The organism is Mixta mediterraneensis (genome assembly GCF_014946725.1).
GTDB lineage: Bacteria > Pseudomonadota > Gammaproteobacteria > Enterobacterales > Enterobacteriaceae > Pantoea > Pantoea mediterraneensis.
In genome coordinates this window covers 1-57,671 of record NZ_JACFXY010000009.1, presented here as the reverse complement: position 1 = coordinate 57,671, position 57,671 = coordinate 1, and the positions used below count along the sequence as shown (strand labels likewise).

The 57,671-nt window shown below is 51.4% G+C and carries 52 protein-coding genes, 6 pseudogenes and 1 other annotated feature (1 of these 59 running past the window's edge); of the genes and pseudogenes, 38 read left to right on the top strand and 20 right to left on the bottom strand.

Annotation, left to right across the window (positions count from 1 at the left end; translation table 11 throughout):
* Positions 1-482, bottom strand: partial view of an NADPH-dependent 7-cyano-7-deazaguanine reductase QueF gene (gene queF, locus H2P46_RS16030; RefSeq protein WP_193405922.1) — the 5' portion only. It extends 364 nt beyond the left edge of the window; the window shows 482 of its 846 coding nt (coding positions 1-482); it begins with the start codon at positions 480-482; its stop codon lies beyond the left edge, outside the window.
* Between the two features lie 62 nt (positions 483-544).
* Here queF and syd point away from each other — a divergent pair, with 62 nt between their 5' ends.
* From syd to H2P46_RS16010, 4 genes are all read left to right on the top strand, one after another.
* On the top strand, positions 545-1,093 hold the full coding sequence (gene syd, locus H2P46_RS16025) for a SecY-interacting protein (protein WP_193405921.1): 549 nt from the start codon (positions 545-547) through the stop codon (positions 1,091-1,093).
* Between the two features lie 583 nt (positions 1,094-1,676).
* The gene (locus tag H2P46_RS16020) at positions 1,677-2,006 is read left to right on the top strand and encodes a YqcC family protein (RefSeq protein ID WP_193405920.1); all 330 of its coding nucleotides are present in this window, start codon (positions 1,677-1,679) and stop codon (positions 2,004-2,006) included.
* On the top strand, positions 2,006-2,785 hold the full coding sequence (gene truC / locus H2P46_RS16015; protein ID WP_193405919.1) for a tRNA pseudouridine(65) synthase TruC: 780 nt from the start codon (positions 2,006-2,008) through the stop codon (positions 2,783-2,785). Before H2P46_RS16020 ends, truC begins: the two co-directional genes overlap by 1 nt.
* Before the next feature lie 11 nt (positions 2,786-2,796).
* Positions 2,797-3,243: a flavodoxin gene (locus tag H2P46_RS16010; protein WP_193405918.1), complete on the top strand. Its 447-nt coding sequence runs from the start codon at positions 2,797-2,799 to the stop codon at positions 3,241-3,243.
* Between the two features lie 36 nt (positions 3,244-3,279).
* Here the strand turns inward: H2P46_RS16010 and garD are convergent, their stop codons facing one another.
* Positions 3,280-4,839: a galactarate dehydratase gene (gene garD / locus H2P46_RS16005; RefSeq protein ID WP_193405917.1), complete on the bottom strand. Its 1,560-nt coding sequence runs from the start codon at positions 4,837-4,839 to the stop codon at positions 3,280-3,282.
* A 514-nt stretch (positions 4,840-5,353) separates the two neighbouring features.
* On the opposite strand from garD, the gene H2P46_RS16000 reads away from it, so the two are divergent.
* From H2P46_RS16000 to H2P46_RS15975, 6 genes and pseudogenes are all read left to right on the top strand, one after another.
* Complete coding sequence (locus tag H2P46_RS16000; protein WP_193405916.1) at positions 5,354-6,700, top strand: MFS transporter; 1,347 nt, start codon at positions 5,354-5,356, stop codon at positions 6,698-6,700.
* 9 nt (positions 6,701-6,709) lie between these two features.
* Entirely contained in the window at positions 6,710-8,056 is a 1,347-nt protein-coding gene (locus H2P46_RS15995; RefSeq protein WP_193405915.1) for an enolase C-terminal domain-like protein, read from the top strand.
* Between the two features lie 10 nt (positions 8,057-8,066).
* Positions 8,067-9,399: pseudogene (gene gudD / locus H2P46_RS15990) on the top strand (glucarate dehydratase).
* Positions 9,400-9,444: 45 nt separating this feature from the next.
* A complete protein-coding gene (gene garL, locus H2P46_RS15985; protein ID WP_193405914.1) occupies positions 9,445-10,215 on the top strand; it encodes a 2-dehydro-3-deoxyglucarate aldolase in 771 nt (256 codons plus the stop codon).
* A gap of 19 nt (positions 10,216-10,234) precedes the next feature.
* Positions 10,235-11,119 carry a 2-hydroxy-3-oxopropionate reductase gene (gene garR / locus H2P46_RS15980; protein ID WP_193405913.1) on the top strand — a complete coding sequence of 295 codons (885 nt, stop codon included), beginning with the start codon at positions 10,235-10,237 and terminating at the stop codon, positions 11,117-11,119.
* Positions 11,120-11,196: 77 nt separating this feature from the next.
* Entirely contained in the window at positions 11,197-12,336 is a 1,140-nt protein-coding gene (locus tag H2P46_RS15975) for a glycerate kinase (RefSeq protein WP_193405912.1), read from the top strand.
* Positions 12,337-12,391: 55 nt separating this feature from the next.
* Here the strand turns inward: H2P46_RS15975 and barA are convergent, their stop codons facing one another.
* Positions 12,392-15,121 (bottom strand): two-component sensor histidine kinase BarA, encoded by a 2,730-nt coding sequence (gene barA / locus H2P46_RS15970; protein ID WP_193406022.1) that lies wholly within the window; start codon positions 15,119-15,121, stop codon positions 12,392-12,394.
* 515 nt (positions 15,122-15,636) lie between these two features.
* Between barA and H2P46_RS15965 the strand changes: the two genes are divergently transcribed.
* The 6 genes from H2P46_RS15965 (at position 15,637) to queE (ending at position 23,365) form a co-directional block, all read left to right on the top strand.
* Positions 15,637-15,870: a hypothetical protein gene (locus H2P46_RS15965; RefSeq protein WP_193405911.1), complete on the top strand. Its 234-nt coding sequence runs from the start codon at positions 15,637-15,639 to the stop codon at positions 15,868-15,870.
* A gap of 305 nt (positions 15,871-16,175) precedes the next feature.
* Complete coding sequence (relA, locus tag H2P46_RS15960) at positions 16,176-18,407, top strand: GTP diphosphokinase (RefSeq protein WP_193405910.1); 2,232 nt, start codon at positions 16,176-16,178, stop codon at positions 18,405-18,407.
* A gap of 108 nt (positions 18,408-18,515) precedes the next feature.
* Entirely contained in the window at positions 18,516-19,304 is a 789-nt protein-coding gene (gene mazG, locus H2P46_RS15955; protein ID WP_193405909.1) for a nucleoside triphosphate pyrophosphohydrolase, read from the top strand.
* 229 nt (positions 19,305-19,533) lie between these two features.
* Positions 19,534-21,171 carry a glutamine hydrolyzing CTP synthase gene (gene pyrG, locus H2P46_RS15950; RefSeq protein WP_193405908.1) on the top strand — a complete coding sequence of 546 codons (1,638 nt, stop codon included), beginning with the start codon at positions 19,534-19,536 and terminating at the stop codon, positions 21,169-21,171.
* Positions 21,172-21,247: 76 nt separating this feature from the next.
* Complete coding sequence (gene eno, locus H2P46_RS15945; protein ID WP_193405907.1) at positions 21,248-22,543, top strand: phosphopyruvate hydratase; 1,296 nt, start codon at positions 21,248-21,250, stop codon at positions 22,541-22,543.
* Between the two features lie 150 nt (positions 22,544-22,693).
* Complete coding sequence (gene queE, locus H2P46_RS15940; RefSeq protein ID WP_193405906.1) at positions 22,694-23,365, top strand: 7-carboxy-7-deazaguanine synthase QueE; 672 nt, start codon at positions 22,694-22,696, stop codon at positions 23,363-23,365.
* A 141-nt stretch (positions 23,366-23,506) separates the two neighbouring features.
* Here the strand turns inward: queE and H2P46_RS15935 are convergent.
* Both H2P46_RS15935 and queD read right to left on the bottom strand, forming a co-directional pair.
* A pseudogene (locus tag H2P46_RS15935) lies at positions 23,507-23,878 on the bottom strand (inorganic diphosphatase); the annotation flags it as partial.
* A 278-nt stretch (positions 23,879-24,156) separates the two neighbouring features.
* Positions 24,157-24,516, bottom strand: coding sequence for a 6-carboxytetrahydropterin synthase QueD (gene queD / locus H2P46_RS15930; protein WP_193405905.1), 360 nt, complete (start codon positions 24,514-24,516; stop codon positions 24,157-24,159).
* 298 nt (positions 24,517-24,814) lie between these two features.
* Here queD and cysJ point away from each other — a divergent pair.
* From cysJ to cysH, 3 genes and pseudogenes are all read left to right on the top strand, one after another.
* A pseudogene (gene cysJ, locus H2P46_RS15925) lies at positions 24,815-26,627 on the top strand (NADPH-dependent assimilatory sulfite reductase flavoprotein subunit).
* A complete protein-coding gene (gene cysI, locus H2P46_RS15920; protein WP_193405904.1) occupies positions 26,627-28,351 on the top strand; it encodes an assimilatory sulfite reductase (NADPH) hemoprotein subunit in 1,725 nt (574 codons plus the stop codon). Before cysJ ends, cysI begins: the two are co-directional and overlap by 1 nt.
* Positions 28,348-29,082 carry a phosphoadenosine phosphosulfate reductase gene (cysH, locus tag H2P46_RS15915; protein ID WP_193405903.1) on the top strand — a complete coding sequence of 245 codons (735 nt, stop codon included), beginning with the start codon at positions 28,348-28,350 and terminating at the stop codon, positions 29,080-29,082. The genes cysI and cysH overlap by 4 nt, the downstream gene beginning before the upstream one ends.
* Positions 29,083-29,116: 34 nt before the next feature.
* Here cysH and H2P46_RS15910 read toward each other — a convergent pair whose 3' ends face one another.
* Both H2P46_RS15910 and H2P46_RS15905 read right to left on the bottom strand, forming a co-directional pair.
* The gene (locus tag H2P46_RS15910; protein WP_193405902.1) at positions 29,117-29,401 is read right to left on the bottom strand and encodes a YciI family protein; all 285 of its coding nucleotides are present in this window, start codon (positions 29,399-29,401) and stop codon (positions 29,117-29,119) included.
* Positions 29,402-29,410: 9 nt separating this feature from the next.
* A complete protein-coding gene (locus H2P46_RS15905) occupies positions 29,411-30,430 on the bottom strand; it encodes an aminopeptidase (RefSeq protein ID WP_193406021.1) in 1,020 nt (339 codons plus the stop codon).
* A 255-nt stretch (positions 30,431-30,685) separates the two neighbouring features.
* Between H2P46_RS15905 and cysG the strand changes: the two genes are divergently transcribed.
* The 13 genes and pseudogenes from cysG (at position 30,686) to rpoS (ending at position 42,116) form a co-directional block, all read left to right on the top strand.
* Positions 30,686-32,101, top strand: coding sequence for a siroheme synthase CysG (cysG, locus tag H2P46_RS15900; RefSeq protein WP_193405901.1), 1,416 nt, complete (start codon positions 30,686-30,688; stop codon positions 32,099-32,101).
* 10 nt (positions 32,102-32,111) lie between these two features.
* A pseudogene (cysD, locus tag H2P46_RS15895) lies at positions 32,112-33,034 on the top strand (sulfate adenylyltransferase subunit CysD).
* 11 nt (positions 33,035-33,045) lie between these two features.
* Entirely contained in the window at positions 33,046-34,473 is a 1,428-nt protein-coding gene (gene cysN, locus H2P46_RS15890) for a sulfate adenylyltransferase subunit CysN (protein WP_193405900.1), read from the top strand.
* A complete protein-coding gene (cysC, locus tag H2P46_RS15885) occupies positions 34,473-35,078 on the top strand; it encodes an adenylyl-sulfate kinase (RefSeq protein ID WP_193405899.1) in 606 nt (201 codons plus the stop codon). Before cysN ends, cysC begins: the two co-directional genes overlap by 1 nt.
* Before the next feature lie 53 nt (positions 35,079-35,131).
* Positions 35,132-35,452, top strand: a complete 321-nt coding sequence (locus H2P46_RS15880) for a DUF3561 family protein (RefSeq protein ID WP_193405898.1) — start codon at positions 35,132-35,134, stop codon at positions 35,450-35,452.
* Between the two features lie 156 nt (positions 35,453-35,608).
* Complete coding sequence (ftsB, locus tag H2P46_RS15875; protein WP_193406020.1) at positions 35,609-35,923, top strand: cell division protein FtsB; 315 nt, start codon at positions 35,609-35,611, stop codon at positions 35,921-35,923.
* Between the two features lie 3 nt (positions 35,924-35,926).
* Positions 35,927-36,640, top strand: a complete 714-nt coding sequence (gene ispD / locus H2P46_RS15870; protein ID WP_193405897.1) for a 2-C-methyl-D-erythritol 4-phosphate cytidylyltransferase — start codon at positions 35,927-35,929, stop codon at positions 36,638-36,640.
* Entirely contained in the window at positions 36,640-37,122 is a 483-nt protein-coding gene (ispF, locus tag H2P46_RS15865) for a 2-C-methyl-D-erythritol 2,4-cyclodiphosphate synthase (protein ID WP_193405896.1), read from the top strand. The genes ispD and ispF overlap by 1 nt, the downstream gene beginning before the upstream one ends.
* Positions 37,119-38,159, top strand: coding sequence for a tRNA pseudouridine(13) synthase TruD (gene truD / locus H2P46_RS15860; RefSeq protein ID WP_193405895.1), 1,041 nt, complete (start codon positions 37,119-37,121; stop codon positions 38,157-38,159). The genes ispF and truD overlap by 4 nt, the downstream gene beginning before the upstream one ends.
* A gap of 264 nt (positions 38,160-38,423) precedes the next feature.
* Positions 38,424-39,185 (top strand): 5'/3'-nucleotidase SurE, encoded by a 762-nt coding sequence (gene surE / locus H2P46_RS15855; protein ID WP_193405894.1) that lies wholly within the window; start codon positions 38,424-38,426, stop codon positions 39,183-39,185.
* Complete coding sequence (locus H2P46_RS15850) at positions 39,179-39,805, top strand: protein-L-isoaspartate(D-aspartate) O-methyltransferase (protein ID WP_193405893.1); 627 nt, start codon at positions 39,179-39,181, stop codon at positions 39,803-39,805. The genes surE and H2P46_RS15850 overlap by 7 nt, the downstream gene beginning before the upstream one ends.
* Positions 39,806-39,971: 166 nt before the next feature.
* The gene (gene nlpD, locus H2P46_RS15845) at positions 39,972-41,072 is read left to right on the top strand and encodes a murein hydrolase activator NlpD (RefSeq protein WP_193405892.1); all 1,101 of its coding nucleotides are present in this window, start codon (positions 39,972-39,974) and stop codon (positions 41,070-41,072) included.
* A gap of 51 nt (positions 41,073-41,123) precedes the next feature.
* Entirely contained in the window at positions 41,124-42,116 is a 993-nt protein-coding gene (gene rpoS, locus H2P46_RS15840) for an RNA polymerase sigma factor RpoS (RefSeq protein ID WP_193405891.1), read from the top strand.
* Positions 42,117-42,469: 353 nt separating this feature from the next.
* On the opposite strand, the gene mutS is transcribed toward rpoS, so the two are convergent.
* The 10 genes from mutS to H2P46_RS15790 form a co-directional block, all read right to left on the bottom strand.
* Positions 42,470-44,989, bottom strand: coding sequence for a DNA mismatch repair protein MutS (mutS, locus tag H2P46_RS15835; protein WP_193406019.1), 2,520 nt, complete (start codon positions 44,987-44,989; stop codon positions 42,470-42,472).
* 46 nt (positions 44,990-45,035) lie between these two features.
* On the bottom strand, positions 45,036-46,307 hold the full coding sequence (locus H2P46_RS15830; RefSeq protein WP_193405890.1) for a site-specific integrase: 1,272 nt from the start codon (positions 46,305-46,307) through the stop codon (positions 45,036-45,038).
* A gap of 233 nt (positions 46,308-46,540) precedes the next feature.
* On the bottom strand, positions 46,541-47,038 hold the full coding sequence (locus tag H2P46_RS15825; RefSeq protein ID WP_193405889.1) for a siphovirus Gp157 family protein: 498 nt from the start codon (positions 47,036-47,038) through the stop codon (positions 46,541-46,543).
* The gene (locus tag H2P46_RS15820; RefSeq protein ID WP_193405888.1) at positions 47,035-47,667 is read right to left on the bottom strand and encodes a hypothetical protein; all 633 of its coding nucleotides are present in this window, start codon (positions 47,665-47,667) and stop codon (positions 47,035-47,037) included. The genes H2P46_RS15825 and H2P46_RS15820 overlap by 4 nt, the downstream gene beginning before the upstream one ends.
* A 53-nt stretch (positions 47,668-47,720) precedes the next feature.
* The gene (locus H2P46_RS15815; RefSeq protein ID WP_193405887.1) at positions 47,721-49,088 is read right to left on the bottom strand and encodes a hypothetical protein; all 1,368 of its coding nucleotides are present in this window, start codon (positions 49,086-49,088) and stop codon (positions 47,721-47,723) included.
* A 14-nt stretch (positions 49,089-49,102) separates the two neighbouring features.
* Positions 49,103-49,450, bottom strand: a complete 348-nt coding sequence (locus H2P46_RS15810; RefSeq protein ID WP_193405886.1) for a hypothetical protein — start codon at positions 49,448-49,450, stop codon at positions 49,103-49,105.
* Between the two features lie 97 nt (positions 49,451-49,547).
* On the bottom strand, positions 49,548-49,700 hold the full coding sequence (locus H2P46_RS15805; RefSeq protein ID WP_193405885.1) for a hypothetical protein: 153 nt from the start codon (positions 49,698-49,700) through the stop codon (positions 49,548-49,550).
* 71 nt (positions 49,701-49,771) lie between these two features.
* Complete coding sequence (locus H2P46_RS15800) at positions 49,772-49,945, bottom strand: DUF1482 family protein (RefSeq protein ID WP_193405884.1); 174 nt, start codon at positions 49,943-49,945, stop codon at positions 49,772-49,774.
* A 260-nt stretch (positions 49,946-50,205) separates the two neighbouring features.
* Positions 50,206-50,592 carry a post-segregation killing protein PndC gene (locus H2P46_RS15795; protein WP_193405883.1) on the bottom strand — a complete coding sequence of 129 codons (387 nt, stop codon included), beginning with the start codon at positions 50,590-50,592 and terminating at the stop codon, positions 50,206-50,208.
* A 318-nt stretch (positions 50,593-50,910) separates the two neighbouring features.
* A complete protein-coding gene (locus H2P46_RS15790) occupies positions 50,911-51,351 on the bottom strand; it encodes a helix-turn-helix domain-containing protein (RefSeq protein ID WP_193405882.1) in 441 nt (146 codons plus the stop codon).
* A gap of 104 nt (positions 51,352-51,455) precedes the next feature.
* Here H2P46_RS15790 and H2P46_RS15785 point away from each other — a divergent pair, with 104 nt between their 5' ends.
* The 6 genes from H2P46_RS15785 (at position 51,456) to H2P46_RS15760 (ending at position 54,791) form a co-directional block, all read left to right on the top strand.
* Entirely contained in the window at positions 51,456-51,707 is a 252-nt protein-coding gene (locus H2P46_RS15785) for a transcriptional regulator (protein ID WP_419776106.1), read from the top strand.
* A gap of 10 nt (positions 51,708-51,717) precedes the next feature.
* Entirely contained in the window at positions 51,718-52,146 is a 429-nt protein-coding gene (locus H2P46_RS15780; protein WP_099716834.1) for a toxin YdaT family protein, read from the top strand.
* A gap of 16 nt (positions 52,147-52,162) precedes the next feature.
* Entirely contained in the window at positions 52,163-52,390 is a 228-nt protein-coding gene (locus H2P46_RS15775; RefSeq protein WP_193405881.1) for a cell envelope biogenesis protein OmpA, read from the top strand.
* Positions 52,391-52,431: 41 nt separating this feature from the next.
* Complete coding sequence (locus tag H2P46_RS15770) at positions 52,432-53,235, top strand: hypothetical protein (RefSeq protein WP_193405880.1); 804 nt, start codon at positions 52,432-52,434, stop codon at positions 53,233-53,235.
* Between the two features lie 2 nt (positions 53,236-53,237).
* Positions 53,238-53,576 (top strand): P-loop NTPase family protein, encoded by a 339-nt coding sequence (locus tag H2P46_RS15765; RefSeq protein WP_193405879.1) that lies wholly within the window; start codon positions 53,238-53,240, stop codon positions 53,574-53,576.
* A 129-nt stretch (positions 53,577-53,705) separates the two neighbouring features.
* Positions 53,706-54,791 carry a linear amide C-N hydrolase gene (locus H2P46_RS15760; RefSeq protein WP_193405878.1) on the top strand — a complete coding sequence of 362 codons (1,086 nt, stop codon included), beginning with the start codon at positions 53,706-53,708 and terminating at the stop codon, positions 54,789-54,791.
* A gap of 227 nt (positions 54,792-55,018) precedes the next feature.
* On the opposite strand, the pseudogene H2P46_RS15755 reads toward H2P46_RS15760, so the two are convergent.
* The 3 genes and pseudogenes from H2P46_RS15755 to H2P46_RS15745 form a co-directional block, all read right to left on the bottom strand.
* Positions 55,019-55,561 (bottom strand): annotated as a pseudogene (locus tag H2P46_RS15755) (IS1 family transposase); the annotation flags it as partial.
* 43 nt (positions 55,562-55,604) lie between these two features.
* Positions 55,605-56,818 (bottom strand): IS3 family transposase gene (locus H2P46_RS15750; protein ID WP_420846544.1). Its coding sequence is split into 2 segments (ribosomal slippage): positions 55,605-56,530 and positions 56,530-56,818, totalling 1,215 coding nucleotides; the frame shifts between segments, so codons are not numbered across the junction.
* Positions 56,421-56,537: a sequence feature (AL1L pseudoknot), on the bottom strand. (Overlaps the previous gene by 117 nt.)
* A 53-nt stretch (positions 56,819-56,871) precedes the next feature.
* Positions 56,872-57,027 (bottom strand): annotated as a pseudogene (locus tag H2P46_RS15745) (IS1 family transposase); the annotation flags it as partial.
* Between the last annotated feature and the right edge of the window lie 644 nt (positions 57,028-57,671).

The following is a 57,671-nucleotide window of genomic DNA, read 5'->3' as shown; positions in this document are numbered from 1 at the left end:
CGATAATCTTCAACTTCAATGTCCTGCTCATCAATACAATATCCATTGAAATGACCAATTGGCTGGCCTTCAACTTCATTGAGCCTAAATAGCGCAACACGTACTTCACCTTTTGCACAGGCGCTCAGATCGCGCTCCAGTGTCTGACGCACTTCGCCCCAGTCAGCAAATCTGGTCTGGTTAAAACTGTTAAGATAAAGCTTGAAGCTTTTCGACTCGATAAGATGTTGACTGTTTGCATTGAGCACCACTTCGCCAACGGCAACCTGTGGCAGGCCTTTGCTGTTGAGCCAGGAAAGCTCGTACAGCGTCCAAATGTCTGCACCGGAAAACGGCAGGCTGTCGGGGAAAAGTCCTAAGGGTTCACGGTTCAGGCTACGTGGCACTGCCTGCAGCAGGCTATTGTCGTAGCGATCGTGATAGGCTGTGGGCTTGCCCAGCGTCAGGTTGTTCAGCGCCTGATCTTGTTCGTGAAAAGACATAGCGGTTTCCATCAAAATTAATCAAAGTGGATAAGTGTAACCCATCGGAAGTGAGAATATGAATGATGCAGCAAATTGCTGAAGCGCTACGCGACTTTACCGCCCGTTACTGCCAGCTCTGGCAACAGCATTATGGTCATGCCCCCGCCAGCGCTGAGCTGGCAGGGATTCCATCGCCCTGTATTACGGGAGAGCGCGACGACAGCGTGCTATGGCAACCGCAGCCGTTCAGCTTGCGGCCTTCGCTTGATGCTGTGGAAAGAGCGGTGGATATTCAACTGCAACCGGCAATCACCACATTCTACACCAGCCAGTTTGCGGGTGATATGCAGGCGCGCTTTGAGCACCACTCCCTGACTCTCTTACAGGCCTGGAGTGAAGATGATTTTCTGCGTTTACAGGAAAACTTGATCGGGCATTTAATCATGAAGCGGCGTTTAAAACTTTCTCCCACGCTGTTTATTGCCACAACCGCCTCGGAAGAAGAGATCGTTTCGCTGTGTAATTTAAGCGGCGAGATTATCCTTGAACAGCCAGGCCGTAAGCAGCGACAGATATTAGCTGACAACATTAAGATTTTTCTTAAGACTTTACAACCAGTTAGTGGGTGATTTGCAGAAATCGGCTTTTTATTCTGTGCGATTTCTCTTACAAGTACTGTAAGAGATCATCTTAAAATAACAGAGCCGTCTGGATGACTGTAATGTAAAAGATTGTGAATCATCAACTTAATGGCAGTTGTCTGAAATGAGGATAATAAGAATTTGGCGTAACTTTTTTAGTACCTTGTTTGTGTCAGACATTGTGGCAGAATGTTTCACACCAGCAGGATGCTACGGAAAAAGTATCGTCAGGATGACGTTAAGCTAGGAGGCAGGAACGTAACGGAGCTTACGGCACAAGGAAGGCTTCAGGATGAAGCAGGACACTCAGGATTGAGTCAGGGACACCTCCAGGATGGAGAATGAGAGCCCCTCAGAAGAGGTGGCGGGCCAGGACGCTTAAGGATCCATTAGGAAGATGGGCGGCAGGAACGGCATGTGGACCAGTTGTCATGGAAGAGCAGGGAGCATAAACGTAGCAGGAAAGCTGCAAACGAACCGGGAGCACTGTTTATACAGTGCTCCTTTTTTTTGTCCCAACGCTAACAAATGATATGCTTGCCGCCCTTTTATTGCTCGCTGGAGGTAGTGCATGACATCAGCACCACTGATTACGCAACGGCTGGAGCAGGTTGAAGCGGTGATGCGTGAGCACAATCTCTGGCAAAGCACATCTCCCCATGCCAGCGCCTTTGAGAGTTGCGAACCCTTTTGTCTCGACACGCTTGAGCCGCTGGAATGGTTGCAATGGGTGCTCATTCCCCGCATGCATGCTTTAATCGCCGCGCAACATCCGCTGCCGCAGAATTTTGCTATCGCACCGTATTTTGAAATGGCGTTAACCCTAACCCTGCCAGGCCGCCCGCTGTTATTACTTACGCTGCGTCAACTCGACGCGCTGTTTATGGATGATACCGTCTGATGTTAGAAATTCTCTATCAGGATGAGTGGCTGGTGGCGGTGAATAAGCCGGCTGGTTGGCTGGTACATCGCAGTTGGCTGGATCGTCATGAGAAAGTCTTTGTTATGCAGACGGTACGCGACCAGATTGGTCAGCACGTATTTACCGTTCATCGTCTTGATCGGCCCACCTCTGGCGTGCTGCTGATGGGCTTATCCAGCGAAGTCGGACGTCTGCTTTCGCAACAGTTTGAACAGCATCAGGTGCAAAAAACCTATCATGCGGTACTGCGCGGCTGGCTGGAAAGCAGCGGCACGCTGGATTACCCGCTGATGGAAGAGCGGGATAAAATTGCCGATAAATTTGCCAGCGAAACGCGTATCGCCCAGCCTGCATTGACAGATTATCAGGCGCTGGCAAAGGTAGAAATGCCCGTGCCGGTTGGCCGCTACCCAACTTCGCGTTATAGCCTGATCGAATTGTCGCCAAAGACGGGACGTAAACATCAGCTACGTCGCCATATGTCGCACCTGCGTCATCCGATGATTGGCGACAGCACGCACGGCGATCTCAAACAAAATCGTGGTGCAGCCCAACATTTTGGAGCGAACCGATTAATGCTGCACGCCAGCAGCCTGTCACTCACGCATCCTGTAACGGGTGAATCCTTGTTGATTCGCGCCGGGCTGGATTCCGTGTGGCAAAACCTGATGAACCAGTTTGGCTGGCAGGATTTAATCCCTGACGTTCCGAGGGTTGAGTTTGTGCCAGAGCCAAGCCAGGATAACCGTTCAGAATAAGGAGAGCGCTCATGGCGAAGATAGGCATTTTTGTGGGCACGGTGTACGGCAACGCGCTGCTGGTGGCAGAAGAAGCCGGGCCGATTTTGCAAGAGCAAGGGCATGAAGTAAACGTGTTTGAAGATCCGACACTGGCGCAGTGGCAGGATTACAGCACTGATGTGGCGCTAGTGATAACGTCTACCACCGGCCAGGGCGATTTCCCAGACAGCATTGCCGATCTGGTTAACGGTGTGAAAGATAAATTAGGTTATCAGCCAACGCTACGCTACGGCGTGATTGCGTTAGGTGACAGCAGCTACGATCACTTTTGTGGTGCCGGAAAAACATTTGACGCCCTTTTGCAGGAACAAGGCGCGCAACGGGTGGGTGAGGTATTGCTGGTGGATGCGGCAGAAGATCCTGAACCAGAAACAGTCACCTCGCCGTGGGTAGAAGCCTGGGGTAAATTGCTATAGCGAGTTGCGCGCTTGCAAATAAGCGCGCAACTCTTATCACGTCACTGGCGCTGGATTAAACACTGCCAGCTGATTACGAATTCCCCAGCGATCTGACCAGGTTTGCTTTCGGCCGCTGGCAATGTCCAGAATCAATTCAAACAGACGCCTGCCCACCTGCTCAATCGTCTCTTCGCCAGTTGCAATCGTCCCGGCATTGATGTCCATCAGATCATGCCAGCGCTGCGCCAGTGCATTACGCGTCGCCATTTTAATCACCGGGATCGCCGCCAGGCCATAAGGCGTTCCGCGCCCGGTAGTAAACACCTGCAACGTAATACCAGACGCCATCTGTTGGGTGCCGCAGATAAAATCACTGGCGGGCGTCGCGGCGTAAACCAATCCACGACGTGTTGGCCGCTGGCCAGGCGACAGCACTTCGACAATTGGACTACGGCCCGATTTAGCAATCGATCCCAGTGCCTTTTCTACTACATTTGCCAGACCGCCTTTTTTATTGCCCGGCGAAGGATTCGCACTGCGATCGGTTTGCCCCTGATCGAGATAATCGTCATACCACGCCATCTCTTCCAGCAGACGTTTACCCACGTCTTCATTTATTACGCGCGGCGTTAACAGGTGGATAGCATCACGCACCTCAGTGACTTCAGAAAACATCACCGTCGCGCCACAGCGTACCAGTAAATCGGAGGCAAACCCGACCGCGGGATTAGCAGTCACGCCGGAAAATGCATCGCTCCCACCGCACTGCATGCCAACGATAAGCTCGGATGCCGGACAGGTTTCGCGTTGACGCTGATTAAGGCGTTTTAAATGACGTTCTGCCACCTGCAAAATCTCATCGATCATCGCGCCAAATCCCTCCAGCTTTTCATCCTGCAGGCGCACAATATCATTGTCATCCAGCGAGATGGTCTGTACATCAGGCGTGCCGGTCAGCAGACGCTCAGGCTGCAACTTTTCACAGCCCAGGCTCACAATCATCACCTCACCACCGAAGTTAGCGTTTAGCGCCAGATTGTGAATGGTGCGGATCGGTACGACCGCAGCGGGCGCGTTGATCGCCACACCGCAGCCGTAAAGGTGATTGAGCGCCACCACACCATCGACATTGGGATATTTAGGCAGCAGATCGCGTTCAATTCGCTGAACCACAAAATCTACCACGCCCGCCACGCAATGCACGCTGGTGGTAATACCCAGCAGATTACGCGTGCCAACGCTGCCATCCGCGTTGCGGTAGCCTTCAAATGTGTAACCTTCAAGCGCGGGCAGATCAGGGGGAATATTATTCGCCAGCGGCAGGCTGGCCAGTGGGGGGGCTTCGGGGAGTGCTACCAACGATTCATCAATCCAGCTGCCTTGTGCAATATCACGCAACGCGTAACCAATAATTTCGCCGTAGCGCACAATCTCGCTTGCTTCAGCGATGGCGCGCAGCGCCACTTTATGGCCTTGCGGCACATGTTCGGTCAATGTCAGGCCATCGGCAAAAGTCGTGCCTGCGGGTAAACCTTGATTGTTCACCACAATGGCGACGTTATCCGCTTCATGTACCTTGATATAGAGCGGCTGTTCAGTCGGGTTCGGGGTCATCGCTCACCTTCCAGTCGTTCGCGCCGTACTTTTGCGGCGCGGTGTAATGATGCTACTTGTCTTGTCACTCGCTCGGGATTGCTGGCTTCAGTATAAGGAGAGGTATCTCGCCATGCATTGTGCAATTGTCTGGCTTTAAGGCAATTTACAGCTCTGTTTTAGTGAAAACGGCTAAAAGCAAGTGAAGAGTCTCACAAAGCTTTTTATCACTGCGGCCTTTAGCATCTGTTCAACGAACTATTTCCATGTTCCGTGAGCCGCGCCGCAGCGTTATGTGCAAATGCCAGATAATTGGCATCAACTCCACATTATTCTCAGGCGTTCTTCCAGTGTCAGTGCGAAATCCTGTTCTTATACTGATTTTCGTTATCCAACGTTAGGTTATGTGTCACGACGCACTATCGGTTTGCCAATAACAAAATCGCCGTGTTTAACCCAACTTCTCTCTGATACCCAACGCGATGTGTATGCAGTCAGAGCGAATGTAGCTACCGCTATATTTCAGGAGTGCATCATGAATAGTTACAGCCAGGCCGCAGAATCGGTACAAAAACGTACTAATGCGCGCTACTGGATTGTGGTGATGTTGTTTATCGTCACCTCATTCAACTACGGAGACCGGGCCACGCTGTCCATTGCAGGGTCGGCAATGGCAAAAGATATTGGTCTTGAACCGGTTGGATTAGGCTACATCTTCTCTGCCTTTTCCTGGGCTTACGTGATCGGTCAAATACCGGGCGGTTGGTTACTGGATCGTTTCGGCTCAAAACGTGTTTATTTCTGCAGCATATTTCTCTGGTCGATGTTTACCCTGCTACAAGGCTTCGTTGGTCTCTTCAGCGGCTATACCATCGTCGTCGCGCTGTTCATGCTGCGTTTTATGGTTGGCCTGGCGGAAGCGCCTTCTTTCCCTGGCAACAGTCGTATCGTCGCGGCCTGGTTTCCGGCGCAGGAGCGTGGAACAGCAGTGGCGATTTTCAACTCGGCGCAGTACTTCGCCACGGTGATTTTTGCCCCCATCATGGGTTGGTTAACGTCACAGGTCGGTTGGGCGCACGTGTTCTGGTTTATGGGGGGACTCGGCATTCTGTTGAGCCTGATCTGGCTGAAAGTGATCCACGATCCCAACGATCATCCGCGTGTTAACAAGGCGGAGCTGGAATACATGGAGCAGGGCGGCGCGCTGATCAATATGGATCAAAAGAAAGAGCAGCAGCGAGTCAGCTGGAAGGAGAAGTGGTTTCAGATTAAACAGCTGCTTAGCTCGCGCATGATGATTGGCGTCTATCTCGGTCAGTATTGCATTAACGCCTTAACCTACTTTTTTATTACCTGGTTCCCGATTTATTTGGTGCAGGCGCGCGGCATGTCAATTTTGAAAGCGGGCTTTATCGCCTCGATTCCCGCAGTGTGCGGCTTTGTCGGCGGCGTGCTGGGCGGCGTCATTTCAGACTGGCTGATGCGTAAAACCGGCTCGCTGAACATTGCGCGTAAAACGCCTATCGTGCTCGGCATGCTGCTTTCCATCTCAATGGTGGTGTGTAATTACGTCGATACAGAGTGGGTGGTGGTGTTCTTTATGGCGCTGGCGTTCTTCGGTAAAGGCATTGGCGCTCTGGGTTGGGCGGTGATGGCGGATACGGCGCCAAAAGAGATCAGCGGCCTGAGCGGCGGCCTGTTCAACATGTTTGGTAACGCCTCCGGCATCATCACGCCGATTGCGATTGGTTACATCATTGCGATTAACGGCTCCTACAACGGCGCGCTGATTTATGTCGGTATCCATGCCTTTGTCGCAGTGATGAGTTACCTGGTGCTGGTGGGCGACATCAAGCGTATCGAACTGAAACACCGAACATAAGGACGCACTATGAATACGCAAAGTACGCCGGTTATCACTGACATGCAGGTGATTCCGGTAGCCGGTTACGACAGCATGTTGCTGAATATTGGTGGCGCGCACAATGCCTGCTTTACCCGTAATATCGTGGTGCTGACTGATAGCGCTGGGCACACCGGCGTGGGTGAGGCGCCGGGCGGTGAAACCATTTACCAGACGCTGACAGAGGCTATCCCGCAGATTAAAGGTCAACAGATTGCACGCATGAATCGTCTGGTACAGCAGGTACATAAAGGCAACCAGTCGGCCGATTTCGATACCTTTGGTAACGGCGCATGGACCTTTGAACTGCGCGTTAATGCGGTTGCTGCACTAGAAGCCGCGCTACTCGATCTGCTTGGACAGTGCCTTGGCGTGCCGGTGGCGGAGCTGCTCGGGCCGGGCAAACAGCGCGATGACGTCACGGTGCTGGGCTACCTGTTTTACCTCGGCGATCGTCGTAAAACGGATTTGCCTTATCTTAGCGGCGAGAACGCCAGCCATGACTGGTATCACCTGCGTCATCAGGAAGCGCTCAACAGCGCTTCGGTGGTTCGTTTAGCCGAAGCCGCGCAGGATAAATACGGCTTCAAAGATTTTAAACTCAAAGGGGGCGTACTGCCGGGCGAGCAGGAAATTGAAACAGCAGTCGCGCTGAAAAAGCGCTTTCCAGGCGCTCGTATCACTGTCGATCCCAATGGGGCCTGGTTACTGGACGAAGCCATCGGGTTATGCAAGGGCATGCAGGACGTACTGACTTATGCAGAAGATCCCTGTGGCGCTGAGCAAGGCTACTCCAGTCGTGAAGTGATGGCTGAATTCCGTCGCGCAACCGGCTTGCCGATGGCGACCAACATGATCGCTACCAACTGGCGCGAATTAAACCATGCGGTGATGTTGAATGCAGTAGACATTCCGCTGGCCGATCCCCACTTCTGGACGCTGAGTGGCGCGGTACGTGTCGCACAGCTCTGTGACGAGTGGGGTCTGACGTGGGGCTGTCACTCCAATAATCACTTCGATATTTCGCTGGCGATGTTTACCCATGTGGGCGCTGCGGCGCCAGGTAAACCAACAGCGATAGATACGCACTGGATTTGGCAGGAGGGCGACCAGCGCCTGACTCAAAATCCCTTGCAGATCCGCAATGGCAAAATCGCCGTGCCGGACGCGCCAGGCCTTGGTATTGAGCTGGACTGGGAGCAGTTGCGTAAGGCCAACGAGCTGTACAAATCACTGCCTGCCGGGGCGCGTAACGACGCCACGGCAATGCAATATCTGATGCCAGGTTGGACATTCGACCGTAAACGCCCGGCATTTGGCCGTGCGACAGCGTAAGGAGCAGGAGATGAGTTCTACACCTACCGTCACATCCATGCAGGTGATTCCGGTTGCCGGATACGACAGCATGTTGCTAAACCTCAGCGGGGCGCACTCACCGTTTTTCACCCGTAACATTGTCATCATCAAAGATAACGCCGGACACACGGGGGTAGGAGAAATTCCCGGTGGGGAGAAGATCCGCCAGACGCTGGAAGATGCCGCTTCACTGGTGGCTGGCAAAACCGTCGGCGAGTACAAAAATATCCTTAATCTGGTGCGCAGCACCTTTGCATGACCGGGATACAAACGGGCGTGGTAACCAGACCTTTGACCTGCGTACCACCATTCATGTCGTCACCGGTATTGAAGCCGCATTGCTTGATCTGCTCGGCCAGCACTTAGGCGTCAATGTGGCCTCTTTACTGGGGGACGGACAACAGCGCGACAGCGTTGAAATGCTCGGGTATCTGTTTTATATCGGTAATCGCCAGAAAACGTCGTTGCCGTATCAAAGCCAGGAAAATGACAAATGCGACTGGTATCGCCTGCGCCATGAAGAAGCCTTGACGCCAGACAGCGTGGTGCGTCTGGCTGAAGCCGCGTATGAAAAATATGGCTTCAACGATTTCAAACTGAAAGGTGGCGTGCTGCGCGGTGGCGAAGAAGCTGAAGCGGTGACTGCGCTGGCAAAACGCTTCCCTACAGCACGCATCACGCTTGATCCGAACGGCGCATGGTCGCTCAACGAAGCGATTCTGCTGGGTAAACAGCTGAAAGACGTGCTGGCATATGCAGAAGATCCGTGCGGTGCGGAGCAGGGATATTCGGGCCGAGAGGTGATGGCAGAGTTCCGGCGTGCCACCGGTATGCAGACCGCGACCAATATGATCGCTACCGACTGGCGACAAATGGGCCACACCATTTCCCTGCAATCAGTGGATATTCCGCTTGCCGATCCGCATTTCTGGACGATGCAGGGGTCGGTGCGCGTGGCGCAAATGTGTCACGATTTTGGCCTGACATGGGGTTCGCACTCCAACAATCACTTTGATATTTCCCTGGCAATGTTTACCCACGTTGCCGCCGCCGCGCCGGGCGCGATTACCGCTATTGATACGCACTGGATTTGGCAGGAGGGCAATCAGCGCCTGACCAAAGAGCCATTCCAGATCAAAGGCGGCATGGTACAGGTGCCGCAAAAGCCGGGACTGGGCGTTGAGCTGGATATGGATCAAGTGATGCAAGCCAATGCGCTCTATCAAAAACACGGTCTGGGTGCACGTGATGATGCGCAGGCGATGCAGTTCCTGGTGCCAGGCTGGAGTTTTGACAATAAACGCCCATGCCTTGTGCGCTAACTTTTTTGGCTCCCGCGCGGGAGCCAATATAACAGGAGTAAAACCATGAGCAATGCAGCCTGGCCGAATAGCTTTCGTCGTCGTTTACTGGCGGGGGAAACCCTGATTGGTAGCTGGTGCGCGCTGGCAAACCCGCTCACCACTGAAGTCTTAGGGCTGGCCGGATTTGACTGGCTGGTGCTGGATGGTGAACACGCACCTAACGACATCACGACATTTATTCCGCAGCTGATGGCGCTGAAAGGCAGTCACAGCGCGCCGGTGGTGCGTCCGCCATGCAATGAACCGGTTATTATTAAACGCTTGCTGGATATTGGTTTTTACAATTTCCTCGTGCCGTTTGTCGAGACAGAAAAAGAGGCGATTCAGGCGGTGGCCTCCACGCGCTATCCACCGGCAGGTATTCGCGGCGTATCGGTTTCGCACCGCAGCAATATGTACGGCACGCTGGCGGATTACAACACCAGCATCAATGACAACATTACGGTGCTGGTACAGATTGAAACGCAGCAGGCGGTGGACAACATTGATGCCATCGCTGCGGTTGAGGGCGTAGACGGCATTTTTGTCGGTCCCGGCGATCTCTCTGCGGCGCTGGGTTACCTTGGCCAACCGGCGCACCCGGAAGTGCTGAAGGTCATTAAATACATATTTGAACGCGCCAGGGCTGCGGGTAAACCAGGCGGTATTCTGGCCCCTGTAGAAGCCGATGCACGCCGCTATCTGGAATGGGGCGCGAGCTTTATTGCTGTCGGCAGCGACTTAGGGGTGTTCCGCAACGCCACGCAGGCGCTGTGCGACAAATTTAAGCAGTAATCAACGAAGGGGTAACGCAATGAAAATTGGATTTATCGGCCTGGGCATTATGGGCAAACCGATGAGTAAAAACCTGGTAAAAGCGGGCTATACGCTGGTGGTGCGCGATCATAACGTTGAGAACGAAGCGGAACTGGTTGAACTTGGCGCGACCGTGGCAAAAACGCCAAAAGAGGTCGCTGAGCAGGTTGACGTAGTGATTACCATGGTGCCGAATTCGCCGCAGGTAAAAGACGTTTGCCTGGGGGAAAACGGCATTATTGAGGGGGCAAAGCCGGGCCTGATCGTCATTGATATGAGCTCGATTGCGCCGCTGGCAAGCCGTGAAATTCACGATGCGCTTGCTGAAAAGCAGATTAAAATGCTGGACGCGCCAGTCAGTGGCGGCGAACCCAAAGCTATCGAAGGCACCTTATCGGTGATGGTGGGAGGTGACCAGGCGGTATTCGATCAGTGCTACGACATCATGAAAACCATGGCGGGATCGGTGGTGCATACCGGCGATATTGGGGCAGGGAATGTCACCAAGCTGGCGAACCAGGTGATTGTTGCTCTGAATATTGCTGCGATGTCTGAAGCGCTGTCACTGGCAACCAAAGCGGGAGTAAATCCAGATCTGGTTTACCAGGCGATTCGCGGTGGTCTGGCGGGCAGTACCGTGCTGGATGCTAAAGCGCCGATGGTGATGGATCGTAATTTCAAGCCGGGTTTTCGTATCGATCTACACATCAAGGATCTTGCCAATGCACTCGACACGTCGCACGGTATTGGCGCGCAACTCCCGCTGACCGCTGCCGTGATGGAGATGATGCAGGCGCTGCGTAACGAGGGGCAGGGCACCGCCGACCATAGCGCGCTCGCCTGCTATTATGAAAAGTTAGCGAAGGTTGAGATTTCCCGCTAAAGCGCGGTTCCGGTATCTGCGGATACCGGGCTGGCCTGCTTAAGCCTTTTAATCCATCAACAGCGCTCGGATTGCCTATGAAAATCGTTATCGCACCGGATTCATATAAAGAGAGTTTATCCGCCCTGGATGTGGCGTCGGCGATCGAAGCGGGATTCCGTGAGATCTTCCCGGATGCGCATTACGTGAAAATACCGGTCGCTGACGGTGGCGAAGGCACGGTAGAGGCAATGGTGGCGGCGACGGAAGGAAAAATCATCAGGCTGAAGGTGACCGGCCCGCTTGGCGCGCAGGTTGACGCTTTTTATGGTCTTTCGGGTGACGAGCGCACCGCATATATCGAGATGGCGGCAGCCAGCGGGCTGGAATTAGTGCCTGCGGCGCAGCGTGATCCGCTGGTCACTACCTCATTTGGCACTGGCGAGCTGATCAAAAATGCGCTGAATAAGGGCGTTGAGCACATCATTATCGGTATCGGGGGAAGCGCCACTAATGACGGCGGTGCCGGTATGATGCAGGCGCTGGGTGCCCGCTTGCTGGACAAACAGGGCCGGGAGATTGGTTATGGCGGTGGCGCGCTGCCAGAGCTGGCCAGCATCGATATTGATGCGCTGGACGCACGAATAAACCAGTGCCGGTTTGAAGTGGCGTGCGATGTGACTAATCCTTTGACCGGCGATGACGGCGCGTCGGCGATCTTTGGCCCGCAGAAGGGGGCAACGCCTGAACTGGTCAGGCAGCTTGATCAGGCGCTGACGCACTACGCGCAGATTATTCACCGCGATCTGGATATTGACGTGCTGCATATTCCTGGTGGCGGCGCGGCGGGGGGAATGGGGGCCGCGCTGCATGCGTTTTGCCAGGCGGATTTGCGCCGTGGTATTGAAATTGTCACTGAGGCGCTTGGCCTGGCAGAGCACGTTACCGATGCTGATTTGGTGATCACCGGCGAAGGGCGCATTGACAGCCAGAGTATCAACGGCAAAGTTCCGATTGGCGTGGCGAGCGTGGCGAAGCGTTTTAATAAACCGGTCATCGGGATCGCAGGCAGTTTAACGTCAGATGTTGGTGTGGTGCATGAACACGGTCTGGATGCGGTATTTAGCGTGCTGTATAGCATCTGCTCTCTGGACGATGCACTGGCAAATGCGGATAAAAACGTTCACCTGACAGCACGCAATGTGGCCGCAACGCTGAAAATGGGTGGACTTAAGTAGAAAGCTTACGGGCTGGCCCAGCGCTGATTAGCGATCAAGGGCCAGACTGTAGGTTCTATTCCGCAGCCAAAATGCGTCGAGCTTCCTGCGCCACATTCTCCATTTCATCCTGTAACTCCAAAAGCTCCGGCTCAAGCGCTGCAAAGTCGTTAGCGTGATGCAACTCTTTTTCCAGCTGATGACATAGCTGTTTCATACGCGGCACGCCACTGTAGCTGGCGCTACCGTGTAGCTTATGAATGATTTCACGCAATCCTGCCACATCATTGGCAGCGATGAACATCTCCATCTTTTCGTGCACTTCCGGTAAAAAGGCTAATAACATGCTCAGCATATCGCGTGCTAAATCTGGCTTATTTGCTGCCTGGCGCAGCGCCAGCGTCCAGTCCAGCGTCGGCAGAATTTGCGGTAACTCTGGGGGCTGAACCGTAGGTGTTGGTGTATAACGTGCCAGCAACTGGCTGAGTTTGTTCTCATCAATTGGCTTGGCGAGATAATCATTCATGCCTGCTTTAATCAGTTGTTCACGCTCGCCATCAATCGCATGCGCGGTAACAGCAACAATTGGCGTATGTGCGTGCTGCGGCAGGTTGCGAATAATTTCGCTGGCGCGGATGCCGTCTATATCTGGCATCTGAATATCCATCAGGATCACATCCAGCGGCTGAAGACGCGCCTGGCGAATAGCCTGCCCGGCACTGTTACACAGCACTATTTTTTGTACCTGCTCTTCCAGCAGTGCGCCGATCAATTTCAGGTTGGCAGGGTTGTCATCCACCGCCATCACCGTCAGCGGTAAACGCGGCGAGGCCGGTAATTCGCTGAGTTGACGGCTATGCAGCTCCAGCAGCATGGGCAATAAGCGCGTCTGCGAAACAGGTTTAGCAATGCAGCCATCGATGCCGCGCACTTTCAGTTCATCTGCCAGCAGCATCATCGGGCTTGGCAAGGCCAGCAGCACATTATCAGCGCGATCCAGCAGGGAATTAATCAGGTCATCGGCCAGTAACTGGTGCTGATCGACATCCACTGGCATTGCCATTAACAGCAGCGGATAGTGATCCTCTTTTAGCCCTTGCAGGGTTTCGCTGTAATCAATTTGCAGCGGCGTCACGCTTAACATTTGCAGCACCGATTTCGCCACGCTGGGATGGGATTCTACGTAAGCAATACGCGAATGCGATAATGCATCCAGTACGCGGGGCATCCCCGGTGCATTAGGATTGAGATCAAGCTGGACACGGATCCAGAAAGTTGATCCCTCTCCTGGCCGGCTGTAGAAAGTAATTTCACCGCCCATCTCTTTCACTAATTTTTGCGTAATCACCAGTCCTAAACCGGTGCCGCCATGGCGACGTGAGATGCTGGCGTCAGCCTGCCGGAATGCCTGAAACAGCTGCGTTTGTTGCTGCCCGGAAATACCGATGCCGGTATCGTGTACCTGTATCTCCAGCTTGACGCGGGTAGCGTTAATCGCAAGTAGATCGACTCTGAGATCGATAGTGCCTTTTTGGGTAAATTTGATGGCGTTGCCGATCAGGTTAATCAGAATTTGCTGTAAGCGCAGGGCATCGCCAATCACGTTATCAGGCACGCTACTGTCGCACACCACGGTCAATTCCAGGCCTTTTTCATGTGCGGATGGCGCTAATAACACCAGCGTTTCATCAAGGGTGGCGCGCAGCGGGAATGGAATGGATTCCAGCACCAGCTTACCCGCTTCAAGCTTTGAAAAATCGAGCACGTCATTGATGATGCTCAACAGGTTATTCGCTGAACGCTCAATGGCTTGCATATAATCGCGCTGAGTAGTGCGCAGCGGCGTTTTCAACATCTGACGAGTAAATCCAAGCACGCCATTCAGCGGCGTGCGCAGCTCGTGCGACATATTGGCAAGGAACTCAGACTTAATACGCGCCGCTTCCTGAGCACGCTTTTTCGCCAGATCCAGTTCAACGTTCTGGATCTCCAGCTGTTCCAGCGTTTCACGCAGATCATACGTAGCCTGATCGATATTGTGCTGCATCTCTTCGTGGTAGGCGGTGAGTGACATCGCCATTGCATTAATGCCATTCTTGAGGATATTTAGCTCGCCAAGCATGTATCCCTCGACGCGACTATCAAGTTGACCGCGACGAATGCGGTCAACGGTGCTGACCATATTGCGGATCGGGCCAGTCACGTCGCGCATAAGTCGATAGGCAAACAGCATGGCAATGCACAGGCAGAACAGCAGCATCAGCGTGGCGACAAACACTTCTTTATACTGCTGCAGGCGTACCGATTGCAGATCAAGTTCAATCGCCACATAGCCCAGCGGATTACCGGACAGCTTTGCGCCTTCACCGGGGATCTCATCCACGGCATAGCGCTCAGTGGTGATCGGTTTGCGCAGGATTAACATATTGCCGTGCCGCTCTATTGAGACGTTATCCTGCAGGGCATTAATTTTCTCTTTCTGCAGCAGGCTAAGATTGTGTTTATTGTTTGAGCTGACATAAAGCCGGTTGTCTTTGTCGAAAACCGAAATCGCCCGGACAATATCTGAATGGCGACGATGCAGCAGACTAACCAACTCACTCATGGCGTCGCGGTTATGCCACGTCATGCTGTATTCACTGGAAATCGCCAGCGGCTCGATAATATTGACGCCAGCATCCATTACCTGTCGTTGCAGCTCGTTATAGCGGTGTACAACGAAGAAAGAGCTGAGCAGCAGGCCCACCATTAAGGTTGGAGCCAAAATCAAAACCATCATTCGCGCCCGCAGGCTGTATTTGGTCATAGTACGGCTGACTCCGGCGTTTACATCCTTGTGCATCCCGTCGGTAACGCCATGCACAGCGATTTTTAAGAGAGAATTCACAAGACTATGGCGCAATTTTACGTCGCAAAACAGCGCATGGCGATCAAACTATCACAGCAGGGTAAAGCACAGCCGTTACGCCACAGGCTAAGCAAAGCAGACTATTTAGGGTGCCAGGTGTCCCGTCTTGCCCCATTTTGATGCCCACTCTTAAGGCATGGATTGCACCGTTACGTCACTGTTTGCGCGCTAAAAAGGGTAAAACGGTTGAGGCAGGCTAAACGGGTGCGGGCAGATAACGCGCCACTGCGAATTTTGCGCCATCCTGATGCATGACACGCCAGCGACAGTAAAAAACTGGAACACTTTTCGCATAAATACCCGCTAACATTAACTCCTGAGCGAGAGCAGCTAAGGAATGAATAGCGCTAAGTCATAACCAACCGTTCTGTCAGCCGCACAGTCTTAAGCTAATCTTCAGCCTGCACATTTTTATGCAGATAACCGATGCGGCGAATCAGCAGAAGGCAAAAGCTATTGTCTGGCGGGGTCTGCAACCGGACGTTCAGCTGAGGGATCGGTTTTTCGGCATGGGAGACTTCTCGCTTCCTGCAGGAAAATTCGTACAAATTGCGGTAGGTGTGGCGAGCATAGCAGCATTAGGTCAGCAGGCAGCGTATAATGCGAATCTGAATAATCTTAAAAATGTCAGCCTGTTTCTGCACTAGCTGGGAGACGCTATTTCGCGCCAGCCGTGGGTGGAGCTGGGATTTAACAAGGTATTACTCGATCCGGTACGTGCTGCCGCCGCAGGCGTGATAACGCATGTGATTAAACTAGCACCACAACATGTGGTCTATGTTTCGAGTAATCCTGTAACGCTCGTCCGCGATAGCCAGACACGGCTATCGGCGGGTTACCAATTGGAAAGGGGCGGAATGCTGGATAGTTCCGACATAGCCATCATTTCGAATCCATGGTGCTGTTCATAAAAACATAAGCGATCGTTCAGATCGGTATGCCAGGAGAGGATATGGTTGCGGTTAGAAGTGCGCATTTAAATACGGCGGGGGAGTTTGCCCTCGACCAGTGGATCGCCAGTCTTGGCATGACCAACCCGCAATCATGTCAACGTATTGCCGAAACCTGGTGCTATTGTGAAGCCCAAACGCACAACCACCCGCGACAATCTCTGCTGCTGTGGCGTGGCATTGAGATGGTCGAAATCCTCTCGATGCTCAGTATGGATATTGACAGCCTGTGCGCCGCGCTAATTTTCCCGCTCGCGAATGATGAAGTGGTAAGTGAAGAGGCGCTGGAACAAGCCGTTGGCAAAAGTATCGTTTCGCTGGTGCGTGGTGTGCGCGATATGGACGCTATCCGCCAGCTCAAAGCGATCCACAATGACTCTATGGCCTCCGAGCAGGTGGATAACGTCCGCCGGATGTTGCTGGCCATGGTGGAAGATTTCCGCTGCGTCGTGCTGAAGCTGGCGGAACGCATCATGAATCTGCGCGAAATGAAAGACGCGTCGGAAGATGAGCGTGTACTGGCCGCCAAAGAGAGCACCAATATCTATGCTCCCCTGGCCAATCGCCTGGGCATTGGTCAGCTGAAGTGGGAGCTGGAAGATTACTGCTTCCGCTATTTGCATCCTGACGAATATAAACGTATCGCCAGGCTGCTTCATGAGCGCCGCATTGACCGTGAACAGTACATCGAAAATTTCGTCGATAACTTGCGCAAAGAGATGGCGAAAGAGGGCGTGCGTGCCGACGTGTATGGGCGTCCCAAACATATCTACAGCATCTGGCGTAAGATGCAGAAAAAATCGCTGGCATTCGACGAGTTGTTTGACGTGCGTGCGGTGCGCATCGTGGCAGAACGGTTGCAGGATTGTTATGGCGCGCTGGGAACGGTGCATACGCTATACCGTCATTTGCCTAGCGAGTTTGATGATTACGTCGCTAACCCAAAACCCAACGGCTATCAGTCGATTCATACCGTGGTGCTGGGGCCGAAAGGCAAAACGGTTGAAATCCAGATTCGTACCCGCCAGATGCATGAAGATGCTGAACTGGGGGTTGCTGCGCACTGGAAGTACAAAGAAGGCCCTTCTTCCAGCAATGCGCGTGGCGCAGCCGGTCATGAAGAGCGCATAGCATGGCTGCGTAAGTTGATTACCTGGCAGGAAGAGATGGCCGATTCCGGCGAAATGCTGGAAGAGGTACGTAGTCAGGTATTCGACGATCGCGTTTACGTGTTTACCCCGAAAGGGGATGTGGTTGATCTCCCCGCCGGTTCAACGCCGCTCGACTTCGCTTACCATATTCACAGTGACATCGGGCATCGCTGCATTGGCGCAAAAATCGGCGGCCGCATCGTTCCGTTTACCTACCAGTTGCAGATGGGCGATCAGGTTGAAGTGATCACTCAGAAACAGCCGAATCCAAGTCGCGACTGGCTGAATCCGAACCTTGGCTACATTACTACCAGCCGTGGACGTTCAAAGATTCATAACTGGTTCCGTAAACAGGATCGCGACAAGAAGATTCTTGCTGGCCGACAGATTCTGGACAGCGAACTGAGCCAGATAGGCATCAGCCTGAAAGAAGCGGAAAAGCTGTTGCTGCCGCGCTATAACGTTACTTCGCTTGAAGAGCTGCTGGCATCCATTGGCGGCGGCGATATTCGCCTTAATCAGATGGTTAACTTCCTGCAGGCTAAGCTTAATAAGCCAAGCGCTGAAGAGGAGGACCGCGAAGCGTTACGTCAGTTGACGCAAAAATCGCATTCTGTATCGTCGCGCAAAGAGAGTGGACGCGTTGTAGTGGAAGGGGTTGGCAACCTGATGCATTACATTGCGCGCTGCTGCCAGCCTATTCCGGGCGACGCTATTGTTGGCTTTATTACGCAAGGTCGCGGCATTTCTATCCATCGCGCTGACTGCGACCAGCTTGCTGAGCTGATTTCACACGCGCCAGAGCGCATTGTTGATGCGGTATGGGGCGAAAGCTATTCCAGCGGTTATTCGCTGGTGGTGCGTGTAACTGCTAACGATCGCAGCGGACTGCTGCGTGATATCACCACGATTCTCGCCAACGAGAAGGTCAATGTGCTGGGCATGTCGAGCCGCAGCGATACCAGAAAGCAACTGGCTACCATTGATATGGACATTGAAATTTATAATCAGCAGGTGCTGGGCCGCGTGCTGGCACGTCTGAATCAGGTGCCCGATATTATAGATGCGCACCGCCTGCATTGAGTTACCCTCCATCAAAAATGACCGTACTGGCTGCCTCTGTCTTGCAGAGGCTAGCCTGCATCTGGCATCTTTACCTGCTCAGGTCATCATCACTTAAAAGGATCCTTCATGAATTCAATTGATCGCCTGCTGGGCATTATGGAAACCCTGCGCGATCCGCAACGCGGCTGTCCGTGGGATCGCGAACAGACCTTTGCCAGCATTGCGCCTTATACCCTTGAAGAAACCTACGAAGTTCTGGACGCTATCCAGCGTCAGGACTTTGACGATCTGCGCGGTGAATTAGGCGATCTGCTGTTTCAGGTCGTGTTCTATGCCCAGATGGCCAACGAGCAAAAGCGCTTCAGTTTCGACGATATTTGTAACGCCATTAGCGATAAGCTGGTGCGCCGCCATCCGCACATTTTTGCCAACGCCAAAGCCGAAAACAGCGCGGAGGTATTGAAGAACTGGGAAGTTATCAAAACTTCAGAACGCGCCGGGAAGGCTCAGCACTCGGCGCTTGATGATATTCCCAAGGCCCTGCCTGCGTTGATGCGTGCGCACAAAATTCAGAAGCGTTGCCACAATGTCGGTTTCGACTGGACCTCCCTGGGACCGGTGGTCGATAAAGTGCATGAAGAGCTTGATGAAGTGATGCACGAAGTACAGCAATCCGTTATTGATGAGCAAAAATTAGAAGAAGAAATTGGCGATCTGCTGTTTGCGACGGTCAATTTATCGCGCCATCTGGGTAGCAAAGCCGAAATGGCATTGCAAAAAGCCAATGATAAATTTGAGCGACGCTTCCGTCAGGTAGAGGCTATTATTGCTGCACAAGGGTTAAGCATGCCGGGTGCTACGCTGGAGCAAATGGAAGCGGCCTGGCAACAGGTCAAAATTTTGGAAACAAGCTAATTATTCCACCGCTGTGCATAAAATCGCCGTTTAAGCTTACACGATTCAGCGTGGCGGCAACTTTGTGACATACATCAACCTTTCATCTTCCTCTATCCGCTATGTTAGCCGCAGCATTGCGTTGGAGAAAGGCAGTGATTCATCAATTGTGGCTGATAGCGGTTTCCAGTATACTGTTTTCCCGTCCTGGTTATTCCACCGTCTTTAAACCTAAACTCTCAGGTTCAGCATGACAACGAATTATATTTTTGTGACCGGCGGGGTTGTTTCCTCTCTGGGTAAAGGCATTGCCGCAGCCTCCCTCGCAGCCATTCTCGAAGCCCGTGGTCTGAACGTGACCATCATGAAGCTGGATCCGTATATCAACGTCGATCCAGGCACCATGAGTCCAACTCAGCACGGTGAAGTATTTGTTACGGATGACGGAGCCGAAACCGATCTGGATTTGGGCCACTACGAACGCTTCATTCGTACCCGTATGTCGCGTCGCAATAACTTCACGACTGGTCGAATCTATTCAGAAGTCCTGCGCAAAGAGCGCCGTGGCGATTATCTGGGCGCGACGATTCAGGTCATTCCCCACATCACTAACGCTATCAAAGAACGTATTATTGAAGGTGGCGAAGGCCATGATGTCGTGCTGGTTGAAATCGGCGGTACTGTGGGTGACATCGAATCGCTGCCCTTCCTTGAGGCTATTCGCCAGATGGCGGTAGATGTGGGCCGCGAGCATACCATGTATATGCACCTGACGCTGGTGCCTTACATGGCTGCGGCTGGCGAAGTGAAAACCAAGCCAACGCAACACTCCGTTAAAGAGCTGCTTTCTATCGGTATCCAGCCAGACGTGCTGATCTGTCGTTCCGATCGCGCGGTGCCTGCCAACGAACGCGGCAAAATTGCGCTGTTCTGTAACGTGCCGGAAAAAGCGGTTATCTCACTGAAAGATGTCGATTCCATTTATAAAATTCCAGGCATGCTGAAATCGCAGGGCCTGGATGACTATATCTGCAAACGCTTCAACCTGAACGCACCAGAAGCCAATCTGGCCGAGTGGGAACAGGTGATTTACGAAGAAGCGAATCCAGGCGGCGAAGTCAATATTGGTATGGTTGGCAAATACGTTGAACTGCCGGATGCGTATAAATCCGTTATCGAAGCGTTGAAACATGGCGGCCTGAAAAATCGCGTCACCGTGAATATTAAACTGATTGACTCGCAGGACGTTGAATCGCGTGGTGTCGAAATTTTGAAAGATTTGGATGCTATCCTGATTCCCGGTGGCTTCGGTTACCGTGGCGTTGAAGGCAAGCTGATGACCGCGCAATATGCCCGTGAAAACAACGTGCCATACCTGGGTATCTGCCTTGGTATGCAGGTGGCATTGATGGAATTTGCGCGCAACGTGGCGGGCCTTGAAGGCGCCAACTCCACTGAATTTGTGCCAGACTGTAAATACCCGGTGGTTGCATTGATCACCGAATGGCGTGATGAAAACGGCAATGTTGAAGTGCGTACTGAGCAGAGCGATCTCGGCGGCACTATGCGCCTTGGCAGCCAGCAGTGTCAGTTAACGCCAGACAGTAAGGTCCGCCAGCTGTATGGTACTGATACCATTGTGGAGCGCCATCGCCATCGCTATGAAGTTAACAACATGCTGTTGAAGCCGATTGAGGCTGCAGGTTTGCGCATTGCGGGACGTTCTGGCGATGACCAACTGGTAGAGATCATTGAAATCCCCGATCACCCGTGGTTTGTGGCTTGTCAGTTCCACCCGGAATTCACGTCGACCCCGCGCGACGGTCATCCACTGTTTGCCGGTTTTGTTAAGGCCGCGCATGAGTACCAGAAGCGTTTAGCGAAGTAAGTTTCACGAGCAGTGCGCGAACTTTTCGCGCGCTCTTTGTCTTAGGATTGACTAACTTGTACTGAGGAAAATCGTAATGTCCAAAATCGTAAAAGTCATCGGCCGCGAAATTATCGACTCACGTGGTAACCCGACTGTTGAAGCAGAAGTGCATCTGGAAGGCGGTTTCGTTGGTCTGGCAGCAGCCCCATCAGGTGCGTCTACCGGTTCACGCGAAGCACTGGAACTGCGTGACGGTGACAAATCTCGTTTCCTGGGCAAAGGCGTGACCAAAGCTGTTGCTGCGGTAAACGGTCCGATTGCTGACGCGGTAAAAGGCAAAGACGCGAAGGATCAGGCGAACATCGACAAAATTATGATCGACCTGGACGGTACGGATAATAAATCCAACTTTGGTGCAAACGCCATTCTGGCGGTTTCTCTGGCTGCGGCGAAAGCGGCTGCTGCGTCTAAAGGCCTGCCGCTGTATGAGCACATCGCTGAACTGAACGGCACGCCAGGCAAATATTCTATGCCGCTGCCAATGATGAATATCATCAATGGTGGTGAGCACGCCGATAACAACGTCGATATTCAGGAATTCATGATCCAACCGGTTGGCGCTCCAAACGTAAAAGAAGCTATCCGTATGGGTTCTGAAGTGTTCCACAACCTGGCGAAAGTGCTGAAAAGCAAAGGCATGAGCACCGCTGTGGGTGACGAAGGAGGCTACGCGCCAAACCTGGGTTCCAACGCCGAAGCGCTGGCTGTTATCGCCGAAGCGGTAAAAGCCGCCGGTTACGAGCTGGGTAAAGACATTACCCTGGCGATGGACTGTGCAGCCTCTGAATTCTATAAAGATGGCAAGTACGTCCTGGCGGGTGAAGGTGGTAAAGCGTTCACGTCCGAAGAGTTCACCCACTTCCTGGAAGATCTGACCAAACAGTACCCCATCGTTTCTATCGAAGATGGCCTGGACGAGTCTGACTGGAACGGTTTCGCTTATCAGACCAAAGTGCTGGGTGACAAAATCCAGCTGGTAGGTGATGACCTGTTCGTGACTAACACCAAAATTCTGAAAGAAGGCATCGATAAAGGCATCGCAAACTCCATTCTGATCAAATTCAACCAGATCGGTTCTTTGACCGAAACGCTGGCTGCTATCAAAATGGCAAAAGATGCAGGCTACACTGTGGTGATTTCGCACCGTTCAGGTGAAACCGAAGATGCAACCATCGCTGATCTGGCGGTAGGTACAGCAGCGGGCCAGATCAAAACTGGCTCAATGAGCCGTTCTGACCGTGTTGCTAAATACAACCAGCTGATCCGTATTGAAGAAGCGCTGGGCTCAAAAGCGCCATTCAATGGTCTGAAAGAAGTTAAAGGCCAGTAATCGGTTGCGGATGTAGCGTAAAAGCTGCATCGCCTGATAATAAAGCCCCGCGAGTCTGCGGGGCTTTTGCTTTTTTAGCACCAGGCGGCTGTTGTTGTAAGGTATAAACCTGCCATAATCAGCGCCCTGATTTTTCCGAGCGAGTAAAAAATGTTCTACCCGATTAACGAAATGTTCCAGACGCTGCAGGGCGAAGGTTTTTATACCGGTGTGCCAGCCATCTTCATCCGTTTACAGGGATGCCCGGTGGGTTGCAGTTGGTGTGATACCCGGCATACCTGGGAAAAGCTGGCGGATCGGGAAACATCGCTCGGCGACATTCTGGTAAAAACCGTAGAAAGCGATGCCTGGGGCGATGCCGATGCTGCAACATTAATAAAAGCGATAGAGCAGCAGGGCTGGACGGCGCGCCATGTGGTTATCACCGGCGGCGAACCCGCTATTTATGATTTGCGTCCGCTCACGGAAGCACTGGAAGCAGTCGGATTTAATTGTCAGATTGAAACCAGTGGCACGCACGAGATCTATTGTTCTGCAAAAACCTGGGTAACGGTATCACCGAAGGTAAACATGCGTGGCGGTTATGATGTGCTGGCGCAGGCGCTAAGCCGGGCCGATGAGATCAAACATCCGGTAGCGCGTGAGCGCGATGTAGAAGCATTAGATGAATTGCTGGCGGGCCTTCAGGACAGCAAATCACGCGTCATTGCATTACAACCTATCAGCCGCAAAGAGACGGCGACCAGACTTTGCATTGACACCTGTATTGCCCGCAACTGGCGTTTATCGATGCAAACACATAAATATCTAAATATTGCCTGATGTAAAAAGGGCGGCAGTGCGCCGCCTTTGAATCTTACTGTTTTGCCTTCCAGGCGTCATACGCCTTTTTAATTTCAGTTTTCGCCGTTGCGGCATCCTGAAAACCGTTCAGCTCCACTTTCTTACGGCCGTCTGGCAACCATCCTCTTCACCGCCATCGATCATTTTCAATACACCGATCGGACGCAGCTTGATCAATGTGCCAGGAGACATTGGCGCGCGGGTATAAAAGATCACGTCAAGCGGATCGTTATCGCCACCCAGCGACTGCGTCAGCGAACCGTAATTAGCCGGATACGCGACCGGCATTGACTGAAATCGATCGGCAACAATAAAACCGGTGTTTGCGTCAGTTTCATATTTGATTATCCCGCCCGCCGGAATTTCCGTGACGGCATAAAACTCTTCCGGCACGTTTTGGGGTTGTGGGAAAGTAAGCACATTTTCCGCCTGTACGGCGGCAGAGGATGAAACAAGCAGAGCAATAACTGAAAGGCGTTTTACCAGGCCCATTGTTGATTCTCATGATCTTTAATGAAGGAGGTAACAACCTAGGGGGAGAAGATGACAGTGGGATGAACCAGAGCTTTTGCGTATAGCGAAATTTCAGGCAGCAGATAACAGAGTTGCGAACGCGACGCCAGCCGCTGACCGGGTTGAGTGGCTACGGCAAGTGGCAGATGTGTCGGCAACAGGTTTGAACGCGGCTTAGTGGCGGCCCCAACGGGGCGAAACTCACCGAAGGGCCGAATAACCGGCCAGCGCACCCGCAACCTGAAAGGCGAAATATATCAGCCGCGGTAAACGCAACCGGCGGTACAGGTCTCTTTGATCATGACTGCACTTAGCAGCGGCAAGCGGGGTTTCATCTGGTCCCAAATCCATTTTGCCAGTACTTCGCTGGTGGGATTTTCCAGCCCTGGGATCTCGTTGAGATAATAGTGATCGAGACGATTATAAACAGGTTTAAACGCTGCCTTCAGGTCGGCAAAATCCATCACCCAGCCGGTATAGGCGTCCACCTCACCGGTGATTTCCAGACGAACCAGGAATGAATGGCCGTGTAAACGACCACATTTATGTCCTTCAGGCACATTCGGCAGATGATGAGCGGCTTCAAACTGGAATTCTTTAAATAACGTGGTAGACATAAGGGTTCTCAGACTTAAAAAACCGCTGAATTCTACCCGAAATGCAAATTTTTCGCACCCGATAAGCGTCAGCGCGCTTTTTTTATCATGCCTTCTGGCTTTCGTTCTGGTTAATTTCCTGATTAATAAACACTTTATTTACCACTTTTGACGATTTAGATGACCTGGAAAACCGCTTAGTCATTTTGGTTATTAAATATGTCGAAGCTTTATTTAATCGTTAATATACGGCCCGGTAACCTACTCACTCTTCCGCCATTTTACGGTCCGGACTTCTGATACTGGAATTTTTAACGCGATGACGACTCAGGCACCAGGTTCAATGCTCCCGCTCTCGCCGGAGCAACTCGCTCGCTTACAGGCGGCGACGACGGATTTTTCCACTACACAAATGGCGTGGCTCTCAGGTTATTTCTGGGGCATGGTCAACCAAACTCCCGGCAGCGTGGCAGCAAGCGCGCCTGCACAGGCTGAGATTCCGGCCGTTACGCTGCTCTCGGCCTCACAGACCGGCAATGCTCGCCGCCTGGCAGAGCAGCTGCGTGATGACTTACTGGCAGCCAAACTGAGCGTCAACCTGGTGAATGCCGGCGATTATAAATTCAAACAGATCGGCCAGAAAAAACTGCTGGTAGTGGTGACGTCTACGCAGGGCGAAGGTGAGCCGCCAGAAGAAGCGGTGGCGTTGCATAAATTCCTGATGTCGAAAAAAGCGCCAAAAATGGACGGAGCCGCTTTCGCGGTGTTTGGTCTTGGCGATACATCGTATGAATTTTTCAGTAAAGCGGGTAAAGATTTTGATGGTCGCCTGGCAGAACTGGGTGCCGAACGCTTGCTGGATCGCGTGGACGCTGACGTTGAATATGCCGATCAGGCAGCAGCCTGGCGCAGCGCGCTGACGGAGATACTGAAAAAGCGCGTACCTACTGAGTCGGCAGCGCAAGCCGCGGTAACCGCAGCGGGTAGCGTAAATGAAGTGTTCAGCAGTCCGTATACCAAAGAAGCGCCACTCAGCGCCAGCTTTGCCGTGAATCAGAAAATCACCGGTCGCGATTCTGACAAAGACGTGCGCCACATTGAAATCGACTTAGGTGATTCTGGTCTGCGCTATCAGCCAGGCGATGCGCTTGGCGTATGGTATGAAAACGACGCGGAGCTGGTTAAGGAACTGCTTGAGCTGGTATGGCTGAAAGGTGATGAACCGGTCAATATTAATGGACAAACCCTGTCATTGGCCGAAGCATTACAAAAGCACTTTGAACTGACGGTGAATACTGCACAGATCGTGGCGCAATACGCAACGCTGTCGCGCAACGAAGAGTTGCTGTCGCTGGTCGATGACAAAGCTAAGCTGCAGAAATATGCGCAGTATTATCCCATTGTCGATATGGTGCGGCTGGCACCGGCTGGCACCGGCTGAACTTACTGCTGAACAGCTGTGTGGTTTGCTGCGTCCATTAACGCCGCGTCTTTACTCCATTGCTTCTTCGCAGGCCGAAACCGACACTGAAGTGCATATCACTGTGGGGGCGGTGCGTTTTGATATTGAAGATCGGCAACGCGGCGGTGGCGCATCCACCTGGCTTGCGGATCGCATTGAGGAAGATGGCGAAATTCGTGTGTTTATTGAGCACAACGATAACTTTCGTCTGCCGACTAACCCGGACGCCCCGGTCATCATGATCGGACCGGGTACGGGCATCGCACCGTTCCGCGCTTTTATGCAGCAGCGCGATAACGATGGCGCTGCCGGTAAAAACTGGCTGTTCTTCGGCAACCCACATTTCACTGAGGATTTCCTGTATCAGGTTGAGTGGCAAAAATACGTGAAGGATGGCTTGTTGACCCATATCGATTTGGCGTGGTCACGCGATCAGGCTGAGAAGATCTATGTACAAGATAAAATCCGTGCCAAAGGGGCAGACGTGTGGCGCTGGATTGAAGAAGGTGCCCACCTTTACGTTTGCGGTGACGCGAATCGCATGGCAAAAGACGTCGAGCAGGCATTGCTGGATGTGGTGGTCGAACACGGTGGAATGGATCGTGAAACGGCTGACGAATTTTTAAGTGAACTGCGCATTGAGCGCCGTTATCAGCGAGACGTTTACTAATGAGCGAAAAACACCCTGGACCGCGGGTTGTCGAAGGCAAATTAGCGGACGCCGAGCGTCTGAAAAAACAGAGTAACTACCTGCGTGGCACTATCCTTGACGATCTCGACGATGGCCTGACGGGCGGTTTTACTGGCGACAATTTCCTGTTGATCCGTTTTCACGGCATGTACCAACAGGATGACCGTGACATTCGAGCCGAACGTGCCGGGCAGAAGCTGGAAGCGCGTCACGCGATGATGCTGCGTTGTCGTTTACCAGGCGGCATCATCACGCCACATCAGTGGCTGGCGATTGATAAATTTGCGACCGATAAAACCCTTTACGGCAGCATTCGCCTGACTAACCGCCAGACTTTTCAGTTTCACGGCATCTTAAAGAAAAACGTAAAACCGTCACACCAGATGCTGCACGAAGTCGGCCTTGATGCGCTGGCAACGGCTAACGATGTGAACCGTAACGTGTTATGTACCTCAAACCCGATAGAGTCGGAATTACATCAGGAAGCCTACGAGTGGGCGAAAAAACTTTCTGAGCACCTGCTGCCACGCACCCGCGCTTATGCGGAAATCTGGTGGGATCAGGAGAAAGTCGCCACCACTGATGAGGAGCCGATCCTTGGTGAAACTTATCTGCCGCGTAAGTTCAAAACTACTGTGGTGATCCCGCCGCATAACGATGTGGATCTCCATGCTAACGATCTGAACTTTATTGCCATCGCAGAGAAGGGCAAATTGATCGGTTTTAATCTTCTGGTTGGCGGCGGTTTGTCGATTGAACACGGTAACAAAGCGACCTATGCGCGTACCGCAAGTGAGTTTGGTTATCTGCCGGTGGAAAAGATCCTTGATGTGGCAGAAGCCGTGGTAACGACGCAGCGCGACTGGGGTAATCGCACCGATCGTAAAAACGCCAAAACCAAATACACGCTTGAACGTGTTGGCGTTGAGACGTTTAAAGCCGAAGTTGAGAAGCGTGCTGGTTTAACGTTTGAGCCGGTTCGCCCTTATGAATTCACCACGCGTGGCGATCGTATTGGCTGGATCAAAGGCATCGACAATAAATGGCACCTGACGCTGTTTATTGAAAATGGGCGCTTGCTGGACTATCCGGGCCGTCCGCTGAAAAGCGGCATCGCCGAAATTGCCAAAATTCACCAGGGCGATTTCCGCCTGACCGCTAACCAGAATTTAATTGTGGCAGGCGTACCGGAAAGTGAAAAAGCCGCTATCGAGGCCATTGCGCGTAAGCATGGCTTAATGGAAAACATCACGCCGCAGCGTGAAAATTCCATGGCCTGTGTGGCGTTCCCAACGTGTCCGCTGGCCATGGCTGAAGCCGAGCGTTTCCTGCCATCCTTTGTAACTAAAGTTGAAGAGATCATGCACGGACACGGCGTTGGCGAAGAGCACATCGTGTTACGCGTTACCGGTTGTCCTAACGGTTGTGGTCGTGCCATGCTGGCTGAAATCGGTTTAGTCGGCAAAGCACCAGGTCGTTATAACCTGCACATCGGCGGTAATCGCATAGGCACGCGTATTCCGCGCATGTATCGCGAAAACATTACCGAAAGCGAGATCCTTGCAAGCATCGATGACCTGGTCGGTCGTTGGGCGCAAGAGCGTCAGGGTGAAGAAGGTTTTGGCGACTTTGTTATCCGCGCTGGGATCGTAAAACCGGTAGTGGACCCCGCGCGTGATTTTTGGGATCAGGAGGTAAAATGAGCCAGTTAGACCTCGCAGCACTGAATGAAATGTCCCCGGTACAGCGCGCCATGGCGCTGGCCGCAACCAACGCACAGCTGGAGAAATCTTCTGCTGAAGAGCGCGTGAGTTGGGCGCTGGAGAATTTACCGGGCGTTTACGTGCTCTCCTCCAGTTTCGGTATTCAGGCGGCGGTGTCGCTGCACTTAGTGACGCGTCAGCAGCCAGATATTCCGGTGATCCTGACCGATACCGGCTATCTGTTTCCTGAAACCTACCGCTTTATCGATGAGCTGGCTGACCAGCTCAATCTGAACCTGAAAGTGTTCCACGCGGAGACGTCACCTGCCTGGCAGGAGGCGCGTTACGGTAAGCTTTGGGAACAGGGCGTTGAAGGTATCGAAAAGTACAACGCAATCAATAAAGTGGAGCCGATGAATCGCGGGCTGGAAGCACTGGGCGCACAAACCTGGTTTGCCGGTTTGCGTCGCGATCAGTCTGGCAGTCGGGCGAATTTGCCCGTGCTAGGCGTACAGCGCGGCGTGTTTAAGGTGCTGCCAATCATTGACTGGGACAACCGTCAGATCCATCAGTACTTACAGGGAAATAACCTGAAATACCATCCGCTATGGGATGAAGGGTATCTTTCGGTCGGCGACACTCATACTACGCGTAAGTGGGAACCCGGCATGGCGGAAGAAGAGACGCGCTTCTTTGGCCTGAAGCGCGAATGCGGTCTGCACGAAGGCTAGTGAATAATAAGGACGCCAGCTGGCGTCCTTATCATCAGACCTCTCTTAAGGCAGCAAACGCCTCGGCTGCACGCGTCACGTTCACTTTTGTTCCCTCGTAATTTGCGACCGCCACAAACGGATCTTCTGCCAGAATCGTATCCAGACGATCACGATCAATATCCTTTACCAGCACCATGCCGCCAGTACGTGGATCCTTTCTTCCAGCCGCAATAAAAACACCGGCATCAAAATAACGATCCAGCCACTGAACATGCAGTTCCAGCAAGGCTTCGACTTCTTCTACAGGACGAGAGTAGCTCAGATAAACTACGTACATGTCAGATCCTCATACTTTGGGGTGAGTGAGCTCGCTGAGCAGCGGCAGCAATACTTTCACGCTTTCGCGGGTGCGCTGGGTAATGCGGCCCGCCAGCCAGCGATCCAGATAAGCGAGATTATCACGGTCAGTTTGATGGCGCGTGGTGCCGTCAGGAAAGTGGCGTGTGCGGCTACGCTGCTGCGCGCCATCCTGATTTCCAGACGCCCAGTTACTGGCGGTAACGTCCAGCAGCGGGAAGCCTGCTTTATCAAAGGCATTAATGCCAGGATAATCTTTGCGGTTCAGTTGGTGGCTTGCCGCCGGAATACCCAGTTCACGCGCCAGATACAATGCTCGCTCGCTGGTTTGCTTACGTACCGCGCGCGGTGTATTCAGGCCGCTATTAAAGTAAAGACGATCGCCGGTAATCAAGCTATTGAGATCAATGACCAGTAAAGTATTTTTCTTCTCTTTATCGCTCATGCGCGCCACATAATCATCCATGCCGTGCAGGTTCGCTTCACCTGCGCTCAGCGCGACAAAGCGCACGCCGTAGTGCAGCGGTTTTTCACTTAGCTTTTTCGCCAGCTCCAGCATGACACCTAAGCCGGAAGCGTTGTCATCAACGCCTTGCAGACGCAGGCCACCTATATTTTGATTTGCCTGACTACTGCTTTGCGGCGTCCAGGTATCAAGATGCGCGACGATGAGAATTTCCTGCGGCTCGCTACCGGCACGAGCGGCAATCACTGACGTTGCCGTAAGTTTATGCCAGCGTATTTTGCCATCACTCTCATGCCAGTCGTAACCGGTATTAAACTGACGGGTGTTAGTCTGAAAACCCAATGAGATAAATTGTTGTTGTAAGTAATCGGCGGCCATAAGTTCAGCCGGACTACCGCCCATACGGCCGGGAAAATAGGTAGCGATATGGCGTATTTGCTGTTCAGCAAACTGTCCTGGGGCGTCAGTCGCAGCCTGGGCAGGAAAAATACAGCTGCAACTGAGCAGCACCGCCAGCGCGGTCAGGCGGAGAGAGGCAAACATGCGGCGTTCCTTGTGGCTCATTCCGTAACAAAAATGTCGAAAAAAATTTCGCGCTTAGTATGAAACTGTGACCCTCATTACACAATTTGATTCGCTCCGAAAGGCTCGTAAGATCATCCGCTAAGCACATTTTGTTCTGAGCTTTCTTCGCCCGTTATTCCATTCGGGAACTACTCATTCCAATTCGTAATTTCATCTGGATAAACACCGGGGCGTATAGTCGCGTTAACGCAAAGTTACAACGCTAAGGTTAACGTGGATTATTTGCCTCTTTTTGCCAGTCTCAAAGGCCGGCCAGTTTTGGTTGTCGGCGGTGGAGAAATTGCGGCGCGGAAAACAGAATTGCTACGTCGTGCAGGTGCGCGTGTGCAGATTGCTGCGCGCGAACTCTGTCCCGAGCTACAGTCGCTGCATGAGACGCAACAGCTGGAATGGCTGGCAACCGCCTTTGATCCGGCTCAGCTCGACGGTGTGTTTCTGGTGATTGCGGCAACGGATGACAATGCGCTGAACGCGCAGGTATTTGAGACGGCTAACGCACGGCAGAAGCTGGTGAATGTGGTTGATGACCAGCCAAAATGCAGCTTTATTTTTCCTTCCATCGTGGATCGTTCACCGCTGGTGGTGGCGATCTCATCCAGCGGCACTGCGCCAGTGCTGGCGCGCATCTTACGTGAAAAACTTGAAGCGCTGCTGCCTGCCAATCTTGGCCAAATGGCAGAGGTGGCAGGTCTTTGGCGCGATAAAGTAAAACAGCGGTTTACCCGCATGGCCGATCGCCGTCGCTTTTGGGAGCGTGCATTTAATGGGTTGTTCGCCAGCCAGATGGCGGCGGGCAATGTAAATGAAGCGAAGCTGACGCTTGAACGTGAACTGAGCGATGAACCCCGTCGCCAGGGCGAAATTATTCTGGTGGGTGCAGGCCCTGGCGACAGTGGCTTGCTGACGTTACGTGGCCTGCAGGTCATGCAGCTGGCAGACGTAGTGCTCTACGACCATCTGGTCAGCGACGAAGTCCTGGATCTGGTGCGCCGCGATGCCGATCGCATCTGTGTGGGCAAACGCGCAGGCGCACATTCGGTGCCGCAGGAAGAGACAAATCACCTGTTGGTCAAACTGGCACGACAAGGCAAACGCGTGGTGCGCCTGAAAGGCGGTGACCCGTTTATTTTTGGTCGGGGCGGGGAAGAGCTACAGGCTGCACAGCAGGCGGGTATTCCTTTTCAGGTCGTACCCGGCGTTACCGCTGCAGCAGGCGCAACGGCCTATGCGGGCATTCCATTAACGCATCGCGATCATGCACAGAGCGTGCTGTTCATTACCGGCCATTGCCGTACTGATGGCGACGGCATTGACTGGTCATCACTGGCGCGTGCGCGCCAGACACTGGCGATTTACATGGGCACGGTGAAAGCGGCTGAAATTAGCGCAGGGCTGATTCAGCACGGACGCGCCGCGTCTACGCCAGTTGCGGTAATCAGCCGCGGTACGCGACAAGATCAACAGGTGTTGACCGGCACCTTAGAACAGCTTGAGGCGCTGGTGGCATCAGCGCCGACTCCGGCACTGTTAGTGATTGGAGAAGTGGTCAATTTGCACGGGCAGCTCGCCTGGTTTCAACATTCAGCACAGCAGGGGACTCGCGAGTCCGCCGTTGTCAATCTGGCTTGAGGGAAAAACTATGGACCAAAAAAGGCTCACTCATCTGCGTCAGTTAGAGGCAGAGAGTATCCATATCATTCGCGAAGTCGCGGCGGAGTTCAGCAATCCGGTGATGATGTATTCCATCGGTAAAGACTCATCGGTAAAGACTCATCGGTGATGCTGCATCTGGCGCGTAAAGCGTTTTATCCGGGTACGCTGCCGTTTCCGCTGCTGCATGTGGATACCGGCTGGAAATTCCAGGAAATGTATGCGTTCCGCGATCGCACCGTGAAAGCGATGGGCGCCGAGTTGCTGGTTCATCGTAACCCGGAAGGCGTAGCGATGGGCATTAACCCGTTTGTACATGGTAGCGCGAAGCACACCGACATCATGAAAACCGAGGGCCTGAAGCAGGCGCTGAATAAATACGGTTTTGATGCAGCTTTTGGTGGCGCACGTCGTGACGAAGAAAAGTCACGCGCGAAAGAACGTATTTACTCGTTCCGCGATCGTTTCCATCGCTGGGATCCAAAAAATCAGCGCCCTGAGCTGTGGCATAACTACAACGGTCAAATTAACAAAGGCGAAAGCATACGTGTGTTCCCGCTGTCGAACTGGACTGAGCTGGACATCTGGCAGTATATCTTCCTGGAAAATATCGAGATCGTTCCGTTATATCTCGCTGCGCCGCGTCCGGTACTGGAGCGTGATGGCATGTTGATGATGGTGGATGATGATCGCATCGATCTGCAGCCCGGCGAAGTGATCAAGCAGCGTATGGTGCGTTTCCGTACCCTTGGCTGCTGGCCTCTGACCGGCGCTGTAGAGTCAGATGCGCAAACGCTGCCGGAAATCATCGAAGAGATGCTGGTTTCTACTACCAGCGAGCGTCAGGGCCGCGTGATCGACCGCGACCAGTCCGGTTCGATGGAACTGAAAAAACGTCAGGGTTATTTCTAAGGAGACGCCAGATGAATACTGTTATTGCACAACAAATTGCCGATCAGGGCGGCGTTGAAGCCTGGCTGACCGCACAACAACATAAAAGCCTGCTGCGTTTCCTGACCTGCGGTAGCGTTGATGATGGCAAAAGTACGCTGATTGGGCGTTTGCTGCATGACACACGCCAGATTTATGAGGACCAGCTCTCCTCGCTGCACAACGACAGCAAACGTCACGGCACCCAGGGTGAGAAACTCGACCTGGCGCTGCTGGTGGATGGTCTGCAAGCCGAGCGCGAACAGGGCATTACTATTGACGTCGCGTATCGCTATTTCTCCACCGAGAAGCGTAAGTTTATCATTGCCGACACGCCGGGACATGAACAGTACACGCGTAATATGGCGACTGGCGCGTCAACCTGTGATTTAGCGATTTTGCTGATCGACGCGCGCAAAGGTGTGCTGGATCAAACTCGCCGTCACAGCTTTATTTCTACCCTGCTGGGTATCAAACATCTGATCGTAGCGATCAATAAAATGGACCTGGTGGCATACAAGCAGGACGTTTTCGAGCAGATCAAACAGGATTATCTCGATTTTGCTGAGCAGTTGCCGCAAGACCTGGATATCCGTTTTGTACCGATGTCGGCGCTGGAAGGGGATAATGTGGCTTCGGCAAGCCAGACGATGCCCTGGTACAGCGGTCCGACGCTGCTGGACGTGCTGGAAACCGTTGAACTGAACCGCGTCGTTGATCATCAACCCATGCGTTTCCCGGTGCAGTACGTAAACCGTCCGAATCTCGATTTTCGCGGCTACGCGGGAACGCTGGCGTCTGGCAGCGTGAAAGTCGGACAGCGCGTTAAGGTATTGCCGTCTGGCGTGGAATCGTCCATTGCGCGCATCGTGACGTTTGATGGCGATTTGCCAGAGGCTGGCGCTGGAGAAGCCATCACGTTGGTGCTGGAAAATGAAATCGATATTAGCCGTGGCGATTTACTGGTGGATGCCAGCGCCAGCCTGAGCGCAGTACAAGCCGCCACGCTGGACGTGGTGTGGATGGCCGAGCAGCCGTTGCAGGCGGGTCAAAGCTACGACATCAAAATTGCCGGTAAAAAAGCGCGTGGCCGGGTTGAAAAGGTTCTCCATCAGGTTGAAATCAACTCGCTGGAGAAGCGCAGCGTCGATAACTTACCGCTGAACGGCATAGGTCGGGTTGAGATCACGTTTGATGAGCCGATGGTGTTAGATCCGTATCAGCAGAACCCGGTGACGGGAGGCATGATCTTTATTGATCGCCTGAGCAACGTTACCGTGGGCGCGGGCATGATTAATGAACCGCTACTGGATACGCCGCAATCTACCGGTGAATTCAGCGCGTTTGAGCTGGAACTGAATGCGCTGGTGCGTCGTCACTTTCCTCACTGGAATGCTCGCGATCTGCTGGGTGGCAAATAATGGCGCAACACGATGATAACGTGGTGTGGCACGATCATCCAGTAACGCGTGAAGCGCGCGAACAGCAGCACGGCCACCAGGGCGTGGTGCTGTGGTTTACCGGGCTGTCCGGCTCGGGTAAATCTACCGTAGCGGGTGCGCTTGAGCAGGCGCTGCATCGCCTGGGCGTCAGCAGCTATTTACTGGATGGCGATAATGTGCGTCATGGCTTATGCCGTGATCTTGGCTTCAGCGATGATGATCGCAAGGAATACATTCGTCGGGTTGGCGAAGTGGCGAAACTGATGGTCGATGCCGGGTTAGTGGTGCTCACCGCTTTTATTTCGCCGCATCGTGCCGAACGGCAAATGGTGCGTGATTTACTGGACGAAGGCCAGTTCGTTGAGGTGTTTGTCGATACGCCTTTGGCCGTTTGCGAGGCGCGCGATCCGAAAGGATTGTATAAAAAAGCCCGCGCCGGTGAATTACGCAATTTCACAGGGATTGATAGCGTGTATGAAGCGCCAGAGCAGCCGGAAATCCAGCTGGATGGCGAACAATTGGTTACAAAACTGACTGCCCAATTGTTAGACCTGCTGCGCCACCGCGATATTATCAGATCCTGAATAGACAGCGGCAAATCGATATGGGTTTGCCGTCTTCGGTCACCAGGATTTCTATGCAGAATATTACCCCTATGCTGGCACGCAAAGATGAACGGCCCCAGGATGAGCCTCGCTCGTCGCTGCCGGGCGCTATTATTGGTTTTCTTTCTTACTGGTGTGCACTGGCGATCCCTTTCCTACTGTATGGCTCTAATACGCTGTTCTTCTTTCTTTATACCTGGCCATTTTTCCTCGCACTGTTACCGGTGTCGGTGATCGTGGGCATTGCGCTGAGCATGCTGTTGCGTGGGCAACTGTTGTGGACCACGCTGATTACCCTTATTTCCGTCATTTGCCTGTTCTGGCTGCTGTTCTCTTTTCTCTCCGGCTGGTGAGCCCGCTGATGTGCAAACGCATCGGCAGGTTACAAAACTTTACCTGCTAAGTTCCTCCTGATTTGGTCACTCGTACAGCAAAACAGGGCATTTTCGCTGCTGGTGTGGAGTCCTGTGCAAAGTTGTGGGATGATTGAGCCGTTTTTAGGGGGCGGGATGGGAAAACTGACGTTACTGCTATTGGTGCTGCTTGGCTGGCTGCAATACTCATTGTGGCTGGGGAAAAATGGCATCCATGATTATACGCGCGTGAATGATGACGTTGCGGTTCAACAGGCGAATAACGCCAAACTTAAATCGCGTAACGATCAGCTGTTCGCCGAAATTGACGATCTCAATGGCGGCTCAGAAGCGATCGAGGAACGCGCACGTAGTGAACTGGGCATGATTAAGCCTGGTGAAACCTTCTATCGGCTGGTACCTGACCAGAACAAACGTAACGCGCAAGCTGCGCAAAACCAACAACGATAAAACATGAACAATCTGTCCTCTCTGGATGTGATTGCCGTGGTGCCGGCGGCCGGTATCGGCAGCCGCATGCAGGCGAGCTGTCCTAAACAGTACCTGAAAATTGGTCAGCACACCCTTCTGGAACACAGCGTCGCACGCCTGTTTTCCCATCCTGCTATCAAGCAGGTCATCATTGCGCTCAGCCCCGATGATCAACATTTTTCCACCTTGCCGCTGGCAAGCGATCGGCGTGTATTACGCGTGATCGGTGGTGAGACACGGGCTGAGTCGGTGCTGGCAGGATTAGACGCGGCGCGAAGCGCAAGCTGGGTGCTGGTGCATGACGCGGCACGCCCCTGTCTGCATCTGGAAGATTTATCGCGCTTGTTGCAGGTTCGTGAACAAAGTCACGTTGGTGGCATTCTGGCTGCGCCGGTGCGCGATACCATGAAACGTGGCGAACCGGGTAAAGCGGCAATTGCACACACGGTTGAACGTGACGATCTCTGGCATGCCTTAACGCCACAATATTTTCCTCACGCGCTGCTGACCGCCTGCCTGACGCGGGCGTTAAATGAAGGTATCAACATTACTGATGAAGCCTCGGCGCTGGAACATTGTGGCTATCATCCGCTCCTGGTCAGCGGGCGCAGTGATAATATCAAAGTAACCCGGCCAGAAGATTTGGCCCTGGCGGCTTTTTACCTTAGTCAGATTCAATTAAAGGAGAGCGCATAATGCGTATCGGTCACGGTTTTGACGTTCACGCCTTCGGGGGCGTTGGTCCTCTGGTGATTGGTGGCGTGCGAATCCCATTTGAGCAGGGTTTTATTGCCCATTCCGATGGCGACGTAGCGCTGCATGCGCTAACCGACGCGCTGTTGGGGGCGGTGGCGATGGGTGACATCGGCAAACTGTTCCCTGATACCGATCCGGCATTTAAAGGGGCAGACAGCCGCGGTTTGCTGCGTGAAGCCTGGCGGCGTATTGCCGCAAAAGGTTACCGTATCGGTAACGTTGATGTGACGATTATCGCTCAGGCACCGAAAATGCTGCCGCACGTTCCGCAAATGCGCGTAAACATCGCTGAAGATCTCGGTTGCCATATGAATGAGGTGAACGTCAAAGCGACCACGACGGAAAAACTTGGCTTTACCGGACGCGGTGAGGGTATCGCCTGCGAAGCGGTGGCGCTGCTGCTGAAAGTGGAATCCGCATGATATTGCATTATCTGCATGGCGCGCCGACTGCAACAGGCGTGATCAAGGCCAACCCGGAAGATTTCGTGGTGGTAGAAGATCTTGGCTATGACGCAGACGGCGAAGGCGAACATTTGCTGGTACGCATCCGCAAAACGGGGGCGAATACCCGCTTTGTTGCCGAGGCGCTGGCGAAATATCTCGGGGTCCATGTTCGCGATATGAGCTATGCGGGGATGAAAGATCGGCTCGCCGTCACCGAGCAAACGCTGTGTTTCCGTCTGCCAGGGAACGCAATGCCCGATCTATGCGGCTTCGCGCTGGAAGGGGTGGAAATTCTTGCAGCGATGCGCCACAAGCGTAAGCTGCGTATCGGTGCGCTGGCGGGCAATGCGTTTCGCCTGGTTATTCGACAAATCAGTCAGCGCGATGCGGTTGAGCAGCGCTTAGCCGCCATTCGCGATGCTGGCGTGCCAAACTATTTTGGCGAGCAGCGTTTTGGTCACAACGGCAATAACCTGAAGATGGCGCAACAATGGGCGCGCGATGACATTTGCCTGCGCGATCGGCATAAGCGCAGCCTGATCCTGTCTGCGGCGCGCAGTGCGCTGTTTAATCAGGTCACCAGCGCGCGACTGCAGCAGCACGGCGGATTAACGCAGGTATTAAATGGCGATGCGTTGCAATTGGCCGGGCGCGGTAGTTGGTTTGTGGTTCAGGCTGAGGAACGGGAAGCGTCGCAAAAGCGCGTTGATCAGCATGAGCTGCGTATTACTGCACCTTTGCCGGGACGCGGCGAAGCCGGTCCGCAGGCGGAGGCGCTGGCATTTGAACAACATACGCTGGCCGATTCAGCAGAGCTACTCGCCTTGCTCGACCGTGAGCGTGTGGATGCTGCACGCCGTGCCATGCTGGCCGTGCCGCGCGATCTGCGTTGGACCTGGCGGGATGACGCGACGCTGGAAATGCAGTTCTGGCTACCAGCAGGAAGTTTTGCCACCAGTGTGGTGCGTGAACTGGTTAACAATGCAGACGGTAACGCCAGCGTAGACGAATAGGCCGGTCAGGTGAGGGAACCTTTCCCGGAGGTCAGCCTGCCCCGGTTTTATCTCAAACAGCTTTAAGCCCGGCAGCTTTAAGTTTGCCGTAACATTGCACATTCATCGTTTAATGTTACGGCAAACGTCTCTAATGGGAATATTTACGCCTACCACTTCGCATCACCCGCCGCTAGAATGCAAAGACCCCCGTATGGGCTTGACAGATCTTTTTAGCTTGTCTGCCTGCGGAGGCTTGATTGAATTGAAAAAGGTCAGGGTAAAATGCGGATACTCCTCAGCAACGATGACGGAATTCATGCGCCAGGCATTCAAATACTTGCCAGGGCGTTACGGGAATTTGCCGACGTTCAGGTAGTCGCCCCCGATCGTAATCGCAGTGGGGCCTCGAACTCTCTCACGCTGGAAACGCCGTTGCGCACTTTTACCCATGATAATGGCGACATTGCCGTGCAAATGGGCACGCCGACTGACTGTGTGTTTCTTGGCGTGAATGCACTGATGCAGCCACGGCCTGAAATTGTGGTTTCGGGCATCAATGCGGGTCCTAATCTTGGCGATGACGTGATCTATTCCGGCACCGTCGCGGCGGCAATGGAAGGGCGACATCTGGGTTTGCCAGCGCTGGCAGTTTCGCTGGATGGGCATCTGCACTATAAAACTGCGGCGGCGGTCACCTGCGCCTTTCTGAAAGCATTAACGCGAGAGCCGCTGCGTACTGGCCGGATCCTCAATATTAATGTCCCTGATTTGCCTCTTGATCAGATAAAAGGCATTCGCGTAACGCGCTGTGGCAGCCGTCATCCGGCAGATCAGGTTATCCCTCAACAAGATCCACGCGGTAATACGTTGTACTGGATCGGGCCGCCAGGGCAGAAGCTGGATGCCGGTCCGGATACCGATTTTGCCGCTGTCGATCAGGGCTACGTTTCTGTTACCGCGTTGCATGTCGATCTTACCGCGCACGGCGCGCAGAACGTTCTTTCCGACTGGCTGGTTAACGCTGAGGTAAATCTGGCATGGTGAACCGGCGCATCGAAACGTTGCTGGCACAACTGCGTCAGCAGGGCATTGACGATGAAATCCTGTTAAAGGCCATCGCTGATGTGCCGCGTGAGCGTTTCATTGACGAGGCGTTTGAACATAAAGCCTGGGATAACGTGGCCTTGCCGATTGGCTCAGGCCAGACCATTTCCCAACCCTATATGGTGGCGCGCATGACGGCGCTACTTGAGCTACAGCCGCATTCGCGCGTGCTGGAAATTGGCACGGGTTCCGGTTATCAAACTGCGATCCTTGCTCATCTTGTCGATCATGTTTATTCGGTCGAGCGCATCAAAGGGTTGCAATGGCAGGCCAAGCGTCGCCTGAAGCAACTCGATCTGCATAATGTTTCAACGCGCCACGGTGATGGCTGGCAGGGTTGGCCCGCCCGCGGTCCTTTTGATGCCATCATCGTAACCGCTGCTCCCCCAGAAATTCCGATTGCGCTGATGGCGCAACTGGCAGATGACGGCATTATGGTACTTCCGGTCGGCGAAGATCAGCAGGTACTGAAACGCCTGCGTCGTAAAGGAGAAGAGTTTGTAGAAGAGATTATTGAACCGGTCCGATTCGTACCTTTAGTGCAGGGCGATTTGGCTTAACACGTCGGCTTCGTATTTCTTCACAACTGTTTCATAGCACCACGTACTTGATATTGTTACTATCCTTTTTCATCAATGAAAAAGCAGATTTTAACGCGCCGTACAGAGTATTGTGCTGGCGAGTACAGTGAGACAGGTACATCAGGGTTGCCATCACGGGGGATCAATGAGCACGGGAAGCACTATTTTTCAATTACGCCGTTTGGCGGCACTTTCATTGGTAAGTTTTTGGCTGGCGGGCTGTAGCTCAGGCGAGGACTCTCAGGCGCCTATCAGTCGTATCGGTGATGGCGGTGGCTTGAGCGCGGCTTCGGGTAACGCAAACGCAACTTCCAGTGGCGTTCCCTCTATGCCGTCTCAGGGCGGAATGGTAAGCAGTAATGTATCTTCGTCCCAAAGCAATGGTGGAATGATTAGCGCAGATAACGATGTACAAACGCAAAATGGGCGTATTGTGTACAACCGAAGTTATCAGAATATTCCGAAAGGTAGTTATTCCGGTGAGACTTATACCGTTAAGCGCGGCGATACACTTTTTTATATTGCCTGGATCACCGGTAACGATTTCCGCGATTTAGCGCAGCGTAACAACGTCGCAGCGCCGTATAGCTTGAATGTCGGGCAGACTTTGCAGGTAGGTAACGGATCAGGACAACCAATCACTGGTGGTAATGCGATTACCGTTGCCGATGCAACACAGGGCGGCGTCCCAACCTCACCACAAATTAAATCTACCCCTGTTGCACAGCAACCTGTTATTACGTATTCTGATGATTCGGGTCATTCGAGCGGCAGCAAACTTCTGCCATCGAAGGGAGCAAATGTTGCAACGACAACAGCTCCTGCCGTTACCGCACCACCCACGGTCAGCAGTACGACCAATAGTTCAACGCCGGTGGGAAGCTGGCGTTGGCCGACCGATGGGAAGATCATCGATAACTTCTCTGCCGCAGAAGGTGGCAATAAAGGTATCGATATCGCCGGATCGCGCGGACAATCTATCGTAGCCACCGCATCGGGAAGGGTGGTTTACGCGGGTAACGCACTCCGGGGTTACGGTAATTTAATCATCATCAAACATAATGATGATTACCTGAGTGCCTACGCCCACAACGATACAATGCTGGTCCGGGAACAACAGGAAGTTAAGGCGGGGCAAAAAATCGCTACCATGGGTAGCACCGGTACCAGTTCAGTAAGATTACATTTTGAAATTCGTTACAAGGGGAAATCCGTAAACCCGTTGCGTTATTTACCGCAGCGATAATCCGGCAGAACCGATGGTGTTCTGCCTTGGAATCACGGGTAGGAGCCGCTTATGAGCCAGAATACGCTGAAAGTAAACGAGTTACATGAGAATGCGGAATTCGAGGAGAACGGAGCTGAGATTTTTGATGAGAAGGTTCTCGTTGAAAACGAACCTGGTGATAACGACGTAGCGGAAGAAGAGTTGTTGTCACAAGGTGCGACGCAACGCGTTTTGGATGCGACGCAGCTCTATCTTGGGGAGATTGGCTATTCTCCTTTATTAACGGCGGAAGAAGAAGTTTTCTTCGCACGCCGTGCATTACGAGGTGACATTCCTTCTCGTCGCCGCATGATTGAAAGTAACTTACGCCTGGTGGTGAAGATTGCCCGTCGTTATAGCAATCGTGGCCTGGCTTTGCTGGACCTGATTGAAGAAGGTAATCTTGGCTTGATTCGCGCTGTAGAGAAGTTTGACCCAGAACGTGGGTTCCGTTTCTCAACTTACGCCACCTGGTGGATTCGTCAGACCATTGAACGGGCAATCATGAACCAAACCCGTACTATTCGTCTGCCGATTCACATTGTTAAAGAACTGAACGTTTACCTGCGCACCGCGCGTGAACTTTCACACAAGCTTGATCATGAGCCAAGTGCGGAAGAAATCGCGGAGCAACTGGATAAACCGGTTGATGACGTAAGCCGTATGTTACGTCTCAACGAACGCATTACATCAGTTGATACGCCTTTAGGCGGCGATTCTGAAAAAGCGCTGCTGGATATTCTGGCCGATGAAAAAGACAACGGCCCGGAAGATACTACTCAGGATGACGATATGAAGCAAAGTATCGTTAAATGGTTGTTCGAACTGAACGCCAAGCAGCGTGAAGTATTAGCTCGTCGTTTTGGCCTGCTGGGCTATGAAGCGGCAACGCTTGAAGATGTTGGCCGTGAAATCGGTTTAACCCGCGAGCGTGTGCGTCAGATTCAGGTTGAAGGTTTACGTCGTCTGCGTGAAATCCTGCAAACGCAGGGCCTCAACATTGAAGCACTGTTCCGCGAATAATTAATCTGTTGTGATGCGAAAAGCGGTGGTGAAAACCACCGTTTTTTTATTTGGTCAATTCAGACTGAAACAGAAGATTAAGCGGTGCCGATACGGCGAACCTGTTAAGCAGATGGCATTACCTGTCCCACCACACCGACTTTTTGCTGAAAAAATAGCCATTTCTTTTTTACCTGTTAGCAGTTGTGCAGCCGAACCCCTTCAATATAGATAAACGCTGATTGATAGCGAGGCTACAGCCTTCTCTCACGGTGATCAGCCATGCGCCGAATGCGTCTGGATAGAGCAAAACTGCCCAGGGAAAAGCTAACACAAATAATCCCGCACATAAGCATGCCTATGCGCGGAAAAATTTATACCAGCGACTTCAGGCGATAGATCCAGTCGAGTGCCTGACGTGGTGTCAGCGTATCAGGATCAAGCGCTTCCAGTGCTTCCACTGCCGGTGATGTTTCTTCCACTAATAAGGGCAGTTGTGAACCATCCACCTTTGATGAAGTGGCTTGAGTTGACACCGTTTCCAGCTCTTTCAGCTTATTGCGCGCACGCTTAATCACTTCTTTTGGCACGCCCGCCAGCGCGGCGACGGCAAGCCCATAACTTTTACTGGCAGCCCCTTCCTGCACACTGTGCATAAAGGCGATGGTATCGCCATGCTCTACGGCATCCAGATGCACATTTACCACACCCTCCATTTTTTCTGGCAGCGTGGTTAGCTCAAAATAATGAGTCGCAAACAGCGTCATGGCTTTGATGCGATTTGCCAAATTTTCCGCGCAGGCCCAGGCAAGTGACAGCCCATCATACGTTGAGGTGCCGCGCCCAATCTCATCCATTAGCACTAAACTGTTTTCAGTGGCGTTGTGTAGAATATTTGCCGTTTCGGTCATTTCAACCATAAACGTCGATCGACCTGATGCCAGATCGTCTGCGGCACCCACGCGCGTAAAGATACGATCTAATGGGCCAATTAATGTTTCTTCTGCCGGTACAAAACTGCCGATCCAGGCCATAAGCGCAATAAGTGCCGCCTGACGCATATAAGTACTTTTACCGCCCATATTGGGTCCGGTAATAATCAGCATGCGGCGCTGAGGCGCCAGGGACAGCGGGTTAGCGATAAAAGGCTCTTTTAATACCTGCTCAACCACAGGATGGCGCCCACCGGTGATTTTGATCCCCGGCTTATCCTGTAACGTTGGGCGACAATAGTTTAGTGTCCATGCGCGTTCAGCTAAATTACTTAGTACGTCCAGTTCGGCTAACGCCGATGCGCTGAGCTGTAGCGCTTCCAGATGCGGTAACAACTGATCGAACAAAGCCTCATACAAACTCTTTTCCAGCGCCAGCGCTTTGCCTTTTGAAGTGAGTACCTTATCCTCATACTCTTTCAATTCAGGAATAATATAGCGCTCAGCATTTTTTAACGTTTGGCGACGCACGTAGTGCATTGGCACCTGGTGGCTCTGTCCACGGCTGACCTGGATATAGTAGCCATGCACGGCGTTAAAACCGACTTTAAGCGTATCCAGACCCAATTTTTCACGCTCACGGATCTCTAGCTTATCAAGGTAATCCGTCGCACCGTCGGCCAGCGCGCGCCATTCGTCCAGTTCAGCGTTATAACCCGGTGCAATAACGCCGCCATCACGAATCAGTACTGGCGGTGATTCAATCACGGCTTGCTCAAGCAGCGCACGCAACTCAGCGAATTCACCCATCTGTTTGCGCAATTGATTGAGTTGTACAGCCTGGACGTCAGCTAAAAGAGCATTAATCTCAGGCAGTTGCTGAAATGCATGACGCATACGCGCCATGTCACGCGGGCGTGCGGTGCGTAAAGCCAGGCGGGCCAGAATTCGTTCTAAATCACCCACCTGCCGCAATACGGGTTGCAGTGATTCAGAAAGAGTCTGCAATTCGGTGATGGATTCCTGCCGCTGGTTAATAATGCGCGTATCGCGCAGTGGCATATGTAGCCAGCGCTTAAGCATGCGGCTACCCATCGGCGTGACGGTTTTATCTAATACGGCCGCTAAGGTGTTTTCTGTGCCGCCTGCTAAATTTTGCGTAATCTCGAGGTTACGGCGTGTCGCCGCATCCATGATGATACTATCTTGTTGGCGTTCCATGCTGAGCGAACGAATATGGGGCAGGGTAGTGCGTTGGGTATCTTTCACGTACTGCAATAAACAGCCTGCAGCGCGTAAGCCCAGATAAGCCTGTTCAACACCAAAGCCAGTGAGATCGCGGGTGCCGAATTGCAAATTTAGCTGCTGGCGGGCAGTATCAATTTCAAATTCCCACAGAGGACGACGACGTAAACCACGGCGTTGTTCAATCAGCGACATTGCCTGAAAATCTTCTGGGTAAAGCAACTCTGCGGGATTGGTGCGCTGTAGCTCAGCCGCCATGGTTTCCAGATCGGCGGGTTCGCTTAAACGGAAGCGTCCAGAGCTAATATCCAGCGTGGCGTAACCATAACCGCGTGCAGTTTGCACAATCGCCGCCAGTAAATTATCGTGACGTTCTTGCAGCAAAGCTTCATCACTAATGGTGCCAGGCGTCACAATACGCACCACTTTGCGTTCAACCGGACCTTTACTTAGCGCGGGATCGCCAGTCTGTTCGCAAATAGCGACAGATTCGCCTAACTGCACCAGTTTGGCTAAATAGCTTTCAACTGCATGATAAGGCACGCCAGCCATAGGAATGGGCTCACCTGCTGACGCGCCACGTTTGGTTAATGAGATTTCCAGTAATTGCGAAGCCCGTTTCGCATCGTCATAGAACAGTTCATAGAAATCGCCCATGCGATAAAACAACAAAATATCGGGATGTTCAGCCTTGAGGCGTAGATATTGCTGCATCATTGGCGTGTGGGCTTCAATGCCATTTTCTTCTTTATTTTTCAACGTATTAAGCTCTCCTCTTTATTTCTTGGGGCGCTATTGGGGCTTTTTCATCATGCCCCATCGCTTCCAGCGATTCCCAAATCCGTAAATTTTCCGCGCCACTTTCATTTTCCATCCAGCGGCCATATACACGGATCAACATCGAGTAGTCAGCGTGACCCATCTGTTTAGCGATGAATGCAATGTTACCGTGGGCCGTCAGGTTCCAACACGCAAATGTGTGTCGGAGTTGGTAGACTGTCCTGTAGCGGATCCCTGAGCGCCGTACTATGTTTTGCCACAACACCCGTATGCTAGTTGTTCGATACAAAATATTAAACTGATTATTTCTGCATGTTGTCGCCGGTAAGAATACAGGGTGAATATTAATATCCTCTGGTTTTTTATGCAGTTCTTCCATTTTTATCTGCAATGCGGGGAGCATCGCAGTAAATTTTCTCTGATCTGACAGTGCGGCTACGGCCGGGGGAGAAAGTTGGATAGTTCGGATCTCATCAGTTTTGGGCTTTTTCATCCGGCCATCGGAGTATGCTCTTGAAACAGTTAGCGTTTTTTTAGTCAGATCGATATCTTCCCAGGCTAGGGCACTAACCTCACCGGGGCGCATACCTGTATAGACCATCAGAGTTATCATGTTTCGGTGTGATTCATGTGTACATGCAGCCTGGGTTCTCTTGAATTCTTCGAGAGTAAAAGGATCAGGGTCTGAGGTTGATTTTTTGGCTGGACGCAACTCATCAGCTAAATTATTTCTGGTGTATCCATTTTGTTCAGCGAAGCGTAAGAAACCCCGCATTGCTGCCATGTAGTGGTTTGTGGTACTTGCTGCACGGGTGTTAAGTAACTCAGAACGCAGCCGCATTACGTCCTCAGGATATATTGCATCGATCAAGCGTGAAGGGCCAAGTATGCGCAGGCATTGGTCAAATGCAATATCATACCTACGCTGTGCAGCGTGGCCGATGTCAGTATATTTCAACACCTTGTATTCGTCGCATAGTGCATTTAGACGAATGCCTGACCGTTTGCAGCGTCCATCAAATTGTATGGCTCTTTCAGATTCAGGGAAGTGTGCGGGGTATGAGAACACCCCGCTTTTTATTTCGTGGTTGATGGCGGCTAATTTACCAGCAGCATATTTTATATTTGATTTTGTCGGAGAGAGGCCAAGAGACTCCCTGCACCTCTGTCCTTTATAGTGAAATGTGATCCGCAGTGATTTTCCGTGGATGGCTACACCCCGTGGCATTACTGAATCGGTTTGCTTTCCGCCCATCGGTCAAACTCCTCAAGATTAATTACCTTCCTGTTATCTGGAGCACGTCGCCAGATCCTTCCTTCTGCCCATACCCCTTTATTGATTTTTTCGTATATCGCTGATCGGCTGTATCCCGTGAGTTCGGCTGCTCTTTCAATACGCACCCATTTATTAATAATTGGTCATACCTCAATACGACCGACCAACAGGTTAACGCGCTGGCCGGTGTGATTTTGATTTTTAAAAATCAGTTAGCGAACTGCGAGTGAAGGTGATCCTGTTTCAAGATGAGCACCTGGAATTTCAATACCCTCCTTGATTGCTTTTTTAATTTTGGCTTTATCCGGGGCAACAACGGTTGCCACATCGACATACTCATCAGGGATAGCGTTTTGGTTGTCGATAATCACACTGACTGAACCCGGTTTAACGGAGAAGGTATTGAAATCAGTTTTTAACGATTTCTTATCAGCGGCGATCAGACATTGCAGAGCGTATTTTTTAAGGCTGGCTGCATAGGTACTGAAGTGTTTCTCGCGTTGAGCGATTCGCTCACGCTCTGCCTTGCACGTTGCCGCTTTTCCTTCGTACCCACGCATTAATCCCATCATGCCATCAAGTTTATCGGTCAGCGCACCCTCAAGACCCTCAAAGGTATCAGCCAGCATTTCAGGCGTCAGTTCGTCAGATTCCTGGGACAGTTCGAATAATTTACGGATGTCTGCTGCCAGTGAAATTGCTGTGCTCATGATTGCGGCTCCAGTTCTGCAATGCGTTTTTCGGTCAGTTTGTGAAGACTGAGAAGACGTTTTTTCAGGTAATCGGAATGCTGGCTATCGCCAGTGCTCTCGGCATTTTTACGATGGACATCAACTTCTCTCGCCATTGTTTCATACACTTTCTTGGCTTCGTTCGGTGTAACTGCACTTTCGATGGTATTAGCGACTTTGGTGATTTTCTCGTCCAGTTCTTTACGAAGACGTACGGTATCCCCGGCTTTTTCCCCGGCATTCTCGATTGCGAATTGAGGTGCGTTTTCCTGGCGATACTGTTGATCGTCAAACAAGCCGAGGAACACATCAGCAGAGGAGCCAAGCTGAGAAAGTGCCTTTTTGGTTGCGTCTGTGAGTGATTTTTTTGGCGCTTCGCCATCGCTGATAAGGCCGTTTTTTGTGTTGTAAATATAGGGAGTACAGCCATACGCAAAAATTTCGCCTTGTTTACCATCCAGCACGTACCACAGGCGTACTTTTGTTGTATGGTTTACTTCGGTCAGGTAGCCACCAGCCCCATTAGGGATCACTTCTTTTACGAAGTTTCCATCAGCACCTTTAACTGAGCGCATAATGGGTGCGCCATTATCAAAACGCTCTTCCAAAATCTCAATTTTCCAGTTGATACCCTGGGGGCCGAGTACCTTGGTAGCCTGCATTACCATATAGGTACCGTTGATCGATGTGCCGCCACCATTCGTTGCGAACGCTTTGGTGAATCGTTCGTCGGTTCTGTGAAGTTTGCGCCAAAGACTGAGGTTGTCCTGTATGTCCTGCGGTTGATCCGCAATTTCTTTTTCAACCTGTGTCGCACGTTGTTGGAATAGTCAGCAGCAATGTCACAAGGCGCAGTAACCACCACAGGGGTAGCTTCCGGTATTTTTACTGGATCATTAGAATGCTCTGTTACTGGTTTTACTGTTTCATTTGGAGCGCTGGTATCGTTTGCTGGTTCAGCGCTCGAACCAATCAGGCCGTCAATGCTGAATTTCTCACCACCCAAATTATGTACTTCCGTTTTTTCCCCTTCATTTGAGGTGGTTTGCTGCGTACTCTCAACTTCTTGTTGCTCGTTGCCACTGACGGGTTGGATGGTATCTTCAAAAACCATACCACAGCGTTCTGTAAGGCATTTGCGAATGTATTCCTTACGTAAAGCAGCATCGGTAGTGGACGTATCGAACTTCATACCAGCGGATACCAATTCGAAAATTGTTTCATCATCGACGTCCAGAATGTCTACGATAACCCGCAGAGACGCGCTCCACATTCGCCAGGTCTGATCCCGGCCATTGATAAGCGCACGGGCATTCTTCACGTCAGAAGCTTTGGCATCGGCGCGTTTAACGCCGTTAAGTGCCAATGCTATTACCAGATCAAGCAAGTCGTAGGTACGACGCTCAGTTGTTTCTCGTACTCCGGGTCTTGTTGCTACCCATTTTTCAGCAAACGCCTGTACATCATCGGGGTTGTCATCCGGTGGCGTTCGGGCGCGGAGGGCGGTAAGCAAATTATCAACGGATGCAGGGAACATATTTTTAACGGCGGTAACGCGGCAAAGGCCATCTATCACCGCGCGAATATCTTCCGGTGCTTCTTCGTCATTCAGCATGTCGTAGGCGTTTGAGAGATACTCCTGATTTACAGTTTCCGGCACTGCACTATACATGACGATATAGGCAATTCGCACATCAGCAGGGAGATCGAAAATAACGGCAGGTTCTTTGTTTTTTGGATCTTCTGCTACTATTAAATCAAAACATTTATTTTCTTCATTCCATGTGTGATTTGACATCCACTCTTCATCGAATTCATTAACAGATGGATGCTCTACGCCTTCACGATGAAGACTGATTTTAGGTTTGAAGTAGTTATTCCCTGAGTCTGGAAAACTTTCTTCTAATGCGACAGAGGCTTTCATTTCGGCCAGCTTTTCATTTTTAGCCTCAACTGCAATAGCAAGTGCCACTGTTCCGTTGGCTAATGCTGATTTCTTTGGTATAAAACCACAAATATATAATGCCATTGGTCATTCCTCGCTTATTTATGTTCAATGCAACGTAAGGATTGAATTTTTCCCTCAATCATCTGTACTTTTGCATGTGCATCGGAAAGTATTTTTCTTTTCGATTCCTCCAGGTGATTAATTTGCCCTTGTGTTAAATCGACAGATGGTATGTCAATTGATAAATCATGAGTTGTTAATAAAATGGTTGCTACATTGTCATTGCTTATTGGTTCATAATCTAAAACCCTGATGCTGAAACTCTCTTCCCAGGAATATTTCTGTGCTGCAATGAATAATACCTTGTTGATTGATGATGGAAGGGCTGTTTGCATGATTACACTCGTAGTGTTATACTCTCTGAGTCCAATGGTGGAAGCCATTGGTCATACCTCGCTGGAGTCGGTTTGGTCGCTGACTCCGCCGTCACCGGGACGTTAAGCCGGTAGACTGGCCCGCCTTGTGCGGGCCTTTTTACGGCTAATCTTCCTCGCCGCCAATCGCTACGCTAATTTCGTTAGCGAGTGATAGCCCATCGTTGCCTACCTCATCACAATGTTTAACAAAGTCACTCCATTTTGAATCGATAAATTGACGTAATACGGTTGATTGAAATTCATCAAGTTCAAACATATCTTTATTCCTGTATGTATTCGTGTTTATAAATCCTCACACACTAACGCCCATGAAAATGTAAGAGAGATTTATTTCTGATTGATGATGCTTTCTACTTCATAACAATTGCCGTTAAAAACACGCCTTTCATAAATAATGGTTTTACACTCTCGCTTAGATTCAAAAATTTCATAAACAACGTCTTTGCATGTTTCATGCGCAGGACATACGGTTACAACTAATGCGGATAATAGTTGTTGCATATATTCCCCTGGTGTTTGGCGGCTTAACTTTTTTCGTCTACTACTGCGTGGTATTTCTGTTCGTCACCATCGCAGTAGTATTCATAGCCTCGTCGATTAAACAGAAAAACCAGAGCGTCAATTGGGGTATTAGCGTAATCCATTTTTCATTCCTTTCTTTATTTGGAATTTAGCTGACTGTGGGCGGTAATCATGGACTTTATGCACATGGCTATAAGAGGTCGGTTCTCCGTCACCACAACCAGATAAATATTTTCAAATTACAGTTCTATTGCATCTTTTGGATATTTGGTTCTTTCATTTCCTTTCATAACCAACCATTTTTCTCCATCCCATATATATGAAAACTCTTCTTGATTTAGCGGGCTGGCTTTTTTTTTGAAAGATACATTTTCTTCGCCACGATCTCGGCCATAATAAACGGTATAGCCATCAACTCGATTATCGAACGAATGTCCTTCTGGTTTATCACAGCTATTATCTAATATTGATATATCACCATGTGAAACCAGCTTTTCCGCTAATTCCTGAGAATTGTAATGCGCTGTCAGAATCGGGCCGTGATGTTCAGGATAGCCATCCCAGTGACAGTAGACGCAGTGATAAATGTCACCGACTTTTACATTGATATTTGATCTGGTCGCCATTGGTCATTCCTCGCTTATAACGTGATTGGTCATACCTCGCCCGTCTTTCCGGGGTGTCAGAACTTTTACCCATATCAGCCTGCTGTGCCGTGTTTCTCGCGACTCACCCGGTGTTTCATACGCTCGCCGGTAGCTACTTCGTGGGCTTTCCTTGCCTTATCGCGTTGGCTGCTTGCCGTTGATGGGTTTGATTAAACCACCAGCTTAAAATCATTTCAACCTCAAATCTCATAAAATTTAAACCTATGGTTGTAATTACTTGAACTTTGGACAAAAAAAAACCGACTCAAGTCGGCTTAGTAGGGGAGATATGGGAGATTAGTTATCTTTTTTGGTTTTCATTATCTCATCGATATTGCGTGATTTTAATAACTCCTTGAATAGACTATCATAATTTTCAACCATTTCTTGCAGAGCTGCAATGTGATTGGTCTTTGCACTTTCTGGTAGCCGCTCGAAAAGCTTCAAAAGAGTTTTCTGTCTGTCACTAAGTTCTGTGGGATTGAAATCATCCTCAATTGGTTCCGAGTTCTCGGATAGTTCATCGCCAAGTAACCAAGTTAACGACACACCAAAAGCTTCCGCAATTTTTAAGGCTGATTCTTTGCTGATATTACCTGTAGTGAACCACTTACCCGCCGCTTGTGGTGTTACCTCACAAATTCTTGCCAACCCGGATTTGTTAACCCCAGATCGTTTCATCAATGTGTAGAGCCGCTCTGCCACAGGGGGCATAGAAGAAGATTTTTCTTTTTTCATAACAAAAGTATAAACCAAAGGTTGTGACTAAGAAATGATCTTTTGGTTGTTGTTTTATTAAACTCATGGTTTAATTTATTCGCGATTAACACTGAGGTTTAACCATGATGAAAACTGCATTACAGCGTGCTATTGACTCCGCAGGATCTTTGCGGGTTTTTGCGGCGCAATTGGAAATATCCGAGCAATCTGTTTGCCGATGGAAAAATAAGTACAAGGGCAACGTACCTTCAGGCCGTGTTTTAAAGGTCTACGAAATTTCTGGAGTAACTCCACACGAGTTGCGCCCCGATCTTTACCCAAATCCAACTGATGGCCTACCACCAGATCATCAGAGTACACCAGCAGGAGCATAAAAACTGACTTATGGAAATCAATCATGAAGCCATTTGCATTGAGCTACGCCGTTGGGCCAGTGCAACAAAACGGGAAACGGTAGCGGCTGAGATAACCCAGCGTTATTTCGATCTCGGCGGCGGGGATTTACCTCTGTATCCGGTAGAAGCCCCTGGTGCAACACACAACAACATGCAGAACATCTTCCGTTGGCTTGACGGCGATAGCCGGAAGGCGAGAGCGAAGATTGATGAGTTGAAGCCCGCGATCCTTAAAGCACTGGAGCACCGCAGGAACGGGACGATCCAATATCAGGTAGCACAGGCGCAAAAAGAGTGCGCTGAGGCGATTAGCGCGGCATTGCTGGAACTACCGGATGTTGATAAGGAAATCAGCGATGCAATTGAGGCATTGCATGTGCTGAGAAAGAGACCATCTGGCGGCATTTACTGCTGGTGACAACGAGGTATGACCAATGGCTAATTTTACGAGAGAACAGGTCGAGACGCAGATCCGCGATCACCTGGTTCGTGATGGATTCTCTGTCGATATTGCTCGTTCAGCAGCATTTCGCGGGGCAGATCATTATATGAGCAGACCCAACGCAACAATAGCATGCTGTATTGCTATCGCTAAAACATATGCCAGACCGTTGAAGCGGGTTAAAGGGAAGCAAGGCTGCAACGTCAATTCGCGCAAATAGTAACGCTGTTAGCGTTACAGAATTAAAACACTGAGGCTTCTATGGCGTCCAGTTGGATAAAAATTGAGGTGATAACCCCGGATAAACCCGAGGTGTACCAACTTGCCGAATTGTTGGACATAGATCCAGATGCTGCATTGGGCAAACTGGTGCGCCTTTGGGCATGGGCTGATCAACAAACAATTGATGGTAACGCAAAGTGTAACGCAGCAAGCGTTACCAAAAATGCCGTTGACCGGATCACATTCGTGCGTGGGTTTGCTGATGCGCTAATTCGAGTTGGATGGTTGGCGGTTGAGGGTGATACGTTAATTTTCCCTAAATTTGAACGGCATAATGGTAATTCCTCGAAAAAACGTGCTCTTACAAATGACCGTGTTACAAAAATGCGCGAAATGAAACGCAATGAAAACGCAAACAGTAACGCTCATAGCGTTACTGGGGGAGATCAAAAAGCGTTACCAGAGGAAGAGGAAGAGATAGATATAAATATAAAAGATCCCCCCTTAAATCCCCCCAAGGGGAAAGTAGCTACGAAGAAATTTAATCCGCTGGAAATTGATTTACCGGACTGGCTATTCCCTGAGCTATGGGCTGAGTGGGTCGAGTTTCGCAGGGCATTGCGTAAGCCGATTAAGACATCCCAGGGAGCGAACGGGGCTATTCGTGAGCTTGATAAATTCAGGGGACAAGGCATTTCGCCTGAGGTGGTCATTCGGCATAGCATCGCCAACGAATATCAAGGGTTGTATGCCCCCGGAGGACGGGGCATAGCGAATGGTTGCAGGGATGTTAATAAAATTTCATCGCCAGATGTTTCCATTCCACCTGGTTTCAGGGGGTAACGATGCGCGACATTTCGGCAGTTTTTAAAAGATTGCAGAATATCATCCCGTCAGGCGTAAGCCCCAAATTTACCAGCGCGGAAGATCTTATGGCCTGGCACCTTGAGGAAGGGCGAAGATACAGTGAAAAACTAATGCGCGAAAACCATCACACATGCATGAAGAAAATATTTGGTCGATCCGGGATTTGCAAACGGTACGGTATCAGCTACAGTTATTTAGGCTTGATTGTTGGTATCTTTAAATGGATAGTAAAAAAATGGAGCAGTCTTTTAAATTACAGTAAATGTATTAGCGCTGTTCATACGGCAAAATTTAAAAAAACGTGCTATTTCTTATGAACTAAGCTTTAATAAAGTGTCATCACGGGTTTTAACATCTAATAGAACTACGTGTTTGATTAAAACCCAAAAATTTCTGTGTTTCCTCGGAAAAAGGGGAACATCGATTTAATTGAATAAGGACTGAAAATGAAATTGAACAAACTGATGCGTTTATTATTACCCGGTCTACTTTCCTTTTCTTTAGCAAGTGAAGCTTGCACTACACTAGCCATTACAGATCAAAAAGGGGATATTTTTCACGGGCGAACACTCGAATATAGTCAGGAGTCTCCTTACTGGATGACTTACTACCCAGTGGGTATGTCGTTTGTTAAAAAAGCGCCAAATGGTGAGTCCGGTATGCAGTATTCTTCCAAATACGCGATGCTGGCAATTACCTCAACGTTAACTGATATTTCTGAAAAGGACGTCGTTGAGGGAATGAACAGTGCTGGTCTGTCTTTCAGTGTAAACATGATAAATAACGCAGATTTGGCTACGCTGCCTGAAGAGCACTATAAAGATGCGCTCCCAGTTACCTCGCTGGGTGAGTGGGCTTTGGCGCGTTTTGCTACTGTGGAGGAAGTTGCAGAGGCGGTCAAAAACGGCTGGTTTTGGTCACCTACGTTGTCACCTACGTTGTCAGCTTCTGGTAATCAGCAGGCCCCCTTTCATTATGCTTTTTATGACAAAAAAGGGGGAAGCATCGTTGTAGAAGCATCAAATGGAAAACTTCATGTCTATGGTAACCCGACCCGCGTAATGACAAATGGCCCTGAGTTCCCGTGGCATCTGACAAACCTGAATAATTATACTCATCTGATTAATGAGGATCATACATCGAATACATTGGGAAATATTAAAATCACTCAGCCGGATAGTGGCATAGCCGTAGCAGCGCTTCCATCATCAGATACTTCGGTAGGCAGGTTTGTTCGTGGAGTCTATTACACTACCTACGCACAGAAAGTCTCAACCTCGTCTGAGGCTGTTAACACACTGGCCCATATTATGAACCGTTTTGATCGTCCTAAAAATATCACAGTCTACAAACTGGATAGTGAAAGCGAAAAAAAAAGCAAAACTGTATCTGAATTTACAGTCTGGACAGCGTTATCGGATCTGAGTCGTGGTGAATTATACGTCCGCACCTACAATGACATTAATTATTCGAAATATTCTTTATCTCAATATAAAGAGATGAAAGAGCCAGTATTTAAAAAAATCATGTAAAACAGAAGTATTTGATTTAGCTAAAATAAATATCCGGCTGCCTGCTTATTTTTTAATTTCTCACGCTGATATGTACAATTTTGTGTTGAATGTGGAGCTGCTGGCTTTAATGAATAAATCATAGCCAGCGGCTCCGTTTTATCCCATGGGGCATGGTGTCATATTACTTAAATCATGCCAGCTAAGTCATCTGCATTTTTGTTATGGTAGGCGGTAATGATGCCAACTTACTGATAATGTTTTATATTCAGATAATAGCCAATGACTTTGTCGTGCAGTTCCACCGATTTTGAGAACGCCAGAGATTTTCTCCCAAGCCTTGCAAGATGCTGCCTCAGATTCAGACAATGTCGATCGATTCGCTGCGTATAACGCTTGCTGATAACGTGAAATTTTCCCTTCAGGCGCGATTCATACGGCGGCCATCCGTCCGTCATCCATACCACCACGTCAAAGGCCGACAGCAGACTCAGAAGACGCTCCAGTGTGGTCACGGTGCGTCCACCAAAAACGTGGGCCATGATCGTCCTGCGCATCCTGTCATACGCGTAAAACAGCCAGCGCTGGCGTGATTTAGCCCCGACGTAGCTCCACTGCTCGTCCATTTACGCGCAGACAATGACGTCACTGCCCGGTTGTATGCGCGCGTTACTGACTGCGCCTGATTTTTTTAAATGGCGGAGAATCGTGTTGAGTCCGATGCCCATAATACGTGCGCTGCCACGGCACCCGACGCCATTCATAGTCATATCAATGATTTGCTGGTGTGTTTGAACCGCCCCGGTTTTCCGGGAGAGTATTTTAGTTGGGAACTCAGGCTGCCAGATCCTTATTCCCGATGGAAGCATAATATGCCCGTTCGGCTTCTGCCGGTGGGATATGCCCCAGCCTTTCCAGCAGCCGGCGATTGTTGTACCAGTCCACCCACGCCAGCGTCGCCAGCTCCACTTCGCCGCGGTTTTTCCAGCTTTGCCTGTGTATCACCTCCGCTTTGTACAGGCCGTTGATGCTTTCGGCCATCGCGTTATCATAAGAGTCACCCGTGCTTCCCGTTGAAGCCAGAAGCTCCGCCTCCTGCAACCGCTGTGTGTAGGCCAGCGACACGTACTGTGAACCTTTGTCGCTGTGATGGATGGTTCCTGATGGCCGACGGGCCCACAGCGCCTGCTCCAGCGCATCCAGCACGAACGTCGTCTCCATCGACGATGACACCCGCCAGCCCACGATGCGACCGGCGAACACGTCGATAATGAACGCTACGTATGCGAAGCCCTGCCAGGTGCTGGCGTACGTGAAGTCTGCCACCCACAGCTGGTCAGGGCGTTCAGCCACGAACTGACGGTTCACCCGGTCATGCGCGGCAGGGGTCTTACGGCTGACGGTGGTTCGCACCTTTTTACCTCGCAGTACGCCGGTTAGGCCCATGGACTTCATCAGCCTCGCGATGGTGCATCGGGCCACGCTGAAGCCCTCCCGTAGCAGCTGGCGCCAGACCTTGCGAACACCATAGACGCCGTAGTTTTCGTCGTACACGCGCTGTATCTCCTGCTTCAGTTTCTCATCACGCTGGTCGCGATGGCTACGTCTGTCAGGATGCAGCTGATATTCACGGTAGCGGTAGTATGACGACGGGGCGATATCCAGCTCATGGCATACCGGTCCGACCCCGTATTCATCGCTCAGGGTATCCACCAGGAGGGCTATTTTTTCCAGAGGCGGTCGAACTCCGCCTTCGCAAAATAAGCTGAGGCCTGCCGCAGGATATCATTGCTGCGCCGCAGCTCGCGGTTCTCACGCTCCAGCTCTTTCAGGCGCTGGCGCTCAGTGGTGGAGAGACCACCATCACCGCCACCGGCATCACGTTCATACTGACGCAGCCAGATACGCAGGGTCTCCGGCGTGCAGCCGATTTTAGGGGCGATGGAACTCAGGGCTGCCCACTGTGAGTCATATCCGTCCTGGCATTCCAGAACCATGCGGACGGCACGCTGCCGTATCTCGGGGGAAAAACGTGTATTTTTAGTCATCCTGTTTACCTCTCTCTCAGGGAGTTTAGTCTCCAGGATTCCCGGGGCGGTTCAGTTCCAGGCTGAGAGGCGGCATAGGTGAACTGTAGTTGCCATGTTTTACGGCAGCGAGAGCAGAGTTAACGCTGATGTCCGGCAGTACTTTTGCCGTTACGGACAATGCCCTCATGAGCAGAACAGGAGGGACAACAGATGGAAATGGAAGCCACAGGAGCACCTCAAAAAGTACTATCATACTCCAAATCAGTAAGTTGGTAGCGCTACCTGGTAGGCAATACATTGTCCAACTCGCTGTTTACCCCAAATGAAATCAAAGATAACGCTTTCTGAACTTGAACAAATAACATTGCAATAACTTGTCCTGAATCACCGGCACCGGCTGAGGAATCCCCACAAAATTACGCGTGACAAAAGACAGGCATCGGATTTTGTGATCTACTGATTGTGCGACCGTTCAATAAGATCACCATGTACCTGCCCATCAATTATGCCAGAAATCTTTCCGCGATTCCCTCAGGCCTCACCACTAATACCGACAGAATGTCCTGCCGGATGCTACCAACGCGACAGTCAACAGGGCCTCTCTCACTATGCCTGCCGGCGCTCAGGTTATAAACAAAATCAAACGAGTGGACAGGCTTCTGGATAACCAGCAGCTTCAGAAACATGTTTTGGCCCTGTTTAGCAATATTATCGTGATGCTCACACACCCGGTTATCACTGTGCTGTCGCTACCGATGTAAAACTGGCCCACCTGCCGATGTAAATCTGACCCACCTAGGGTAAAAATGGCAGTTTTAAGGCACTGCCAATGATGACATTGGAGACCAGAGTGGAGATTAGTGTTTTACAC

What these genes read in the sequence shown, in the direction of transcription:
- syd (WP_193405921.1), top strand. Translation starts at nt 545, where the DNA reads ATGATGCAGCAAATTGCTGAAGCGCTACGCGACTTTACCGCCCGTTAC.
- H2P46_RS16020 (WP_193405920.1), top strand. Translation starts at nt 1,677, where the DNA reads ATGACATCAGCACCACTGATTACGCAACGGCTGGAGCAGGTTGAAGCG.
- truC (WP_193405919.1), top strand. Translation starts at nt 2,006, where the DNA reads ATGTTAGAAATTCTCTATCAGGATGAGTGGCTGGTGGCGGTGAATAAG.
- H2P46_RS16010 (WP_193405918.1), top strand. Translation starts at nt 2,797, where the DNA reads ATGGCGAAGATAGGCATTTTTGTGGGCACGGTGTACGGCAACGCGCTG.
- garD (WP_193405917.1), bottom strand. Translation starts at nt 4,839, where the DNA reads ATGACCCCGAACCCGACTGAACAGCCGCTCTATATCAAGGTACATGAA.
- H2P46_RS16000 (WP_193405916.1), top strand. Translation starts at nt 5,354, where the DNA reads ATGAATAGTTACAGCCAGGCCGCAGAATCGGTACAAAAACGTACTAAT.
- H2P46_RS15995 (WP_193405915.1), top strand. Translation starts at nt 6,710, where the DNA reads ATGAATACGCAAAGTACGCCGGTTATCACTGACATGCAGGTGATTCCG.
- garL (WP_193405914.1), top strand. Translation starts at nt 9,445, where the DNA reads ATGAGCAATGCAGCCTGGCCGAATAGCTTTCGTCGTCGTTTACTGGCG.
- garR (WP_193405913.1), top strand. Translation starts at nt 10,235, where the DNA reads ATGAAAATTGGATTTATCGGCCTGGGCATTATGGGCAAACCGATGAGT.
- H2P46_RS15975 (WP_193405912.1), top strand. Translation starts at nt 11,197, where the DNA reads ATGAAAATCGTTATCGCACCGGATTCATATAAAGAGAGTTTATCCGCC.
- barA (WP_193406022.1), bottom strand. Translation starts at nt 15,121, where the DNA reads ATGACCAAATACAGCCTGCGGGCGCGAATGATGGTTTTGATTTTGGCT.
- H2P46_RS15965 (WP_193405911.1), top strand. Translation starts at nt 15,637, where the DNA reads ATGCAGATAACCGATGCGGCGAATCAGCAGAAGGCAAAAGCTATTGTC.
- relA (WP_193405910.1), top strand. Translation starts at nt 16,176, where the DNA reads ATGGTTGCGGTTAGAAGTGCGCATTTAAATACGGCGGGGGAGTTTGCC.
- mazG (WP_193405909.1), top strand. Translation starts at nt 18,516, where the DNA reads ATGAATTCAATTGATCGCCTGCTGGGCATTATGGAAACCCTGCGCGAT.
- pyrG (WP_193405908.1), top strand. Translation starts at nt 19,534, where the DNA reads ATGACAACGAATTATATTTTTGTGACCGGCGGGGTTGTTTCCTCTCTG.
- eno (WP_193405907.1), top strand. Translation starts at nt 21,248, where the DNA reads ATGTCCAAAATCGTAAAAGTCATCGGCCGCGAAATTATCGACTCACGT.
- queE (WP_193405906.1), top strand. Translation starts at nt 22,694, where the DNA reads ATGTTCTACCCGATTAACGAAATGTTCCAGACGCTGCAGGGCGAAGGT.
- queD (WP_193405905.1), bottom strand. Translation starts at nt 24,516, where the DNA reads ATGTCTACCACGTTATTTAAAGAATTCCAGTTTGAAGCCGCTCATCAT.
- cysI (WP_193405904.1), top strand. Translation starts at nt 26,627, where the DNA reads ATGAGCGAAAAACACCCTGGACCGCGGGTTGTCGAAGGCAAATTAGCG.
- cysH (WP_193405903.1), top strand. Translation starts at nt 28,348, where the DNA reads ATGAGCCAGTTAGACCTCGCAGCACTGAATGAAATGTCCCCGGTACAG.
- H2P46_RS15910 (WP_193405902.1), bottom strand. Translation starts at nt 29,401, where the DNA reads ATGTACGTAGTTTATCTGAGCTACTCTCGTCCTGTAGAAGAAGTCGAA.
- H2P46_RS15905 (WP_193406021.1), bottom strand. Translation starts at nt 30,430, where the DNA reads ATGTTTGCCTCTCTCCGCCTGACCGCGCTGGCGGTGCTGCTCAGTTGC.
- cysN (WP_193405900.1), top strand. Translation starts at nt 33,046, where the DNA reads ATGAATACTGTTATTGCACAACAAATTGCCGATCAGGGCGGCGTTGAA.
- cysC (WP_193405899.1), top strand. Translation starts at nt 34,473, where the DNA reads ATGGCGCAACACGATGATAACGTGGTGTGGCACGATCATCCAGTAACG.
- H2P46_RS15880 (WP_193405898.1), top strand. Translation starts at nt 35,132, where the DNA reads ATGCAGAATATTACCCCTATGCTGGCACGCAAAGATGAACGGCCCCAG.
- ftsB (WP_193406020.1), top strand. Translation starts at nt 35,609, where the DNA reads ATGGGAAAACTGACGTTACTGCTATTGGTGCTGCTTGGCTGGCTGCAA.
- ispD (WP_193405897.1), top strand. Translation starts at nt 35,927, where the DNA reads ATGAACAATCTGTCCTCTCTGGATGTGATTGCCGTGGTGCCGGCGGCC.
- ispF (WP_193405896.1), top strand. Translation starts at nt 36,640, where the DNA reads ATGCGTATCGGTCACGGTTTTGACGTTCACGCCTTCGGGGGCGTTGGT.
- truD (WP_193405895.1), top strand. Translation starts at nt 37,119, where the DNA reads ATGATATTGCATTATCTGCATGGCGCGCCGACTGCAACAGGCGTGATC.
- surE (WP_193405894.1), top strand. Translation starts at nt 38,424, where the DNA reads ATGCGGATACTCCTCAGCAACGATGACGGAATTCATGCGCCAGGCATT.
- H2P46_RS15850 (WP_193405893.1), top strand. Translation starts at nt 39,179, where the DNA reads ATGGTGAACCGGCGCATCGAAACGTTGCTGGCACAACTGCGTCAGCAG.
- nlpD (WP_193405892.1), top strand. Translation starts at nt 39,972, where the DNA reads ATGAGCACGGGAAGCACTATTTTTCAATTACGCCGTTTGGCGGCACTT.
- rpoS (WP_193405891.1), top strand. Translation starts at nt 41,124, where the DNA reads ATGAGCCAGAATACGCTGAAAGTAAACGAGTTACATGAGAATGCGGAA.
- mutS (WP_193406019.1), bottom strand. Translation starts at nt 44,989, where the DNA reads ATGATGCAGCAATATCTACGCCTCAAGGCTGAACATCCCGATATTTTG.
- H2P46_RS15830 (WP_193405890.1), bottom strand. Translation starts at nt 46,307, where the DNA reads ATGGGCGGAAAGCAAACCGATTCAGTAATGCCACGGGGTGTAGCCATC.
- H2P46_RS15825 (WP_193405889.1), bottom strand. Translation starts at nt 47,038, where the DNA reads ATGAGCACAGCAATTTCACTGGCAGCAGACATCCGTAAATTATTCGAA.
- H2P46_RS15815 (WP_193405887.1), bottom strand. Translation starts at nt 49,088, where the DNA reads ATGGCATTATATATTTGTGGTTTTATACCAAAGAAATCAGCATTAGCC.
- H2P46_RS15810 (WP_193405886.1), bottom strand. Translation starts at nt 49,450, where the DNA reads ATGGCTTCCACCATTGGACTCAGAGAGTATAACACTACGAGTGTAATC.
- H2P46_RS15805 (WP_193405885.1), bottom strand. Translation starts at nt 49,700, where the DNA reads ATGTTTGAACTTGATGAATTTCAATCAACCGTATTACGTCAATTTATC.
- H2P46_RS15800 (WP_193405884.1), bottom strand. Translation starts at nt 49,945, where the DNA reads ATGCAACAACTATTATCCGCATTAGTTGTAACCGTATGTCCTGCGCAT.
- H2P46_RS15795 (WP_193405883.1), bottom strand. Translation starts at nt 50,592, where the DNA reads ATGGCGACCAGATCAAATATCAATGTAAAAGTCGGTGACATTTATCAC.
- H2P46_RS15790 (WP_193405882.1), bottom strand. Translation starts at nt 51,351, where the DNA reads ATGAAAAAAGAAAAATCTTCTTCTATGCCCCCTGTGGCAGAGCGGCTC.
- H2P46_RS15785 (WP_419776106.1), top strand. Translation starts at nt 51,456, where the DNA reads ATGATGAAAACTGCATTACAGCGTGCTATTGACTCCGCAGGATCTTTG.
- H2P46_RS15780 (WP_099716834.1), top strand. Translation starts at nt 51,718, where the DNA reads ATGGAAATCAATCATGAAGCCATTTGCATTGAGCTACGCCGTTGGGCC.
- H2P46_RS15775 (WP_193405881.1), top strand. Translation starts at nt 52,163, where the DNA reads ATGGCTAATTTTACGAGAGAACAGGTCGAGACGCAGATCCGCGATCAC.
- H2P46_RS15770 (WP_193405880.1), top strand. Translation starts at nt 52,432, where the DNA reads ATGGCGTCCAGTTGGATAAAAATTGAGGTGATAACCCCGGATAAACCC.
- H2P46_RS15765 (WP_193405879.1), top strand. Translation starts at nt 53,238, where the DNA reads ATGCGCGACATTTCGGCAGTTTTTAAAAGATTGCAGAATATCATCCCG.
- H2P46_RS15760 (WP_193405878.1), top strand. Translation starts at nt 53,706, where the DNA reads ATGAAATTGAACAAACTGATGCGTTTATTATTACCCGGTCTACTTTCC.